Origin of the sequence: Arthrobacter sp. NPDC058192, from assembly GCF_042883665.1 — a bacterium.
Classification (GTDB): domain Bacteria; phylum Actinomycetota; class Actinomycetes; order Actinomycetales; family Micrococcaceae; genus Arthrobacter.
Genome location: NZ_JBHVVJ010000021.1, coordinates 1 through 56459, shown reverse-complemented (window position 1 = coordinate 56459; position 56459 = coordinate 1). Strand labels below are relative to the sequence as shown.

Below are 56459 nucleotides of genomic sequence, written 5' to 3'. Positions count from 1 at the left end.
TCCGTTGCGGTTGCGGAGGCCGAAGCGCGGGCCGAGGAGGGCCGGGGCGTTACGGACGGCGGGACCGGCGCGGTGGCTGTCGGCGGCAACGTCGCCGTGCTGGTCCCCGTTGGCGTGGCGGTCGCTCCGGTAGTCGTCGGCGTCGGTGTCACCGGGGGCTTGGGCGAGGCGCTGGTGCGGGTCGGTGTCGGCGTTGGAGAGGGTGTGGCCGTACCGGTTCCGGTCGGCCCAGGTGTGACGGGTGTGCCGGTTGGAGTCGGAGTCGGCGTCGCGGTTGTGCCGGTCGGCGTCGGCTTAGGCGAGGCGGGTGTGCCGGACGGCGTCGGCGTCGGCTTAGGCGAGGCGGGTGTGCCGGACGGCGTCGGCGTCGGCTTAGGCGAGGCGGGTGGGCCGGACGGCGTCGGCGTCGGCGTCGGCGTTGGCTTAGGCGAGGCGGGTGTGCCGGACGGCGTCGGCGTCGGCGTCGCGGGTGTGCCGGTCGGCGTCGGCGTCGCGGTGCCGGAGGCGGCTTCGGTGGCTGCGGCCGAGGCGCTGGCATGGGGTTTGGCCGCCACCGCGGCAGGCTGCTCCTGTACGCCCCCGGCCACCACGTGGGTCAGGTCTTCCCGGACGGGGACGGCCCACCCAATAGTTGTATTGGACGGCTTTCCGGCGTCAGGCGCGTAGCTGGTCATTTCGATGGGGCCGAGTTGGTCTATCTGCTTGATGGGAATCAGCGTCCAGTCCCGCGGATCGGTATGTGAGCCGTTGAGGATGGTTTCGAAATGCAGGTGGCAGCCGGTCGAGGATCCCGTTGTGCCGACCCTGGCGATGACCTCCCCCACGCGCACGGAGTCGCCCTTCTTGACGGCGATCGCCTCCAGGTGGTTGTAGGTGGTGATGAGGCCATTGCCATGGTCGATTTCCACCCGGTTGCCGCCGCCCCACGGGTGCCACCCGACCGCCCGCACCACACCGGCGTCGGCGGAGTAGACGCGGGTTCCGCAGGCCGCGGCGAAGTCTTGACCCCAATGGAATTCGCCCGCCGCGCCCGTCAGGGGGCTGGTGCGCAGCCCGAACGGCGACGAGGGCACCAGCGATTCCAGCGGAGCCATGAGGAAGCCGAGCAGGGGCCGTTTGAGGCTCGCCGAGGCCACATTGAGTTCGCCGCCTTTACCTTCCCGGGTCAACGTTCCCACGGTGCTCCGGCTGAAGCCCACGAGTGCCTGCGCGTCGGCGGTGACCGTCCCGGAAGTCCCCGCGGATGTTGTGGCAGGAGCCGCGACGGCGTGGGCAGACGGATCCAGCGTTTGGGGCCCCACCGAACCGGCGGCCGGCACGACGGCGGGCGCACTGTAGGGTGCGATCCCTCTCAGCCCCTGAAAGCCGCCGAACGCCAGGACGGCGAGTGACAGGCACAAGCCTCCTGATGCACAACGCACGGCAATTGTCCGCGCCCTGCTCGACGGCTCACTCGATGAGTTTCCCCAGTGTTTTCCCACGTGTGACTCCTGCAATTGGGTGCCCGCAGACCCCAGTCTTCACGGACTTATCCCCTATGGGACCACAGAGAACCGGCCCTGTGAACCGCCTGCAGACCCCTTTTGCGGCCCCTCACGGAGATCCGGGGGCCGCACCCAGTAGCGCGTCGGCGGCGGCCAAGTAGTCCTCCGCGGACTCGCAGGTGCCGGACGCCCGGGAGCCGAGTAAGAATGGAGGATGCGCAATGTCCTCAGGGATTGGCAGACAGAACTGAAGCAAACGTTCACCGGGACGCGGGACGCCGTGCCCGAGTGGGTGCCCCTGCTTGCCGAGGGAAATGACGTCGGCTACCACTTGCCGGGCTCCGCAGTCTGGGCCGTGCACGGTGACATGCCGACCATCGTGGCGGGAATCCGGGCCCTGCTGATGCAGGCCCTCCATCCTGGTGCATTGGCCGGCGTGCACGATCATTCCCGTTTCCGCAAAGACCCCCTGGGCCGCCTGGCGGGCACCATCCGCTGGATTTTCACTGTTTCCTACGGTTCCACCGACGCCGCACGCGCGGCCTCGGAGTGGGTTCTCCGGCTCCACCGGAAGGTCCGGGGAGACTTCGTGGACGGCCACGGCGTCGAGCGCAGTTACGCGGCCAACGACCCGGAGCTGCTCCGCTGGGTGCACATTGCCTTCACCGACGCCTTCCTCTCGGCCCACAAGGTGTGGGGACGGCCGATTCCGGGTGGACCTGATGCCTACGTCCGGGAGTGGGCCCAGGCCGGACGGCTCATGGGTGTGGAATCCCCGCCGCTGAGCGAGGCGGAGATGCGGCAGCAGCTGGACCGCTGGTACGACGACGGCGAGCTCCGCAGTGACGAGCGGGTGGCCGAAACGGTGGCGTTCATCCGGGATCCGCCACTCCACCCTGCGCTCAAGCCGGGCTACCGGGTGCTGTTCGCGGCCGCCGTGTCCAGCCTCGAGCCCAAATACCGCGAGCTTCTCGGCCTCCGGACCGCGAGGCTTGGCCCCATCCCGTTGCCCATTACCGTGGCGACGCGCGTCACGCTCGGGGTCGTGCACGTTGCCCTGGGCAGGGTGGGACCGAGCGAGCAGGCTGCGAGAACGCGCCTGCGCCGGCTGGGCTACAGCGCCTGAGCCGGGCGGGATTCCTAAAAGGCCTTGGACGCAAAAAGGCCCCGGTCCAAGAGGACCGGGGCCAGCCGCGGAGAATGGGGGATTTGAACCCCCGAGGGCGTTAACCCAACACGCGTTCCAGGCGTGCGCCATAGGCCGCTAGGCGAATTCTCCAGTTGCTTCTGAATCAAAAGCAGATACTAGACTACCTGAACTTTCCAGCTTCGCCCAATTGAGCCCCCTCCGCCCGGGCGGAGAGCATCTCGGGGACAGGCTCCGTGCCCGCGTCCAAGGCTGGACACGATCCCGCTGAACCCGGCCCTGCGCGCAGCCCTGGTCGCGAAAAAGGCCGGGAATGGACATGTCCCCCGGCCAACCGCCCCACCACCGGACATGCTCCACGCACGCGCCCAAGGCTGGACATAATCCCGCAGAGCCCAACCCTGCGCGCGAAAAATGGACATGCCCCCCGGTCAGCCGCCCCACCACCGGACATGCTCCACGCCCGCGCCCAAGGCCGGACATGGTCTCGCAAAGCCCCGGCCTGCCCAGCCCTTACCCCGAAAAATGGGCATGTCCCGCCGCGGAGACACATCGAAACCTGACCAATTCGGGGCACACTGAATCGTCAGGTAAACTTGCTGACGGCCCCTCATGTGGCGTCATCCTGTTGAACTCCCCCAGGACCGGAAGGTAGCAAGGGTAAGCGGGCTCTGGCGGGTGCATGAGGGGTCTTTTATGTCAGTGCCGATTGGTAGGGTTTATCTGTGACTGTTACTACCGCCCTCTACCGTCGATACCGCCCCGATTCGTTCGCGGACGTCATCGGGCAGGAGCACGTCACTGAGCCCCTCATGACGGCCTTGCGCAAGAACCGGGTCAACCACGCCTATCTCTTTTCGGGCCCCCGCGGCTGCGGCAAGACAACTTCTGCCCGCATCCTGGCCCGCTGCCTGAACTGCGCCGAAGGACCCACGGACACCCCCTGCGGCAAGTGCCCCAGCTGTGTTGAACTCGCGCGCGGCGGTTCAGGCTCGCTGGATGTGATCGAGATCGACGCCGCCAGCCACGGCGGTGTGGACGACGCCCGCGACCTCCGTGAACGGGCCACCTACGCTCCGGTCCGGGACCGTTACAAGATCTTCATCATTGATGAAGCCCACATGGTCACGTCGGCCGGCTTCAACGCCCTGCTCAAGATCGTCGAAGAGCCGCCGGAGCACATCAAGTTCATCTTCGCCACGACGGAGCCGGACAAGGTGATCGGCACCATCCGGTCCCGCACGCACCACTACCCTTTCCGGCTCGTGCCGCCGGAGCCGCTGATGGCGTACCTGGAACTCCTCTGCGCGCAGGAGAATGTCGCGGTGGCGCCGGGTGTGCTTTCGCTCGTCATCCGTGCCGGCGGCGGTTCCGTGCGCGACTCCCTCTCCGTCCTGGACCAGCTCATGGCCGGCGCCGGACCCAACGGCCTGGACTACGAACTCGCCGTCGCCCTCCTGGGCTACACTCACGCTTCCCTGCTGGATGACGTCGTCGAAGCCGTCGCCGCGTCGGACTCGGCCACGGTATTCCGCGCGGTGGACCGGGTCATCCAGACCGGGCACGATCCGCGTCGCTTCGTCGAAGACCTGCTGGAACGCTTCCGCGACCTCATCATCGTCCAGGCGATGCCCGAAAGCGCCCAGTCCATCCTCCGCGGCATGCCCGGGGACCAAATCGCCCGCATGCAGAACCAGGCGCACAATCTCGGGGCTGCTGAGCTCTCCCGCGCGGCAGACGTCACCAACACGGCGCTCACCGAAATGACCGGGGCGACGTCCCCGCGCCTGCATCTGGAACTGCTGTGTGCCCGCATCCTGTTGCCCAGCTCGGAACAGACAGAACGCGGCATCGCCGCCCGGATCGACCGTGTCGAACGGCGCTTGAACTACGCCGGTAACGACGTCGGGTCTCCCCTCGAGGGAGCACCGGCAGCCCGTCCGGCGGCTCCGGCTGCAGCAGCAGTGACCGACGCACCCGCCGGGCGGCGGCCGGTCGAACCGATACAAGCCGAACGGCCGCAGGGCGCGCAGCCGCCGGCCGCTGTTGCGGTGCCCCCGGCTCCTGCGCCCGCAGCTGTACGCGCGGAGGAGTCCGCCCGGCAGCCGCTGACGGCGCCCCGCGTCAGCACCAGCGACTGGCCCGTGGACGAGCCCGCGGCTGCCAGCAGGGTGGGGTCCGCGTCTCCGCAAGCGTCCGCTTCCCCGCAAGCAACCGCCCCGTCACGTGCAGCGGCTCCGCCCACCGGCGCCCCGTCAGCCGGGCCCGCGCCGGCAGCTGCCGCTGAGGCTGCACCTCCCGCTCCTGCACCTCCCGCTCCTGCACGGCCCGAACCGGCCACGGCCGTCCCGGCACCTGCAGCAGTGCCGGCTGCCGTGTCCGGCCCGAGCGCCGACGTCGAGGTCTTGCGCCGTGCGTGGCCGGAGATCCTGCAGTCCCTGACGAAAATCAAGCGCAGCACCTGGGCGCTGGTGGAGCCCAACGCCCAGGTCGGCCATTTCGAAGACCATGTCCTGACGCTCGCGTTCACTACCCCGGGGCTGGCCGGCGCGTTCGGCCGGGCCGACCACGCCGACAACCTCCGGCAGGCGATCCACCAGACGATCGGAATCGACTGCCAGATCCGAGCCGTGGCCGGCGGCGGCAACAGCCCGGCGAGCTCTGAGCCAAACCCAAAAGCGCCCGCTAGCCGGGAAACTCCGGCAACGTCGGCCGACGTCGCCTGGGGCCTGAGTCCTGCTCCGCAGCCGGCGGCGAACACCGCCGTGGAAGCCGTCACCGGGATGGGGTCTGCCCCGGCGAACGGTTCCTCTGCCGTCGCGCCGGAAACTCAGCCCGACCGCACCCCCGCCGGAGCGGCTGCGGCGGAATCTTCGGAACCCGCACCGGCTGCCGCTCCGTCGGTGTCTCCCGACCACTCGGCGCCGGTCGCGCAACCGGCCGCCGCTGTTCCCGCAGTCCAGGCCCCGGTTCGTGTTCCCGGACCCGGGCCAGCCGCAGGCCCGGCGGCGCCCCAGGAGGCTGCCGGGTCCTATGCCGACCCTGATGACGACTGGGGACCGCCACGGGATGAGGACGCCCCGGCGCTGGACGAAGAACCGCCCATGGATTGGGACCCGACGCCTGCCGCCCCGTCCCCACGCTCCGCGCCCGCAGTGCCGGCGCCGGTCCGGGAGCCCGCCCCCACGGCATCGTCTGGCGCCGCCGCTTCCTCGGCCGGAACGTCCCAGGCGCGCCACGACACCCTGGCCGACCCCTGGGCGCGCGCCGTCGAGCAGTCGCCCGGCATCTGGGCGGTCGGCACAGAATCCAACGTCGGCCAACACGCGACGCCGGAAACGGAGCCACCCGCGCCCGAACCGGAACCCGCGCATTACGAGCCGGCCGCTGCACAGATCCCGGAATACGCCGGCGTCGTGTCCGCACCATCCGGGCTGACCCCGGAACGCTCAGCCCCGACGGACGCGGCCCCGGCACCCGCCGCCCCGCAGACCGCCGCCCAGTTCGCTGCCCTGGCGGCCGTGGCTGCCGTTGCGTCTCCAGTGGCCACGGTTCCCGAGCCTGCCGCAACGGCCGGCCGGCAAAGCCTGTACCAGCGGCTGTCGAACAGTCCCGAGGCCGAGGCCGGGCGAGCGAAGGCCCCGGCCCGCGCGGCCGCCGCCGCAGCCACCGTCTACGTCCAGGACATTCCGAGTGCCGACGACGAAACGATCGAGGAATCGGGCGTCTTCGGCCGGGCCGCGGTCGAGCGCATCCTGGGCGGAAAACTTGTGGAGGAACGCGCCCTGGACGGAAGCCCGCTGCCGCCGCGCTTCTAGCAGACCCCTGCCGGCTGGTCCCGGCACCATTTCCAAACGAACGAGGACATTGTGTACGAGGGTGCAGTTCAAGAGCTGATCGATGAGCTCGGACGCCTTCCCGGGGTCGGGCCCAAGTCTGCCCAGCGGCTGGCGTTCCACATCCTCGAGGCCGATCCGCAGGACATGAAACGGCTCGTCGACGCCATCACTACGGTGAAGGAACGCGTCAAGTTCTGCACGGTCTGCGGCAACGTGACCGAGCAGGAACTGTGCAACATCTGCCGTGACCCGCGCCGGGATCCCGCGGTGATCTGCGTCGTCGAGGAATCCAAGGACGTCCTGGCGGTGGAGCGGACACGGTCGTTCCGCGGCAGGTACCACGTGCTCGGCGGGGCGATTAACCCGATCGCCGGCATCGGTCCGGAACAGCTGCGGATCCGTGAGCTGCTGACCCGGCTCAACGACGGCGCCATCCAGGAAATCATCATCGCGACCGACCCCAACCTTGAGGGCGAGGCCACGGCGACGTATCTGGCCCGGATGCTCAAGTCGATCGGCATCGCAGTCACCCGGCTCGCCTCGGGCCTGCCCGTGGGCGGGGACCTGGAATACGCCGACGAGGTCACCCTCGGCAGAGCCTTCGAGGGCCGCCGCAACGCGCTGAGCTGACGGCCTCATGACAGCCGCCGCGGGCGTCACCCCCGCCCCTTTCCTCACCGAACGCCTGCTGTTGCGTCCGTTGACGAACGACGACGCCGGTGCGCTGCTGCGATTCCGCTCTCACCCGTCGGCCACGCGCTACCTGTCCCACGGGCCGCTCACCCCGGAGCAGAACAATGCCCGGCTTCAGCAGGCGCTGCGCGCCGCGGAGTCCTCCACCGCCCAGTGGTTTCACTTCGGGTGGGCCATCGAGCTGCGGGCCACCGGTGAAATCGTCGGCGACGGCCGGACCTCGAACACTGAGGAACCCCCGACGCCGGGACGGCTCCCCGCCGAGTGCGCGAGCCTGGGCTACGTCCTGCACCCGGAACACCATGGGCTGGGCCTTGGCCGGGAGGCCGTTGGCGCCCTGATCGAGTGGCTGTTTAGCGCCCGCGGGAGTGAGACCATTTTCGCGGGCGTGTACGAGCCCAATCTCCCTTCGCGCCGTCTGCTCGAGGCCCTGGGCTTCGGGAAAGACCGTTTCTTTCCGGTGGCCGAGGATACCGCGGGCAAGCAACTGCCGTCCTGGCGCTACCGGCTAGACCGCATCGACCCGCGCCAGCACCCGCCCGCCGGCACAGGGGGAAAGCTGCACTAGCTGCGCTGAACCGGTTAGTTGGTGACGCGGCTCGGCTGCCACTCCTCTAACGCCTCCCGGCCGCTCTCGCGCGCCGCCTCAACACCCCCGGCCACTGGACATGTCCCGTGCCCCGGCCGGGGAATGGACATAATGCCCTTCTGCCCACCCCTCGGCGCGAAGAATGGGCATGTCCCTCGGACCTGCAGAAACCTGGAAAACATGCCCATCCCGGTCCGCGAAGAATGGGCATGTCCCTCGAGGCGGGGAGCATGTCCACTCCTGGTCCGCAGCGTGGGACATGTCCCGTGGGAGGTCATGCCTCCGGCGGCGAAGAATGGGCATGTCCCTCGAGGCGGGGAGCATGTCCACGCGCGGCCGCCAGCGTGGGACATGTCCGGTGGAACGGGGCGCCTTGTCTGCCATTCGGTCACAATTCAACGGCGCGGGGCGCACGGCGATAAACTGGGGTGAGAAGTTACGCCGTCGCGCCGTTTGGTTGCCTGGCCCAGAACCCCGATGATCCAGTGAGGGTGCGCGAATGAGTTTGCCCACTACCGAAGTCCAGCCCGGATCGCAGCCCCAGACGCTGCCCGCCGTGGCCGCCGCCACCAAGCACCTTGTGGTGAAAAAGTTTGGCGGATCCTCCGTGGCGGATGCAGAGGGCATCAAGCGCGTCGCCCGCAGGGTCGTGGACGCCCACAACGCCGGCGATGAGGTGGTGGTGGTGGTTTCCGCCATGGGCGACACCACCGACGAGCTCCTCGACCTCGCCGGACAATTGACCGATTCCGCCCCGGCCCGCGAGATGGACATGCTCCTTTCCGCCGGGGAACGCATCTCGATGGCGCTGCTGGCCATGGCCATCAACAAGTTCGGCGCCTCGGCCCAGTCCTTCACCGGTTCACAGGCCGGCATGATCACCGACGGCATCCACGGCAAGGCCCGGATCATCGACGTCGACCCGCACCGCATCCGCACCGCTCTGGACAAGGGCCACATCGCGATCGTCGCCGGGTTCCAGGGCATGAGCCGGACCACGAACGAGATCACTACGCTCGGCCGCGGCGGTTCCGACACGACGGCGGTGGCCCTCGCCGCCGCGCTGGACGCGGATGTCTGCGAGATCTTCACCGACGTCGACGGCGTCTACACCGCCGATCCACGCGTTGTCGCGTCGGCCCGGAAAATCGACCGGATCTCCAGCGAGGAAATGCTGGAACTAGCCGCCTCGGGCGCCAAGATCCTGCACCTGCGCTGCGTCGAGTACGCCCGCCGCTTCGGCGTACCCTTGCACGTCCGATCCTCGTTCAGCCAGAATGAAGGCACCTGGGTCCTCCCCGGCGCCGACGACAAGATCACGACCCAAGAGGGAGTTGCCTTGGAGCAGCCAATCATCTCCGGTGTTGCACACGACCGTTCCGAAGCCAAAGTCACGGTTGTTGGCGTGCCGGACATCCCGGGCAAGGCTGCGGCCATCTTCCAGGTCATCGCGGACGCCCACTCGAACATCGACATGATCGTCCAGAACGTCTCCACCCACGGCACCGGCCGGACCGACATCTCCTTCACCCTCCCGATCGTCGAGGGCGCCGAGGCCCTGGCCGCGCTGCACGCCGCACAGGATCGGATCGGCTTCGAAAGCATCGAGTACAACGAGCAGATCGGCAAGCTTTCGCTGATCGGCGCCGGAATGCGCTCGCACCCAGGCGTGTCCGCACGTTTCTTCGCGGCCCTCTCCGAAGCCGGGATCAACATCAACATGATCTCCACCTCGGAGATCCGCATCTCGGTGGTCACCCACGCGGACCTGCTCGACGACGCCGTCAGGGCCATCCACAGGGCGTTTGACCTCGACACCGAAGACGAAGCCACCGTCTACGGCGGCACCGGCCGCTAGGCAACCAGCCGCCAGGGAACCAGCCGCCAGGGAATCGGCGCGCTGCGGCCCCCTGCTCCGGTCAGTGGGCGGTCGAGCCAGAGGGCGCGCGGGCTGCGGCATGAAAAAGGGAGCGGCGCGCCGCTCCCTTTTTCATGTACATCGCATCCTCACAGCGCATCCGCGCCGACCTAGGCTTCAGACCTGCTCGTTCCCGAGATCTGTTTTACGGACAGCGTAGTGATGCCCCTGATCGTCTGTCTCCACTTCAAAACCCGCCAGGTCGTCTTCGGAGGCGTGCTCGAAGTCGTCATGCCGGTGAATAACGGGCGCCGCGGGGTCCTTGCGGTCTGCCGGGCCGAACAAGTACCGCAGCTTGTCGGTCTTGTCCATAAAAGCCTTGACCGTACGTGTCACTAGTCCCACCCCCTTTCCTTGTCGCGGGTGGTTCAGGCTGCTGCACAGCGGTGTGTCAGTGCCCTCATTTTACGCCCGACGGCGGCAAAATGCCCGGGTGGAAGCGGTGCGGAGTGGGGGGCTAGCGCAGGGATTTGTCGTCGGGGTTGCGCGGCACCACATAGGTGCTGCCGTCGGCCCGGTGCACTGTCTCCCACTGCCGGGTTTCGGCCTCCCGCGCCGCCAGCAGCCGCCTGTTCTGCTCGGTCATCTCGTGGCCGAGGGAACTGCGGTTGGCCGGGCCGAAGATGGCCCGGAGCTTCCCGGTGGCCCGCATGAACCTCGCGGAGGCGTTTTCCTTGGCCATGTCTATCCTTTCCTGGGAGCGAGACATTGCCTCCAGTGTACGCTAATCATTAGTGCACTAACGATCGGAAGGAATGGGTGTGACTAATCGAACGGCGGACGCCGCGGCGGAGCTGCAAGCACAGGCCTCGGAGCATGCCGAGCCGGCGCCGCCCGTGCAGGCAACGCAGCCCTCGCAGGCAGACCCAGAATCCCTGGCAGCGAGGGACGACCTCCTCTTGGAACAGCAGCTGTGTTTTGCCTTGACGGTGGCCTCCCGCGCCGTCGTCGGCGCCTACAAGCCAGTCCTGGACAAGCTTGGCCTGACCCATCCGCAGTATCTCGTCATGCTGTGCCTGTGGGAAGCCAGCCCGAGGTCGGTCCGCGACATCAGCGACGCGCTGGCCCAGGAGCCGGCCACCATCTCACCGCTTCTGCGCCGCCTCGAAACGGCGGGGTTTGTTACCCGCCAAAGGATGGACGGCAACGAGCGCACTCTGGATGTCCGGCTGACGCCCCGTGGAGCCGCCCTTCGAGAGCAGGCCATCCAGGTCCCGGGCATCATGATGGCGCGGCTTGGCCTGACCCGCGAACAGGTCGCCCAGCTGCATGCGTCCATGATGGAACTGATCGAGGCCACCCGGCCCGGCTCGGAGTAGGTACACCGGCGGTAGACTGGGCGCAACAGAGGAGGACTGCTCATGCGCACGCAATCGGGCCGCCCGGCACTTGCCCTGGCGGCCACTCTGATGGTCGCGGCCGGCTTGGCCGCCTGCACGCCAAACGGCGGGCCCTCGCCGTCCCCCTCGGCCAGCACGACGACGGCCCCCTCCAGCCCCTCGACGGGCACCCCGAGCGGCACCGCGACAGGCACTCCGTCGCCGGACACTGAGACGACCGCCCCGGCCCCTTCACCCACGGCGGCCCCGCTGCCGACCGGGCCGGGCCAGGGCAACGCCGAGCTCGCCATCATGATCAAGCCGTCCGAGACCGGCACAGCCACGAACTTCACGCTCGTCTGCCAGAACGGGGTGCCCGCGCCCGAAAGCCAGCACCCCAACGCCGCGGCAGCCTGCCTCGCCATCAAGAACAACCCCGCCATCCTCAGCCCCGCCCCGCCCGGCAAGGGCCAGGTCTGCACCCAGCAGGCCGCTCCGGCCGTGTACGGCGGCCCGCAGGTCGCGACCGTCACCGGCGTCGTGGACGGCCGTCCGGTGCAGGCGAGCTACAGCCTGAAAGACGGCTGTGAAATCGCCGCATGGAACGCCGCCAAGGACGTCCTGGGCTCATCCGGCGGGGCGAGCTAAGCCCTTGCTCCTGTCGCAAAACGAATGGCTGCCACGCCAGGCCGCCCACGAGCAACGCGTCCGCCGCTACGCGGACCCCTACCTTGAGCGGCGCTCAGCGGGCCGGAAGCATCCGGTGGAGGATTTCCTCTTCACCTATTACACCCAGAAGCCCGGACAGCTGCTGCGCTGGCACCCGGGCGCCGGCGTCGTGCTCTGCGGCCCCGAGGCAGCGGCGCGGACCGGCTGGAAATACTACCGGGCGGCCGACGACGCCGAACTCGCCGCCGCGGGGCTGCCGCCGGGTTCGCCCGCAGTGACGGTCGACGTCGACGCCTTCATCCAGGACCGCCGGGAGGCGGTGCAGTTTGCCGGGCTCATCCTTGCCGGCACCGCCGCGCGGCCGGCCCAGTTCGGCTGCTTCGGGCTGCACGAGTGGGCCATGGTCTACCGGCAGGACAAGTTCGACCTCCGGCACGAGTACCTGCAGTTGCGGCTGGGGTCCGGGCGCACCGACGAGGTGGTCGAGGAGAACCGGATCCGGTGTTCGCATTTCGACGCGTTCCGGTTCTACACGCCGGACGCGGTGCCGTTGAACAGCATGGTCCCCAGCAGGGAAAACCAGCGGACCATGGAGCAGCCCGGGTGCCTGCACGCCAACATGGACCTCTACAAGTGGGCGTACAAACTCGCTCCCTTGCTGCCCAGCGAGATCGTGATGGATTGCTTCGAACTGTCCTGGCGGATCCGGGCCATGGACATGCAGGCTTCGCCGTACGATCTTGCCGACTGGGGCTATCCGGCCATCCGGATAGAGACGCCGGACGGCAAGGCCGAGTACGTTGAATACCAGCGGGCGTTCGCGGCAGAGTCACAGCAGCTCCGGCAGCGGCTGCTGCAGCACCTGGAACCCCTGGTCACGGCCGCTGCGACGCCGCGGCCGTGACCGCCCGGGGACCCGCACGGGGTCCGGACGACAGCATAGCCTGAGCACAACGTGAAGGGACCGACATGACAGACACGGCCAACCCGCAGGTCGATCTCACCATCCGCCTGAGCGAGGCCCCCGGCGCCCCGGAATACATCTTCCGGCTGGAGGCCGGCGACGGCGGCCCCTCCGCTGCCTCGACGCTTCCCGATCCGGCCGCCGCCCTTGAGGCCGTCCGGCACCATGGGGAGGCGATCTTCTTCCCCAAGCCCGGTCCGCCGCCGCTGTGTACGCAGCAGTACGGCGGGCCCCAGACCGCCGTGGTGACCGGCCGGTACCTTGGCCGCGAGGTCCATTGCCGGTTCAGCCGGACCGACGGGTGCGAGATCGCGCGCTGGCGCGCCATGGCGGCGCTGCTGGGCGGCAGCGCCGGTTCCACGGGCGCAGTCTGACCTGAAATGGACGGGCTTAAACGGCAACGGCCGGCGGTGTGAACCGCCGGCCGTTGCCGATTCTTGCTGCCGATTCGGCCTAGATGGCGTTGTTCGGGGCGAAGGGCTGAACGCTGTTCTGGAACTTGCCCTCCTCGTCCTTCACCTTCTTGCCCTTGTCCTTCTTGTCCTTGTGGGCGGTGTCGCCGTCGGCGTTTTCACCCGGACCGTCGTTGGAGTCCTGGTCCTCCGAGGTCGGCGGTACCACGACCGTTCCGGCCGGGGTCACCAGGACGGAGACAAACGTCGGGTCGCTGGCACCGGCGAAGGTGACGCGTCCGATGTAGGAACCGGTCTCCAGTCCGGACCAGGCCAGCGTGACCTTGCCGGCCTTGCCGTTGGGGAGCCGAAGCGGGTTCGGGTTCAGCGAGGCCTTGCCCGCGACCTTGCCCAGCACTGCGGCGTCGACCGAGGCTTTGGTGGCCTGGTTGTTCGGGCTGGCGTACAGGTTTGCGTAGATCGTGTACGCACCCGGGGTCGGGTTGGGGATGGACACCGATTCGCTGGCCGAGGACGTCGCGACCGTCAGCGGTCCGTCGGGGGTCATGACGTACATGTCGAAGTCAGCGTTCGGGTCCGCGGAGATGACCGAGAACTTTGCCAGCGGGCTGCCCGCCGGGACCTGGACCGTCTTGACGAGGTTCGAGGCATCCTTTACACCCGTGAACGGACCCGGGACGAGCTCGACGGCGGTGGAGTCGGCCTTCGAGAGACCATCGAGGGTCATGTTGACCGGCGAGTTGGTGCCGGAGACCACCTTGATATCGCCCGAGCCGTTGCCACCCTGAGAGGTAAAGGCGACATCGGACAGGGCCACGAGCGACTGTGGGCGGACCGCGATCGGCGATGCCACGTTCTTGCCGGCACCCTGCCAGGTCAGCGAACCGGTCGCGAACTTGCCCAGGGGTGCGCCCTGGTTCTCAAAAGAGACCTTGAACGTGCGCTTTTCACCCGCGGCGCTGAAGTTCAGGGCGGCGGGGGTCACACTGACCTTGATGCCGGGGACGTCGAACTTGGCCTTGTAAACCCCCGGAGTCAGGGCAGTCAGTGTACGGGTGACCTCAATCTTCCCGGCCAGGTTACCCAGGGCAAAGGACGGGAGGTTCATATCCCGCGGCTTGATGATGCCGATCCCCGGGATCCTGACGTCGAAACCCGTGCCCCGGGCGAACGCCAGGTAGTCCTCCGTGGTGGCGTCGTAGACGAGGCCCGGATCCAGCACGCGGGCCGGGTCCACCTGGCCCGCACCGGTGGCAAAGACATCGGTGTTCTTGGAACCGTCGGCGTTCAAAACATCGCTCGTGGTGGTCATCATCGCGGACTTGACCGTCGCCGGGGACCACATGGGCTTCTTGGCCAGGATCAGCGCGCCGAAGCCGGCCACGTGCGGGGAGGCCATGGAGGTGCCGGAGAGGAAACCGAAGTTGTCTCCGCCGGTGCCGATCGGCGAAACGCCGGCCAGCACGGCCACACCGGGGGCCGCGACGTCGGGCTTCAGGAGATCAGAGCCTGCGGCCAGCAGCGGGCCGCGGGAGGAGAACCCGGCGATCTGCGGCTGCGCCTCGAGGGGCAGTCCGGTGGTGTCCTTGTTGACCAGGGAAACCGTGATGGCCGGGTTGGCGGCAACCTTGGCCTTGATGGCCTCGGTGGCGGGCGGGTTCACGTGGACGGTGGGGACCGAGTGCTTGTCCGTGTCGAGCGAGGAGTTGGTCAGGTTGACGAGGATCATGCCGACGCCGCCGCCGCGTTTGACCTCGGCGCTCTTTGCGACCCGGTCAACGACGCCGCGGTCGCAGACCACCACCTTGCCGGCGATCTTGGCCGGGTCAAGCGACCCGGCGCCGCACAGGGCCGGGCTGGTGCTGCCGGCGGCGGCTGCGTTGGCCGCCAGCACAACGCCTGCATTGGAGACCTGGCTGTTCATGATGCTGGCGCCGCGGTATTTGCTGCCGTCGGAGAACTCGACCGTCCCCTGCAGTTCCTGCGAGAAGCTGGTCGCGGCGACCGTGGTCAGCCAGGGTGCGCCGTGGTTCACGGTGCTGGCGGTCGGGCCGGAGTTGCCGGCGGAGACGGCGACGAAGATACCGGCCGATGCGGCGGAAAGGAACGCCATGGAGACCGGGTCCGTAGTGGTGTCCGTCGCGCCGGAGATGGAGTAGTTCAGGACGTCCACGCCGTCCTGGATGGCCTGGTTGATGGCATCGATGGACGCTGAGGAGTAGCAGCCACCGGTGTTGGGATCCTTGTCTTCCCAGCAGACCTTGTAGATGGAGAGCTTCGCGGCTGGCGCGATGCCGCTGGTCTTGCCGAAGCTCCGGCCGTCGACCGAGGCTTCGACGTTGGCGTTCCCGGCAGCCGTGCTGGCGGTGTGGGTTCCGTGGCTGGCGACGTCGACGGGCGACAGCCGTTCACCCGGGGCCCACTCTGACTTCGGGACAGTGGCGGCGAAGTCATCGCCGAAGTAACGCGCGCTCAGGACCTTGGAGTTGCAGGCGGTGCCGTCAAAGTCGGTGCCGGTCTGGCAGTCGCCCTTGAAGTCCTCGCCGTCGGCCTTGAGCATCTTGATCTTGCCGTCGGTGTCGCGGTAGGGCACGCCGACCACCGGGGCTCCCGTGAGCGGCTTCACCTCGTCGCCGGCGAAGAACGCGCTGGACGGGGTGTACCCGGTATCGATGACGCCGACGACGACGCCCTTGCCGGCTCCGTCCTGGCCGCCGAACTTGGTGTTCCAGGTGCCGTTGGGGCCGCTGAGCTTCAGGAAGTCGGTGGTGGAGTAGTCGGGGGCGTTCTCGGTGTCCGGCGCGACCAGCAGGACACCGGGGTCCCTGGCCAGCTTGAGGGCCTGACCGGCCGTCAGCTTGGCGCTGAAGCCGTTGAGGGCCGCGGTGAACTGGCGCTGGATCTTGACGCCCTGCTGGCCGGCCAGCTGGGCCTGCTTCTGCTCCAGGTGCGACTTGTACTGTTTAACCTCGGGCCTGTTCGCGTCGAGCTTTTTACCGGACACCGGCTTCGTCGCGGCGAGGCCGGGCGTGCCGCCGTCGTAGGTTGCAGACGGCTTTTCCGCCAAGACCACGATGTAGCGGCCGTCCTTGTAGTTGTTCGGGTCAATGTTCTTCTGCGCGACGCTGGCTGCAGCCGGTCCCCGGGCCGGGGCCGCATTGGCGGGTGCGATAGCGATGGTGGACAGAAGAACCGGCAAGCCCAGGGTCAGTGCCGCGGCCCTCCGTAGTCCCCCGCTTCGAAGGAAGCTCTTTCCTGGTGTTGTCACGAGTGTTTGAACCTTTCGTAAAGGAACGGCTCGGCTTTCATACCGGGCCCCGCGGGCTGGCGGGCCGGACCGGGCGATCGCCCGGCCGCCCCGACGGATACCAGCCGCTTCATACAGTACAGACTGAGAGCTGAATATGACATAGACCACAAGGAGCTTTTTACTTTTTTTGTCACGCAACGCGACAGGACGGTCGATGGCCCCCAGGGCTGCCTATTGCCGCGGGGTCCGGACCACCTCACTAATCCACTCCCGGGCCTTCTCGTCCAACGGCCCGGCGACGTTGGTCCGCCTCGCTGCATGGTCGGCTTTGATCTTCTGCAGGACCATTCGACCCAACCCGGCGAACACGGCGACGGCCACGACTGATAACACCACGGATTTGCGCTTCTCGGCCATGCGCACATACTACTGACCCGCTGCAGTCGCGACCATAGCGCGCGGCGGCGTCGTTCAAGCAAGCGGCTGCGGACCGGGCTGCCGCCCAGGCCGCCGACCGGTTCATACGAACGGAGCCAAATGCGGCGGGACGAGCCGGGGCCGGTAGAATAGGCATGCAAGCTCGCGGAGCGCCCTTTCATGTTGCCCTCACCACACAACTGACCGGCGTGAGACGGCACCACTCCGCTGCGCCCTTACCCAACGCTCACGCACAGGAGTTACCGGATGCCCCGGATCGTTGTCGACGTCATGCCCAAGCCCGAGATTCTGGACCCGCAGGGGAAGGCCATCGTTGGTGCGCTGCCCCGGCTGGGCTTCACCGCTTTCAGTTCTGTCCGCCAGGGCAAGCGCTTCGAACTCACGGTTGACGGCGAGGTGACCGAGGAAATCCTGGCACAGGCCCGCGACGCCGCCGAGACCCTGCTGTCCAACCCGGTTATCGAGGACGTCGTCAACGTCGAGGTCGTTGAGGCCTGACATGACTGAACTCCCCCTAATCGGCGAGGCCGTTGCCGTCGCCACCCAACCCAGGCTCGCCGGTGCAAAGATCGGCGTCGTCACCTTCCCCGGCACCCTGGATGACCGGGACGCCGCCCGCGCCGTGCGCCTCGCCGGCGCCACCCCGGTGGCGCTCTGGCACGCCGACACCACCCTCGGTGACGTCGACGCCGTCATCATTCCCGGCGGCTTCTCGTACGGTGATTACCTCCGCGCCGGCGCCATCTCTCGCTTCGCACCGCTGATGGGGAAGGTCATCGACGCCGCCAACTCCGATGCCAAGCTGCCCGTGCTCGGCATCTGCAACGGCTTCCAGATCCTGACCGAGTCGCACCTGCTCCCGGGATCCATGATCAAGAACGACCATCTGAAATTCATGTGCCGCGACCAGGTCCTCCGCGTGGAAAACAACACCACCGCGTGGACCGGCGACTACGCCGCCGGCCAGGAAATCACCGTGCCGCTGAAGAACCAGGACGGCCAGTACATCGCCGATGAGAAGACGCTGGACGCGCTCGAGGCGGAAGGCCGCGTCGTGTTCCGCTACGTCGGCTTCAACCCGAACGGCTCCCGCCGCGACATCGCCGGCATCTCCAACGCCGCGGGCAATGTCGTGGGCCTCATGCCGCACCCCGAACATGCGGTGGAGGCCGGCTTCGGCCCCCAGTCTGGCTTGTCCGGCTCCGTCGGGGTCGGCTCCTCCGACACCGACGGCCTCGGTTTCTTCACCTCTGTACTGAACAAGATTGTGGGAGAGAACAAATGACCGAGATCTCTACAGGCTCGATCACCAAGGCCAAGAAGTTCAACATCGACACGGTCGAGAACGCAGCCAAGACCCCGGACACCGAGCTCCCCTGGGCCGAACTGGGCCTGAAGCAGAACGAGTTCGACGAAGTCGTCAAGGTCCTGGGCCGCCGCCCGACCGGCGCCGAGCTCGCCATGTACTCCGTGATGTGGAGCGAGCACTGCTCCTACAAGTCCTCGAAGAACCACCTGCGCCAGTTTGGCGACAAGGTGACCGACGAGATGAAGAAGGACATGCTGGTGGGCATCGGCGAAAACGCCGGCGTCACCAACCTGGGCGACGGCTGGGCCGTGACGTTCAAGATCGAGTCCCACAACTCGCCGTCGTTCGTGGAGCCCTACCAGGGCGCCGCGACCGGCATCGGCGGCATTGTCCGCGACATCATTTCGATGGGCGCCCGCCCGGTGGCCGTCATGGATCCGCTGCGCTTCGGCGCGATCGACCACCCGGACACGGCCCGCGTCATGCACGGCGCCGTGGCCGGCATCGGCGGCTACGGCAACTCCCTGGGCCTGCCGAACATCGGCGGCGAAATGGTCTTCGACTCCGTCTACCAGGGCAACCCGCTGGTCAACGCGCTGGCTGTCGGCGTGATGCGCCACGAGGACATCCGCCTCGCCAACGCCTCCGGCAAGGGCAACAAGGTGGTGCTCTTCGGCGCCCGCACCGGCGGTGACGGAATCGGCGGCGCCTCGGTGCTGGCCTCGGAGTCCTTCGACGACACCAAGCCGTCCAAGCGCCCCGCCGTCCAGGTCGGCGACCCGTTCGCCGAGAAGGTGCTGATCGAGTGCTGCCTGGAGCTGTTCAAGGGCTCCCTGGTTGAGGGCATCCAGGACCTCGGCGCCGCAGGTATCTCCTGCGCCACGTCCGAGCTCGCCTCCAACGGCGACGGCGGCATGCAGGTCGAGCTGACCTCTGTCCTGCTCCGCGACCCCACCCTGACCCCGGGCGAAATCCTGATGTCCGAGTCGCAGGAACGCATGATGGCCGTGGTCACCCCGGAGAACATCGCCGCGTTTGAAGCGGTCATGGACAAGTGGGCCGTGGAGTACTCCTGGCTCGGCGAGGTGACCGACACCGGCCGCCTGATCATCACGTGGGAAGGCGAGGTCATTGTCGACGTCGACCCGCGCACGGTGGCTCACGACGGCCCGGTCTACGACCGCCCGTACGCCCGCCCCGAATGGCAGGACGCCGTCCAGGCCGACTCCTTCACCGGCTCCGTGCAGGATACCGGCCGCCCCTCCGCCCCCGCGGAACTGGCCGCCGCCATCACCGAGCTCGTCGCCTCGCCCAACATGTGCGACAAGTCCTGGATCACCAACCAGTACGACCGCTACGTCGGCGGCAACACCGCCATGGCGTTCCCGGACGACGCGGGCGTGGTCCGGGTGGACGAGGAAACCGGTCTGGGCGTGGCCCTGGCCACCGACGCGAACGGCCGCTACACCTACCTCGATCCGTACCATGGCGCCCAGCTGGCACTTGCTGAGGCCTACCGCAATGTCGCCACGTCCGGTGCCGTGCCGATGGCCGTCAGCGACTGCCTGAACTTCGGCTCCCCCGAGGACCCCGACGTCATGTGGCAGCTCGCCGAGGCCATCCGCGGCCTGTCCGACGCCTGCATGGTGCTGGGCATCCCCGTCACCGGCGGCAACGTCTCGCTGTACAACCAGACCGGCACCACGCCCATCCACCCGTCCCCCGTGGTGGCTGTGCTGGGCAAGTTCGACGACGTCGCCCGCCGCACGCCGTCGGGCTGGAAGGAAGACGGCCAGGCCATCTACCTGCTTGGCACGACGGCGGCAGAGCTGGACGGTTCGGAATGGTCCAACCTGCGCGGGCACCTCGGCGGCCTGCCGCCCAAGGTCGACCTCGACGCCGAGCGCGCGCTGGGCGAGATCCTGATCAACGCCTCCCGCGACGGCATGGTGGATTCCGCCCACGACCTCTCCGAAGGCGGCCTCGCCGCGGCCCTCGTGGAGTCGGCCCTGCGCTACGGCGTGGGCGCCCGGATCGCGCTGCAGGACGTCCTGGACCGCGACGGCGTGGACCTGTTCACGGCGCTGTTCTCCGAAACGCAGGGCCGTGCCGTCGTCTCGGTGCCCCGCTCGGAGGAAATCCGGTTCACGGACATGTGCACCGCCCGCGGCTTCGCACACATCCGGATCGGCGTCGTGGACGCCGAGGGCGGCACGCTGGAGATCAACGGCGTCGAGACCATGACCCTCGACGCGCTCCGCGCAGCCCACGAGGCGACCCTGCCGAAGTACTTCGCCTAATCCCCGCCGCCATCGATTGCTCCGTAACTGCCCTTTTGAACCCTCAGAAGGGCAGTTACGGAGCAATCGTTCGTTAACGGCCGGGGCGCCAGCCTGCCTGCACGAGTGCGGCGCGGACCTTGGCCACCGCGGCCCTCGCATCATTGTGCATGTGCCGTTTGGAAATCCGGACTTCCCTCCAGCCGAGCTGGGCGTAGCGCTCGGAACGGGCGATGTCACGTTCAATCTGTAGCTCTTCTCCGTGATGTTCACCCTCATATTCGATGCCAATTTTGTACTTGCGGTACGAGAGGTCGGGCGCTTGATGGCGGACGCCGTCGGCTGTAATGATGGGCTCGTTCAGCTCAGGTTCGGGCAGACCTGCGCGCACAATCGCCAGTCGGAGGAGCGTCTCTTGCGGCGAATCGGAACCGACCCTGATGAGCTTGATGGCCTCCTTCGCATTGCGGATGCCTCGCTTGCCCTTGTGCCTGTAGATCATCCGCTGCAGATCGGTGATGTTGCAGTGCGGTGTGTCCCTTCCCTCGAAGTCGGCCCGCGGCACGCGAACACAATTGTCCCCCATTGCTACAAGCTCATCCACCGATAGCATTTCCGCCATATCCAGCCAGGTCCGCTCAGGGGTGGTTATGGGAATCCCATCCAGGAGCGTGATCTCGTCGTCGTAGAGTTTCATCCGGTGGACAATCACATGCGGCCTGTTGAGGTGCGCCTCGCCTTCGGGGCGGATGATGTGATGCATTTGGGGTTCCTCCCTTCGCGCCCGCCGCGGCAGCAAGAGCAGTTCCACGGCAGTAAGGTGCGATGCGGCGCATCGCTTGTTGACCTCGATGAACGGCCGCACCCTGACGCTCAAGGGGAGTTCCGACGTCGGCCCGTCCGAACGGATGCCTCTGCCCAGCGCTGCGAGGGAGCGGTGCCGGAGCCGTTTTGGCGACACCCCGGCCTCTGCGGCTTCGGTAACGGTGAAGGGCCGTCGCTGGAAATCACCCGGCAGCGGGCGCGCGGTTTTCATGGCTACATGAGAGCAGAACCGGGTCGCCGTCGCAGAAGTTATCCACATCAGCCATCCGCTGCTCCGTTGACGCCCTTATGAGGCCCCCAAAGGGCGTCTAGGGAGCAGCCGATGGGGTTAATCGATTCGGATTGACCGGGCTAGTCGTCGCTGCGGAGTTCCCGCTGGCGGGCGCTGAGTAGCTCCATTTCCGGCCGGGCTGCCACGAAGCGTTCGACGGCGGCAAGCACCTCCACGAGGTGGGCCCGGTCCGCCGCGACCAGGCCGGCGCCTATCTGCGTGCGCCGGTGCTGCTCGTGGCCGCCGACCTCGGCTACGGACACTTCGAAGCGGCGCTTCAGCTCGGCGAGTACGGGGCGCACAAGCGAGCGTTTCTCCTTGAGGCTGTGAACGTCACCGAGCAGGATGTCGAACTCAATCCATCCAATCCACATGCCTCATGCTATCCACTGTTCCGTAACTGCCGTTTAGGGGGCTCAAAAGGGCGGTTACGGAGCAATCGACGGGGTTAGATGGTCAGTTCGCCCATGCGGTCCCAGCCGTCGCCCTCGAGCTGGCGGCTGATGATGCGCGGTGTCTCGGCCAACGCCTGCGGCATGTCCGCCATGGCCTTCTTGAAGTGGTCGCTATTGACGTGGTCGCCCGCGGCATCGTCCTTGAAGGCCTCGACCAGCACGAACTCGTCGGGATCCTCCACGCTGCGGGACCAGTCGAACCACAGGTTCCCCGGCTCCTTCCGGGTGGCCTGGGTGAAACTGTCGACCAGGCCGAGCCAGCGCTCGGACCAGTCGGGCTTGACCTTGAATTTGACGACGATAAAGATCACGGATCATTCCTTTCCTTCGGGTGCATGGGTTCGCGTGCGGCCTCAGCAGGCCGCTATGGCCTCGCGGGCCAGTTCCTGCTGCCGCGGGGTGCCGATCCGCTCCGCCCACTGTTCGGCGAGCTGGAACTCCACCATGGCCTCGGTGCAGCGGCCGGCGTCGTGCAGTGTCCAGCCAAGGTTGTTGTGCAGGGCCACGATCCACCGCCTGGTCCGCTCATCGTGGACGGTGGAGGCGTACTCCAGCGCGCTCCTGGTCCACGTCACGGCGTGGCCCGAGTCGGCAATCGCCAGCATGTGCAGCGCGTCCACGGCCAGGAATTCCTCGCCCAGATGGTCTGCGAGTTCGGCCGCCTGTTCAAACAGCGGCACGGCCATCTCGGGGTGGCCGCTGGTGTTGAGCACGCGGCCGCGTTCGAGCAGCACGCGCACGGCCACGGTTGGTTCGTCCGCATCGATCGCATCCAGCAGGGCATCGGCTTCCTCGAAGCGGCCCTGCAGCCCGATGGCCCGCCCCAGCTGCGTGGCAAGCTCGGCCCGTTCGTCGGCGTCGTACGCTTCATCTGCCACTGCGGCCCGGAACCGGACCTCCGAGAGCGCAGGGTCATCGAAGTTCCACAGTTGGTCAAGGGTCTGTTGATCAAGCATCCAAAGGCTCCTGCTCAGTTCACACCTGCGGCCAGTTCTTGGGCACTCCTAATGTATCGGGAAGTGACGCGGCTCCGTGCCCAGCTGGTCACGGCACCACCCGCGGCGTAAAACCAGTTGGACGGCTCGCCGAACGCTGTGATGGCGATCGTCACCGCTCCGCGCGCGTCGATCGAGATCTCGAAGGCCTCTTCGCCGCGCACCGGGTGGCCCGGCAGGGTGCCGTAGCCGAATCCGGCGGACTGCGGGCCGTCGCCCGGCACCGGCCGCCGCACCCATACGACTTCGCAGGGGGCGTTGATGCGGAGAGGACCGACGCCGAAGCCGCTCACCACACGTGTCCCCGGAACGACGACGTCGGACTCGGCCCGGACCCGCAGGCCGGACCTCTTCTGGAGCTGCCACGTCAGCAGCCCGTCGACCGTGCGCCGGTAAGCCGCCGCACCCTCCCCAACAAAGGCCTGCGTGACAAGGCAGTCGACCCCCTCCGGCGGCGGACCATGTTCCGTGGCGCCGATGCCCGCGTAGTTCAACGCGCCGCGCGCGATTCGCCGTACGGGCGGCCTGCTCACTGCTCCGCCGTCCCGCCGTCGCCCCTGGCGAGCCCTGCCCACCCCAGCTGCTCCCGCTGCCTTCGGCTCAACGAGGCCACCACGAGGTCGTAAGAGTCTTCCACCATGTCGCGGATCATGTCGTCGGGCAGCGACCCGTCCAGCCGGACGCCGTTCCAGTGCGTCTTGTTCATGTGCCAAGCGCCGGTGATTTCCGGATGGATGGCCCGCAACTGCTCGGCCAGGGCGGGCTCACACTTGAGGCTTACGGACCAGTCCGCCGGATCCATGGCGGACGCGGCAAACATCTTCGCGTCTTGCCGGGCCCCGCCGGAGGCGACCGCCCGCACCTTGAAGACGGACGTTTCCGGGCCAAACGGAAAGTCCTCGTAGGCCCCCGGGAAGCCCAGGCAGATCGCGCGAAGGGTGGCAACGTCCATGGCATGAGCCTATCCGCCGGTGCGGACCGCCGCAGCCCGGAGCTGCCCCGGCTTATCCCGCGGTGCGGGCATCCCCAATGCTGTGCAGTCCTTCCGGGGTGGTGCCATTGACTTCATAATCACCCACGGTGCGCGCCTTGAATACGGCAGGGTTATGGGTCGCCACTGTCCGGGCGTTGCGCCAGTGCCGGTCCAGCGATTTCGACTTCGAGGTCGCGGATGCGCCCGTGACATCGAAGAGCTGCTGGGCAGCGGACTGGACCAGTTCAGGCACCAGGAGCTGGGCCTTTTCCACGGCTATTTCGCCCCGGATGTAGCGCTGGTCCGGGGTGAGATCCAGGTCCGGGTCAGCACCGGCGTCGAGCTCCCTGGCGGCGGCGAGGACGACTGACTCCGCGGCGAAGACCTTGGCCGAGAGCTGGCCCACGAGCTGCAGGATCAGCGGATCGTGGCGGAAGAGGTCCCCGGAACCGGTATTGAACGTGCGCTTGCGGTCGCGGACCAGCGTTCGTGCGTCGGACAAGGCTGCCCGGCCGATGCCTACCAGGACGGCGAGCAGGACCAGCTGGAAGAAGGCCGGCTCGTGCGTGGTGGATTCGGACCGCCGGATGATGTTGGTGTCCGGGACGACGGCGTCACGGAAGATCGTGGTGCCAGTGCCGGTCAGCTGCTGGCCGAAGCCGTCCCAGTCGTCGAGGATTTCCACCCCCGGCTGCGTGGTGCTGACCACGGCATACTGGCGCCCTTCCACGCCCTCGGTGCTGGCCATGACGGCGATCCACTCGGCGAAGATGGTGCCGGTGGTGTAGAACTTCCTGCCGTTCAGCAGCCAGTCTGAACCCTGGCGGGTCAGTTTGGTGCCGGTGGCGCCCAGGGCATTTCCGGATTTCTCCGTGGCCGCGTTCCCAAAGATCTCCCCGGCCACCACGCGCGGGTACCAGCGGTTCCGGAAGGCAACGGATTCCAGGCCGACGGTTTCGACGAAGGCGAAATGCGAGCGGTACAGGTGGGCCACTGAGGAATCCGCCTCGGCAAGTTCGATGAGCAGCCGGAAGAAGGGCTCGAAGCCGATGCCGTCGCCCCCGTGTTCCGTCGGCACGCGGAGCCGGCCAAAGCCAGCCTCGTTCAGCCAGCGGACCTGTTCGAACGGCAGGACGCGGTCCTGCTCACGGGCCAGGGCGCCCTCGGCGATCCGCTCGAAAACAGGCCGGAATCGCCGCGCCAACGCCTCGTAGGCGGCTTCGGCGGAGGGCGCCGAAATGGCGGGGACTGTCGTGTCTGCTGCGTAGGACATGCGCTCTTTCTGCTCCTGTCGGGCGGACTAGAGCTTGGACACGTCGGCGGCGGGATCCTGATCCCAGGGCGTGGGCAGGATGCCCTTCTGGTAGCTCGCAAACCAGGCCTTGACCTCCGGGGACTGGTAGGCCTCCTTGAGTGCCGCGGCCTTCTCCGAGCCGGCGAAGTCCTTCCGGCCCGCAACCACGATCCGGAACGGAACCTGGTTCGCGTCCGGTTCGAAGGCCAGCGCGTCGTCCTTGGTGTGGCCGGCGTCGGCGGCCATTCGTGCCACGAGGAAGCCGGCGTCCACATCAGGAAGGGTCTTGGCGAGGGACTGCTGGTCCACCTCGACGAACTGCAGCTTCTTCGGGTTGGCGGTGATGTTCTTCTGCGACGTGTGGATCACCGTTGCTTCGGAAAGCTCCAGCAGGCCAGCGTCGCGCAGCATGAACAGGGCGCGGCCGTTGTTGGCCGGGTCCACGGGGATGCCGATCTTGGCGCCGTCCGGCAGCTCCTTCAGGGACTTGTACTTGTCAGACCAGATCCCGCCCGGTGCGCTGTAAACGTAGAAGAGTCCCACGTTGTCCAGGCCCTTGTCCTGGTTGAACTGCTTGAGGTAGGCGTTGTGCTGGAAGAAGTTGGCGTCGAACTCGCCGTTGGCCACAGCCAGGTTGGGCTGGATGATGTCGGTGACGTACGTGGGCTCGAGGGTCCAGCCCTTGGCTTCGAGCAGCTTCTGGGCAATCTTGGTGGGTTCCTGGTACGGAGCCGACTCGGTGACGATGATCTTGATCGTCTTGTTGCCGCTGGCGCTGGCAGAGCCGCCAGCGAGGCCGCAGCCGGTCAGTGCCGCGGCGGAGGCCGCGCCGGCACCTGCGAGGGCAAACTTGAGGAAATTTCTACGCTGCATGTTGTTTGGTCCTTTTTGTGGTTCTAGGTTTTAGCTGTCCGCGTTAGGCGGTAACGGTGACGGGCTTGTTTTCGGCTGCCGCGGAGAACTCGGCGAAGGCCCCCCGGAAAGCCGCGGCGGGATGGCGTTCATTGAGGCGCGGTCCGGCGCCGAAGAGCTTCTCGCGCAGGGTTCCGGGCGCGTATTCGGCCTGGGCGAGGCCGCGGCTGCGCAGCTCCGGCAGTACGCCGTCGATGAAGTCGGTGTACGAGCCGGGGATGGTCTGGTTGATGATGTTGATGCCGTCGATTCCGGCGTCCTGCCACTCCTCGAGGCGGTCGGCAATCTGTTCCGGCGTCCCCACCACGCGGTTGGCCCGGCTGCGGTAGAGTGCGATGTCGCGGAGCGTGGGGTTGCCCCCGCGGACCGAGGCACGGATGGCCGTGAGGTGGCCCTGGCTGCCTTCGGTTTCCAGGTCCCCGAGCGGGGTGTCCAGCGGCAGGCCGCCAAGATCGACGCCGAAACCGCCGCCAACGTGGGCCAGCAGGGCTTCAATGTCGAGGCTGTCCTCCAGTTCGTCCGCCTTGCGCGCGGCCTCGGCTTCGGTCCCGCCGACCACGAAGTGCATTCCTTGGAGGAACTTCACGTCGTCGGGGTGGCGGCCGGCGGCGGCGGCCTGTTCGCGGACGGCCGCGGTGTACTTCGCCGCAACGTCCGTGTTCGGCGCGAGGGTGAAGGTGGCCTCGGCGTTGGCGGCGCAGAACTGCTGGCCGCGGCCGGAGCTCCCGGCCTGGAAGAGCACCGGGGTGCGCTGCGGCGAGGGCGCCGAGAGGTGTGGCCCGTCGATGGAATACCGGGGCCCGCGGTGGTAGATCTTGCTGACTTTCTCCGGGTCGGCGTGGACACCGGTGTCCTTGTCGCCGAGCAGAGCATCGTCTGCCCAGGAGCCTTCCCACAACTTGTAGGCGGCCTCGACATATTCGTCGGCCCAGTCGTAGCGTTCGTCGTGCTTGGTCAGCTCGGTGGCGTTGAAGTTCTTGTGGGCGTTTTCCAGCACGCTGGTGACGATGTTCCAGGCCACCCGGCCGTCGCTGAGGTGGTCCAGGGTGGACATCTGCCGGGCGAACTGGAACGGGTGGCTTTGGATCACCGACGACGTCGCGGCGAGGCCGATGTCCCGGGTTCCGGTGGCAAGGGCGGACAGCAGAATGAGCGGGTCGTTGGACGGCACCTGCAGGCCCTTTTTCAGCAGCGATGCCCACCCGCCGTCGTAATCGCCGTAGAGACCCGCGACGTCGGCGAAGAAGATCGCGTCGAACTTGGCGTCTTCGAGCTGGCGGGCCAGGTCGGTCCAGAGCTTGAGTTCGTTGAACCGGTGCTGCTGTGCTTCCGGGCGCCGCCACTGCCCGCCCATGATGTGGCTGGTGGTGTTCATCACGAAGGCGCTGATCAGCAGGCGGGGGCGGGGTCCGTCGAAGCGGGTACTGGCGTTTGAAGTCATGGGGTGCTTTCCGCTGTGTGCTGGGAGGGGGGAAGGTCGCAGCCGGTCAGGGGCCCTCGTGAGAGCCGCTTGTCACCGCCGCAAGTAGAGCCTTTGGTCAGAGCCGCTTATCCAGGCGCCGGGCGATGTAGGAGCCGCCCAGCTGAACGAGGGTGACCAGCAGGATCATCAGGACAATCGCCGTAATCATGAGCGGCGTTTCGTAGCGGTAGTAGCCGTACCGGATCGCGAAGTCTCCGATGCCGCCGCCGCCCACCAGGCCGGCCATCGCCGAGTACGAGATAAAGCTGACGGTCATGATGGTGATGGAACTGACGATGCCTGGCTTGGCCTCCACAATCAGGACGTCGCGCACGATCTGGGACCGGCTGGCTCCCATGGACCGGGCCGCCTCAACCACTCCGCCGCCGAGCTGGCTGAGGTTCTGCTCCACGAACCGGGCAAAGTACGGGATGGCATTGATGCTCAGCGGAACAATGACGGCGGCCGTGCCGATGGTGGTGCCGACGATGAACCTGGTGACGGGAATGATGGCGATCAGCAGGATCAGGAACGGGAACGAGCGGAGCAGGTTGACCAGTCCGTCCAGGACTCGGTGCAGCTTTGGCTTGTGCTTGAGCCCGTTGGGACCGATCGTGTACAGCAGGACACCCAGGGGTGTGCCGAGGAGTACGGCCAGCGGAATGGCCACCAGGAGCATGGTGAGGGTCTGCCCCATGGCGACGCCGATTTCGGGCAGGACTTCCAGTATGCGGTCAAACATTGATCAGGTCCTCCGAAGCGACTGTGGTGTGGGCGGCGTCCCTTCCGGAGCGGTCCAGCTGGATCTCATCGGAGATCAAGTAGCGGCCGATCGACGTTGCCGGGTGGAAGTCGGGGCGCTGGAGTTCGGTGAGATCAAACCGCTCCACCACCCGGCCGTCTTCCATCACAGCGACGTTGTCGGCGATCGCCTTGATGACGTTCATCTCGTGGGTGACCACCACAATGGTGATGCCGAATTCGGCGTTGACGTCGGCGAGGTACTGCAGGACCGACGACGTCGTGCGGGGGTCAACTGCCGACGTCGGCTCGTCGCAGAGCAGCACCTTGGGCCCGGTGGCCAAGGCACGGGCGATCGCCACGCGCTGCTTCTGGCCGCCCGAGAGCTTGGTCGGATACGTGGACGCTTTGTCGGCGAGGTCCACAATGGCCAAGGTTTCGGCGGCGCGGCGGCGGCGTTCTGCCTTGCCCACGCCGGCGAACTTCAGGGACAGCTCCACATTTTCTTGGGCTGTGAGGTTGTTGAGCAGGTTGAAGTGCTGGAAAATCATGCCGATGTCGTGCCGCTTGGTCCGGAGCTCGGCGTCGGAGAGGGTCACCAGGTCAACCCCGTCCACAAGGACCCGTCCGGATGTCGGACGCTCCAGGAGGTTGATGTTTCGCAGCAGCGTGGACTTTCCGGCACCGGAGAACCCGATGATGCCCTGGATGGTGCCCCGCTTGATGTGCAGGCTGACATCGTCAACGGCCGTGAAGCGGCCGCCCGCCGAGTCAAAGGTCGTGGTGACGTTCTGGATCTCAATCACAGGTCATCACCTGCTTGGGGTCGCGCCGCTGCCTGCGTGTTCATGAATTCCTTCGGGCTCGCCCGAGGAAAGCCCTGAGCCTTGGGCCCCGGCTCCGCTAGGCGAAGCCGATGAGCCTACGGAACACAGAGGTTCTCCATCGGTCCTGGCGGTAGCACCTTCCTCAAGGAGGGGGTTGCTGCGGCGTCACTGAGCCAGATCTCTCGGCCGCTCGGGATGGTTACCACCCCATCTCACACGGCACATGACGGAAACGGAAAAAGCCGGTCACATTTTGTAACCGACTTTTCCCTCACGCTATTGGGGGCAGCTAGATGCCGATGTGCCACCCTTCGCGGGCCGGGCACGCGTTCACCACCACGTCCAGTCCCGCGGCTTTGGCGCGCTCCACCGCGGCGTCATCGAACACGCCCAGCTGCAGCCAGACCGCTTTGGCACCAACTGCGATGGCTTGGTCTATGACGGCCCCGACCTTGTGCGAGTTGACGAAACAGTCAACGACGTCGATCGGGTGTTTCTGGTCTGGGATCTCCGCCAGTGAGCGGTAGCCCTTCTCGCCGTGGACATCGTCGCCGGGCAGGTTGACCGGGATAATCTCCATTCCCATCCGGTCCCGGACGTAGAGGGAAACGTCATAGGCTGAACGCCACTCATTGGTGGTGAGACCGACCACCGCCCACACGCCTTTGGTTCGCATGAGGCGGTCAATGACTGCCGGATCGTTAACGTGAGTCATGCCTTCAGCCTACGCCTGCAGCGATTCGGACGCAGGGCCGAACAAATGAATGAAACACCGCACCAGCGGCCTCGATGAACGAATATTACAGCCCCGAAGACGCCGATTTGGCGGAATCGTGCAACTCGGCTCTAGTTGATACTGACCATCCCGAGCGGCCGAGAGACCTGGATCGATGAAGCCGCAGCAACCCCGGTGACGTGGGACGACCATTCCCGCTGAACGGTTCCCGTGGAGAACACGCGAACACGAGGTGCTACTGCCAGGACCGATGGAGTGCTGCAATGACCCCTGAGATTTCTTCCGCCCTGCCCACCCTTGCCCGTACTCCAGGCGAGGCAACCCTCCAAACCCCTTCGGACGCGACGGCGAACGAAGCAGGGCTGCGTGACGCGCCCGGCTCCTCTCGCGGCTCTTCGGGATGGTCCCTGACCGAGCCCACGGACGGCGCAGTGCACGGCGTCCCCATTGACGGACCGGCGCGTCACCGCGGCACCACCCCCCGGCACAGCGGCGCAGCCACTGCAGGGACCCTCCAGGCTGAGTCGATTGCGTTCTGGGAAACCCAGGCCCTCCGTCTTGACTGGGCGGACCTGCCGGCCGGTCCCACAGACGGCGGCAAGCCCTGGCACACCGCACACCGCCGCGTCCCGGCCGACATCGAGGCCGGCACCGGCCCGCAGATCACCTGGTTCGAAGGCGGCAGGCTCAATGTCGCCTACAACTGCGTCGACCGCCATGTAGCGGCGGGGCGCGGAGACAAGGTGGCCCTGCACTTCGAGGGCGAGCCCGGTGACCGCCGTGCCGTGACCTACGCCGAACTCCAGCGCGAGGTGTCCAAGGCCGCCAACGCCCTCCTGGACCTGGGCATCACCAAGGGCGACCGTGTGGTCATCTACCTCCCGGTCATCCCCGAAACCGTGATCATTACGCTTGCCGTGGCCCGCATCGGCGCCATCCATTCCCTGGTCTTCGGCGGCTTCTCCGCCGAGGCTTTGAGGTTCCGGGTGGAGGACACCGGCGCCAAGCTCCTGGTTACCACTGATGGACAGTTCCGCCGTGGCACCGCCGTGCCGGTCAAGGACAACGCGGATGCCGCCGTCTCCGGCGACAACGCGATCGAGCACGTCCTGGTGGTCAACCGGACCACCCCGACGGATGAGCTCGGGACCGTCCCGATGACCGCGGGCCGCGACGTGTGGTGGCACGACGCAGTCGGGACCGCCTCCGACGTCCACGAAGCCGAAGCGTTCGACGCCGAGACGCCGCTGTTCATCATGTACACCTCCGGCACCACCGGCAAGCCCAAGGGCCTCGTTCACACCTCCGGCGGCTACCTCACGCAGGCGTCCTGGAGCTTCGAGCACCTGTTCAGCAACCCCGACCCCGCGCTGCGGGACCAGGACGTGCACTGGTGCACGGCCGACCTCGCCTGGGTCACCGCGCACACCTACGAGCTCTACGGCCCGCTCTCCAACGGCGCCACGCAGGTCATCTTCGAGGGCACACCCAACACCCCACACCCGGGCCGGCACTTCGAGATCATCGAACGCTACGGGGTCACGCAGTACTACACCGCGCCCACCCTGGTCCGTTCCCTCATGGGCTGGTTCCCGGCCGGCGTCCCGGAGACGTACAACCTCTCCTCCATCCGGTTGCTCGGCACGGTGGGCGAGGCCATCAACCCCGAGGCCTGGCGCTGGTTCCGGGCCAACATCGGCGCCGGCACCGCCCCGGTCGTGGACACCTGGTGGCAGTCCGAAACCGGCGCCACCATCCTCTCCCCCGCACCGACGGACGCCGCGTTCAAGCCCGGCTGCGCGGCCCGCCCGCTGCCCGGCGTCAGCACACGCATTGTGGACGACGCCGGCAATACGGTTGCGCCGGGCGTTCAGGGTTTCATCGTGGTGGACTCCCCCGGCCCGGCGATCGCCCGGACGGTCTGGGGGAACCCGCGCCGCTACTTCGATTCGTACTGGCGCCAATACGCCGAACAGGGCTGGTTCCTGGCCGGTGACGGCGCGAAGTACGACGACGACGGCGACATCTGGATCCTCGGGCGGGTCGATGACACCCTCAACGTCTCCGGACACCTGCTCTCCACCATCGAGATCGAGTCGGCGCTCGTCTCCCACCCGGACGTGGTGGAGGCCGGCGTCTGCCCGGTCGCGGACCCCAAGACCGGCCACGCGATCGTCGCGTTCGTGGTGCTGAAGGATTCGGCAACCACCGAGGACATAGCGTCCGCATTGAAAGCCCACGTCGCGAAAGCGATCGGGCCGATCGCCAAGCCGCGCGACGTCGTCGTCGTTCCCGATGTGCCCAAGACCCGCAGCGGCAAGATCATGCGCCGGCTGCTGACCCAGCTGTTCGACGGAACCACGCTCGGGGACACCACGTCGCTCCAGAACGAACCATCCATCGCAGACATCCAGGATGTGCTGCGCACCCGAAATACCCCGGAAGCAAAGGACCACTCATGAGTGAAATCAGCAACGTCGCCCGACTTTCCGAACCCCTGAAATTCGCCTACTGGGTTCCCAACGTCTCCGGCGGCCTGGTGGTTTCCACCATCGAACAGCGCACCGGCTGGGACTTCGAATACAACAAGACGCTGGCCCGGATCGCCGAAAACTCCGGCTTCGAATACGCCCTGACCCAGACCCGGTACGCCGCCTCCTACGGCGCGGACAAGCAGCACGAGGCCACCTCGTTCAGCCTGGCCCTGCTGGCCGCCACCGAGCGCCTCAAGGTGATCTCCGCCGTCCACCCCGGCATGTGGCACCCCGGCGTGCTGGCGAAGTTCATCATCACCGCGGACCACATCTCCAACGGCCGCGCCGCCGTGAACATCGTCTCGGGCTGGCTCAAGGCGGAGTTCGAGAACTTCGGTCTCGAATGGCTAGAGCACGACGAGCGCTACGTCCGTACCGAGGAATTCATCAAGGTCCTCCGCGGGCTTTGGACCGAGCAGGAATACAGCCAGTCCGGCAAGTACTACAACATCACCGACTTCACCCTGAACCCGGCCCCGGTGGAGGTGCCCGGCCGGGCCCATCCGGAGATTTTCTTCGGCGGCAACTCCACCGCGGCGCAGGCCACCGCCGGCCGCGTGGCCGACTGGTACTTCTCCAACGGCAAGGACCTAGAGGGGTTCAAGCAGAACATCGCAGGCGTTGTCGCCTCCGCAGGAGAAAGCGGCCGCGCTGCCGGGCTCCCGTCCCCGAGGTTTGGCCTCAACGGCTTCGTGATCGCCCGCGATTCCGAAAAGGAAGCCCGCGACACCCTCCGCGAGATCGTCGAGAAGGCGCACAAGCCCGCCGTCGAGGGGTTCCGCGCCGCCGTGCAGGAAGCCGGACCGTCCACCAAGGACGGCAAAGGCATGTGGGCCGACTCAAGCTTCGAGGACCTGGTCCAGTACAACGACGGCTTCAAGACCCAGCTGATCGGCACGCCTGAGCAGATCGCCGAGCGGATCGTGGCGTACAAGAAGATCGGCGTGAACCTGTTCCTCACCGGCTACCTGCACTTCCAGGAGGAGGTCGCCGCGTTCGGTCAGGACATCCTGCCGATCGTCCGCGAGCTCGAGGCGGACCTGGCCCGCAAGAACGGCGTCGAACTGGACCTGTCCCAGACCCCGGTGGCAAACGTGGAGGTGGCTGCGTAATGGCCGATCGCACTTTTGGATTCCGCACCCGCGCGCTGCACGCCGGCGGCACCCCCGACGCCGAGCACGGCGCCCGCGCCGTGCCGATCTACCAGACCACGTCCTTCGTGTTCAAGGACACCCAGGACGCCGCAAACCTCTTCGCGCTGCAGAAATACGGCAACATCTACTCCCGGATCGGCAACCCGACGGTCGCCGCGTTCGAGGAGCGCATTGCGTCCCTGGAGGGCGGGATCGGCGCCGTCGCGACGTCCTCCGGCATGGCCGCAGAGTTCATCACGTTTGCCGCACTGACCCAGGCCGGTGACCACATCGTGGCCGCCTCCCAGCTCTATGGCGGCACGGTGACCCAGCTGGACGTCACCCTGCGCCGCTTCGGCGTGGACACCACGTTCGTTCCCGGCACGGACCCGGCGGATTACGCCGCAGCCGTGCAGGAGAACACCAAGGCGATCTTCGTCGAGGTGGTGGCCAACCCGTCGTCGGAGGTCCAGGACCTGGAAGGGCTCGCCAAGGTGGCGCACGACGCCGGCATTCCCTTGGTCGTCGACGCCACCCTGAGCACGCCGTACCTTGTGCGGCCGATCGAGCACGGGGCGGACATCGTGATCCACTCCGCCACGAAGTTCCTCGGCGGCCACGGCACCACCCTCGGCGGCGTCATTGTGGAGAGCGGCCGCTTCAACTGGGGCAACGGCAAGTTCCCCACGATGACCGAGCCAGTGGCCTCCTACGGCAACGTCTCCTGGTGGGGGAACTTTGGCGAGTACGGCTTCCTGACCAAGCTGCGCTGTGAGCAGCTGCGCGACATCGGCCCGGCGCTGTCCCCGCAGTCGGCGTTCCAGCTGCTGCAGGGCGTGGAGACGCTGGCCCAGCGCCTCGACGAGCACCTCAGCAACGCCCAGGCCGTGGCTGAATGGCTGGAAGCGGACGAGCGCGTGGCCTACGTGAACTTCTCCGGCCTGCCCTCCCATCCGCATTTCGAGCGGGCGAAGAAGTACCTGCCGCTGGGCCCCGGCTCGGTCTTCTCCTTCGGCGTGAAGGGCGGCCGCGCCGCCGGGCAGAAGTTCATCGAAGCCCTGCAGCTGGCCTCGCACCTGGCCAATGTGGGTGACGCCCGCACGCTGGTCATCCACCCTGGCTCGACCACGCACCAGCAGCTCAGCCCGGAACAGCTGGTATCCGCCGGGGTCCCGGAAGACCTCGTCCGCATCTCCGTGGGCCTGGAGGACATCGAGGACATCCTGTGGGACCTGGACCAGGCGCTGGACGCGGCATCCCAGGATCAGGGGTTGGACGCCGGATCCCTGGAAACCGGGTCGTTGACCGCCGGACCGGACGAAGCCGCCTCTTGCACGATCGGAGCACTCTCATGAGTACGGAAACACGAACCTGGACGGGGCCTTCGGCGCCGGAACGCCTGAATCTGCTGCGGCAGGCGAAGTCGATCGCGATCGTCGGGGCCTCGGACAAGCCGTCGCGCGCGAGCTATTTCGTCGCCACGTACCTGCAGTCCTCCACCCGGTACAAGGTCTATTTCGTGAACCCCGTGGTGAAGGAAATCCTGGGCGAACCGACGTACGCCTCGCTGGCTGAATTGCCGGAAAGCCCGGACATCGTGGACGTGTTCCGCAAGCACGATGACCTGCCGGGCGTTCTGGACGAGGCCATCTCGGCCGGAGCCAAGACGCTGTGGCTGCAGCTGGGGTCCTGGCACGAGGACGTTGCCAAGGAAGCGGAAGCCGCCGGGCTCGACGTCGTCATGGACCGCTGCGTGAAGATTGAGCATGCCCGGTTCCACGGCGGCCTGCACCTGGCCGGCTTCGACACCGGAGTCATCTCCTCCAAGCGCCAGGTCCTCGCCTAACACCCCATCCGCAACCCCACCCGTTGCGCTATCACTTAGGGCGGCTCTCAGCGCTGAGAGCCGCTCTAAGTGATAGCGCAACAGGGTTAAAAAGGGGTTAGGGGTAGCCGGGGGCCTTGGTCGGAACGACGCCGGGCAGGGTTGGCGTGGTCCGACCGGGACCGCGGGGCAGATCCTCGTTGTCGTCGCCATCGCCGTTGCGGTTGCCGTTGCCTGGGAGACCGGGCGCCGAAGGCCCCGGCCGCTGGGCCGGTGCTGGCAGAATTCCGTCACGCCCGACGGCGGGCGGAGTGGCGCGCGACCTGTGTCCGGACTGCTTGCGTGATTCCTTGTCGCCGTCCCGAGCCGCGTCAGTGGGCGCAGTGCTGGATGGTACCGCCTCCGGAGTGCCGGCAGGGGACGTCGCGGCAGGCGCAGGGAAGGCCGGGACCGAGGACGGCGACGGCTGGACATGCTCAGGGGCGGGCGCACCGGGTCCCGCGGGCTGGAAAATGACGCTGACGCTCTGGCTGACGCTGTGCCGGAAGTCCTCGCTGGATGCCGCCACAGTGCCGGCACCAAGGGTCATGGCACCGACGACGGCGCCACCGACGATTGCCAGCCGACGCTTCCGGCCGCGGCGCTCGGCGAGGCTCGTGACCCCGGGCGGCAGCGATTCATCGGCGGCAGCCTCCGCGGACGCCACCACGGGCAGCGCCGTCGTCGTGACCGCGGGCAGCGCCGTCGTCGCGACCGTGGGCAGCGCCGTCGTCGTGGCCGCGGGCAGCGCCGTCGTCGCGACCGTGGGCAGCGCCATCGTCGTGGCTAGGACAGGGGCATCGGAACCGCTTGCTCCGGCGGCGAGCAGTGCCGCGAGGTCGGCGCGGGGCGCGGGAGCCGTGTCCGGGACCACGGCACGGAGCTGTTCAAGCGCGCTCCGGAGCTCGGTCGCGGCTTCGAGGCCGGAGTCGCTCAGCATCGCCTGGATGCTGCCATCCTGCTGGGGGTCGCGGGTGCCGGTCATGATGCTGCGTGGTCCTTTTCGGTTACGAGTTCGCGCAGGGCACTGAGCCCGCGGCGCTGGAGCTGCTTGATGGCACCCGGCGTCTTGTCCATGATGCCGGCCACCTGGTCGATGGAAAGGTCCGCGACGATCCGCAGGACCAGAACTTCCCGTTGCTCCTCATTAAGCATCGCGAGAGTGTCCGAGATACCGCCCAGGGAACCGAGCACCTCGTCCTCGGCTGATGCTGAGTAGCGAGCGTCGTTCAGTGGGTCGTATTCGGCCAAGTGCGGCGCGCGTTCGGCCCGCCGCCTGTAGTCGACCAGCCGGGCGTGGGCGACGGAGAATATGAACGTCCGCAAACCCGTGTGGCCGCCGCTGACGCCGGCCAGTTTCGGCAGGACGTCCACGAACACGTCTTGGGTCAGGGCCTCGGCGTCGTCCACGCCCCGGGCCCGGAAGTATCCCAGCACGGCCGGGGAAATGACCGCGTACACCGCGCTGAAACCAGAAGGGTCACCAGCTAAAGCGGCTGACAATTCGTCGTCGCTTAGCTGCTGTGCCAAGAGGCTGTCCTTCCGTTACTGCTGGGGTGCGGCCCCCGCAAGTCTAGCGGCCGCACCCCGGAGCCCTTCAAAGTGAGGGCACATTCCTTGCTGTCAGACCCGTGCCGGGTCCAGGCTAATCAGCCGGAAATTACTTGTCGTGCTGCGGCAGCTCGACGGACGGCCGGGCCGGGGTTGCCGGCACAGCCGGGGTTGCCGGGACGCCCTTGGCGCCGGGGACCGCCGGCGTGGCCGGAACTGCGGCCTTGACGTTGGCGTTGGCGCGTGCCTCGCCGGCAGCACCCTTGACGCGGGCGTCGCCCTTGACGGTGGCGCCGTCCTTTGAATCAACGGAACCGTCGGCGGAGCCCTCGCCGTCAGCCTCGGTGCCGTCAACGTCGGCGTCGGCGTTAGTGTGGCCCTTGGCCAAGCCATCCGTCGACGGGGTCGCCGGATCTGCGGGGACAGCCGGCACGGCGGGCTTAGCCGGTAGCGTAGGTGTGGCCGGGACAGCTGGCGTGGCGGGCGTAGCGTGGTTCACTTCAGCCTGCTCGGTGCCGGACAGCTGGGCCGCGTTGGCCAGTCCGATGCCGGAGAAACCTCCGACTGCCAGGATGGCGGCGCCGACAGCAATCTTGGTGGTCTTGCTAACACTCTTCATACAGCAATACATCCTTTGTTTTTTTGGTGGAAGGCGGGCTGAGGCCTCGTTGGGGGCAGTCGACAGCCCACTCTCGTCCAGAAAAGGCTGGCCGGCGCCCATGGGGGCAGGCGCCGGCCCGCGCTTACGGTAAAGGGCCGACCGGAGACCAAATGGGGGGAAGGCGCCGGTCGGCACTTACGGTGGAAGGCCAGCCGGGGTCTGGTGGGGGGTCCGAACTCCGGCGGCGCTTACAAAGAGGTAATCGCTGGGCGGCCCGAAAAGGTTACGCACCAATCGGAAATTTCTTTAATTTCTTTTTTGGGCCCGCGTTGCCGGCGCTCAACGCACGACGGCGGCGGGTTTCCCTGCCGGGAGCCCGCCGCATTTCGTGTGCGCCGTGTCAGGAGCGGAAGAGCCCGCTGTAGGCGTTGAGGGCCAACTGTCCGCCCAGGTGGGCGTAAAGGACGTTGCTCCCGGCCGGGATCTCCCGGCTTTTCACGAGGTCGATCAGCCCGGCCAGGGACTTGCCCTCGTAGACCGGGTCGGTGATCATGGCTTCGAGCGAGGCGCCCAGGCGGATGGCTTCCAGGGTGGAGTCGACGGGAATTCCATACCGGTCCCCGGCCCAGCCCTCCAGGACGTTGATTTCGTCGTCGCGGAGTTCCCGGCCCAGCCCGATGAGTTCGGCGGTGTTGCGGGCTATGCGTTCCACCTGCTCGCGGGTCTTCTGCAGGGTGGCCGAGGCATCGATGCCAATCACCCGACGCGGCTTGTCCTGGCCGGCAAAGCCCGCGATCATCCCGGCGTGCGTCGAGCCCGTGACGGTGCAGACCACGATGGTGTCGAAGAAGACGCCGAGCTCCTGCTCCTGCTGTTGCACCTCATCGGCCCAGTTGGCGAAGCCCAGCCCGCCCAGCCTGTGGTCGGACCCGCCGGCCGGGATCGCGTACGGTTTGCCGCCGGCGGCCTTGACCTCTTCAATCGCGTTTTCCCAGCTGCTGCGGATGCCGATGTCGAAGCCGGCGCTGTCCAGCCGGACGTCGGCGCCCATGATGCGCGAGAGCAGGATGTTGCCGACGCGGTCAGAGAGCGGGTCCGGCCAGTCGACCCAGTTCTCCTGGACCAGGCGGGCCTTGAGGCCGAGTTTCGCGGCAACGGCGGCGACCTGGCGGGTGTGGTTGGACTGGTAGCCGCCGATGGAGACAAGTGTGTCCGCGCCCTCCGCCAGGGCATCCGGAACGAAATACTCCAGCTTGCGGGTCTTGTTGCCGCCAAACGCGAGACCGCTGTTGACGTCCTCCCGCTTGGCCCAGATTTGCGCCCCGCCGAGATGGGCGCTGAGCCGCGGCAGCGGATGGATGGGGCTGGGCCCGAACATCAGAGGGTAGCGCTCAAAGTCGGTGATGGCCATGGATAGTCCTCCGGTAGCGGGTCTGGTGCGGGCAAGTGCGACATCGCCTATTTCTCCATTGCGAAATGCAATATATTGCAATGGCTGACATCAGCCATTGTCCTTCCCGAGCCCGCCTTCGGCAACAGCGATATACGATATGTTGCATGCCCGTACCCGCCCTTCAAGGGGTCCATAAGAGGACCCTGCTCCGGGACAACGTCTTCGACTCGATCCGGAACGCGATCGTCGACGGCACCCTCGCGCCCGGGGAACGGCTGAAGGACACGGAGCTGGAAGCGTGGCTGGGCGTCAGCCGGACGCCGATCCGGGAGGCGCTGCTCCGGCTGGAACGCGCCGGCCTGGTGATCGCGCTGCCGGGAAAGGCCACGATCGTCGCCCCTTACGACCAGGCGTCGACAGTCAGTGCCCAGCAAGTGGTCGCGGGGTTGCACGAGTTGGCCGCGCGTCTGGCTGTTCCGCTCCTGACCGAGGACGATATGTCCGTCATGGACAGCGCCAATTCACGCTTCGAACAGGCCCTCCAGCACGCCGACGTTGGATCGGCGCTCCGGGCGGATGACGATTTCCACGCCGTCTTTGTTGCAGTCAGCGCGAACCCGGTGCTCCACGAGCTTCTGGAGCAAACCACGCCCGTCCTGCGCCGGGTGGAGCGGATGCGCTTCGGCTCCTTTGCGGCCAGGGAATCGGTGGCCCAGCACGCCGAGATCATCAGGCTCGCCCGCCTCGGCGATGCCGACGCTGCGGGCAGGGCCTGCCGGGAGAACTGGCTCTCGCTGGGCCTCGCTGGTCAGTAAGCCGGGTCAGTAGCGCGGCGGAGCTTAACAACGGCGGCGGCGGGCCGCCCTTCCCAGGGTGACCCGCCGCCGTCGTCCGTGTGCGTCTTAGGCGTCAGTCGTTGATCAAGTCGTTGATCACGATCGTCTGGTCGCGGTCCGGTCCGACGCCGATCGCGGAGAACCGCGTGCCTGAGAGCTTTTCCAGGGCAAGGACGTAGTTCCGGGCGTTTTCCGGCAGGTCTTCCAGGGTGCGGGCGCCGGTGATGTCCTCGGTCCAGCCCTCGAAGTATTCGAAAATCGGCTTGGCGTGGTGGAATTCGGTCTGCGTCATGGGCATTTCGTCGTGCCGCACGCCGTCGACGTCGTAGGCCACGCAGACCGGGATCTGCTCGATGCCGGTGAGCACGTCCAGCTTGGTGACGAAGTAGTCCGTGAAGCCGTTGACGCGCGAGGCGTGGCGCGCCAGCACGGCGTCGTACCAGCCGCAGCGGCGCGGCCGGCCGGTGTTGACGCCGAACTCGCCGCCGGTCTTCTGCAGGTACATGCCCATCTCATCGAACAGTTCCGTGGGGAACGGACCTGCGCCGACGCGGGTGGTGTAGGCCTTGATGATGCCGATGGAGCGCGAGATCCGGGTGGGGCCGATGCCCGACCCGACGGAGGCGCCGCCCGCGGTCGGGTTCGAGGACGTGACGAACGGGTACGTGCCGTGGTCGACGTCGAGGAAGGTGGCCTGGCCGCCCTCCATGAGGACCACCTTGCCCTCGTCCAGGGCCGTGTTCAGGACGTAGGTGCTGTCGATGACCAGCGGGCGGAGTCGCTCGGCAAAGGACAGGAAGTACTCCACGATCTCGTCCACCAAGATGTCGCGGCGGTTGTAGACCTTGACCAGGAGTTCGTTCTTCTGCCGCAGCGAGCCTTCGACCTTCTGCCGCAGGATTGAGGCGTCGAAGACGTCCTGGACGCGGATGCCGAGGCGGGCCACCTTGTCCATGTAGGCCGGACCGATGCCGCGGCCGGTGGTGCCGATGGCGCGGCTGCCGAGGAACCGTTCGGTGACCTTGTCGAGGACCTGGTGGTAGGGCGCCACGAGGTGCGCGTTGGCGGAGACGCGGAGCCGGGACGTGTCCGCGCCGCGGGCCTCGAGTCCGTCGATTTCCTGGAACAGGGCTTCCAGGTTCACCACGCAGCCGTTGCCGATGATCGGAACCGCGTTCGGGCTCAGGATGCCGGCCGGAAGGAGCTTGAGCTCATACTTCTCACCGCCTACGACGACGGTGTGCCCGGCGTTGTTGCCGCCGTTGGGCTTGACGACGTAGTCAACGCGGCCGCCGAGCAGGTCGGTGGCCTTTCCTTTGCCTTCGTCGCCCCACTGGGCTCCGACGATCACGATTGCTGGCATGGGATCCTCCCCCATTCGTTCGGGCCGGCCCGCGTATGACGACCAGGTAGTCATCGCAGGTCACAGCGCCGTTCATGAGAATGCCCCGAATCTACCGCTGAATTCCTACCCAACGCCAGACTTCCGGGGCTCTTACCACCCAAGTTTAGCCGAAATCGGTTCCCGGCATCGGTTTGGGTCCCTGCGTGGACGCCGCATCCCCGCCCGGCCCTTTTTCGACACATAGCGGGCTCGACTTGCGGGCAGTCCCGGCGTGGAATTAAGTGAGAGTGACCATCCCGAGCGGCCGAGGGACCTGGACCGTTGACGCCGCAGCAACCCTGCCGGACACAGCCTGCCCACCAGCGGGCAGCGTGACCGGCACCGGTGCTACCGCCAGGACCGATGGAAAGGAAACTCCATGTCGCAGAACACAACGTCCCAGAATATTGACCATATCCGGGTCACCCACGCCGGCTCCTTGCCGCGCACGCCGGAGCTGATCGCCGCGAACGAGGCCAAGGAAACCGACGGCCTGACGCCCGAATTTCTGGACCTGCTGAAAACCTCGGTGGGGGACGTCGTCCAGCTGCAGAAGGATCTTGGCATCGACATCCCCAACGACGGCGAATACGGGCACACGATGTCCAGCTCCGTGGACTACGGCGCCTGGTGGAACTACTCCTTCTCCCGGCTCGGTGGCCTGGCCCCGACCGATGTGGACCGCTGGGCCGACGCCAAGGTGCACCGCTCCTCCCCGGGCCACATCGTCCTGACGTCCTTTCCCGACCGCCGGGACCGGCAGGAGTTCAATGACGCCTACAACGACCCCTCCTCGGGAATCCTGACCCACCGCCGCGCCGTCACGCAGCCCAAGATCGCAGGACCCCTGACCTACACCGGCCAGGACCTGGTGAACTCGGACATTGCCAACCTCAAGGCGGGCATGGCCGCAGCCGGCCTCACTGAAGGGTTCGTCGCCTCCCTCTCCCCCGGCTCGTGCGCGCGCGTGGCCAACGAGTACTACCGGAGCGATGAGGAACTCCTCTATGCCTGTGCCGACGCCATGCGGGAGGAATACAAAGCCATCATCGACGCCGGGCTGACGGTCCAGCTCGACGACCCGTCCCTGGCCGAGAGCTGGGACCAGATCAATCCGGAGCCGAGCCTCGAGGACTACCTGAAGTTCATCCAGCTCCGGGTCGAGGCCACGAACTGGGCGCTGCGCGACCTGCCGCAGGACAAGATCCGGCTGCACGTGTGCTGGGGTTCCTGGCACGGCCCGCACACCACGGACATTCCCTTCGCGGACATCGTCGGATCGGTCCTCCAGGTCAATGCCGGCGGCTACTCCTTTGAAGCGGCCAACGTCCGGCACGAACACGAGTGGCGGGTCTGGGAAGACACCAAGCTCCCCGAGGGCAAGGTGATCATTCCCGGCGTCGTGTCCCATGCCACCAATGTGGTGGAGCACCCCGACCTCGTGGCCGACCGGATCGTGCGGTTCGCTGACCTGGTGGGCCGTGAGAACGTGATTGCGTCCACCGACTGCGGGCTGGGCGGCAGGGTGCATCCGCAAATTGCCTTTGCCAAGCTAGAGGCCCTCGGCGAAGGGGCCCGCCGCGCCACCAAGCGCCTCTGGTAGCCGGCGCCGGCGTCGCAAGGGCAGTCCGCGGGGCTTGATAGACTGGTGTGGATCGATCACGAATCGGTCCACACCACATTTTCAAACCACACCAACGCTCCGCGTGCCCGGAATTCGGCGTGCCTGCAACCGGTGTGGCAGCTTTGCCAATCCCGCAGGAGATCCCACAGCATATGACAGCCTTGGCCACTGAAAATTTCCACGAAGAGCTCCTGAGCCGCCGGTACGAACCCAACGTCGCCCCGGTCAATGAGCTGTGTGATGCTCTCCAGGTAACCAAGGCTGGCACCGCTGTCCCCTACGTGGACCCCATGCACGACGTCGATGAGTGCCGCATCATCAGCCTGTACTCCAACATCGGCACCGCGGACGCGTCCGGTTTCATCACCGCCGGCGACGACGAGGCGGCCACCCGCATGCTCGGCATCCAGTGGAAGCTGGGGCTGCGGCCCGAATTCGTGATGCCGTGGAACGTCCACCCGTGGCATGTCCCCGGCGAGCCCAACGGCAAGTTCACCCCGGACCAGATTTCCGCCGGCCTCAAGCCGCTGCTGAAATTCCTGGCCCTCGTGCCCCGCGCCTCGGTCATCGTGGCGCACGGCACCGAGGCCAACCGCCTGGCCAACCTGCTGCTCAAGACCGAGGTCCCGCTGCTGTGGCGCCGCGGCCTGAAGACCTACAAGGTCCGTTCGCTCAGCGGCCGGGCGTTCGCCGGCACACCGGCCCGCCAGGAGGAGTACCTGGCGGACATGCGCACGGCCTACGCGGACGCCATGGCCCGCACGGGTCTGGCCAAGGCCAGCTGATCCCGGCCCAACCCACAACATACGACGGCGGGCCCCCACCTGAGGTGGGAGCCCGCCGCCGTCGTTTAAGCCACGCCCTTAACCCCAACGCGGGGTCACTTAGCGCCCATCCAGGTCGGGCGGTAAGTGACCCCGCGTTGTTTGGTACTCGTGCCGGGTCAGTCCTGGGCCTCGATGGCTGCCCTGGCGGCGGGATCGGAGTCGTTGAGGAACTTGTCGATCCGCTCCGGCTCTTCGGCCTCGCCGATCGCCGCGGACGCGCGGCCCAGCGAATAGAGCGCGCGCAGGAAGCCGCGGTTGGGTTCGTGCTCCCACGGGATCGGGCCGACGCCGCGCCAGCCATTGCGCCGCAGCGAATCCAGGCCGCGGTGGTACCCCACCCGCGAGTACGCGTACGAATCGATGGTGCGGCCCTCGTCCCACGCTTCCTCGGCCAGGATGGCCCACAGCAGCGAGGACGTGGGGTGCTTCGCCACGAGGTCCACCGCTTCCTGGCCGAGCGCGAGGTGCTGGTAGATCTCAGGCTCGGCCGGCAGAAGCGTGGGCTCGGGACCCATCAGGTTCTTGCGGAACTCGTCGGACATGGCTAGAAGGTCTTGCCCGTGGACCCGAGCTGCTGCGCGGCTTCGACGACGCGGGCAGCAAGGCCGGCTTCGGCGGAGGCGCCCCAGACGCGCGGGTCGTAGGTCTTCTTGTTGCCGACTTCGCCGTCGACCTTCAGCACGCCGTCGTAGTTGCGGAACATGTGGTCCGCCACCGGACGGGTGTAGGCGTACTGGGTGTCGGTGTCGATGTTCATCTTGATGACGCCGTAGGAGACGGCGTCGGCGATTTCCTGGTCCGAGGAGCCGGAGCCGCCGTGGAAGACGAGGTCGAACGGGTTGGCCTTGCCGATCTTCGCGCCGACCTGCTCCTGGATGTCCTTAAGGATCTCCGGGCGCAGCTTCACGCCGCCGGGCTTGTACACGCCGTGCACGTTGCCGAAGGTCAGGGCCGTGATGTAGCGGCCGTTTTCGCCCGAGCCGAGCGCGTCGATGGTGGCGAGGGCGTCCTCGACCGTGGTGTAGAGCTTGTCGTTGATGGCGTTCTCGACGCCGTCTTCCTCGCCGCCGACGGTGCCGATCTCGACTTCGAGGATCATCTTGGCGGCCGCGGTGCGCTCGAGGAGTTCACGGGCGATCCGCAGGTTTTCCTGCAGGGTCTCGGCGGAGCCGTCCCACATGTGCGAGTTGAAGAGGGGATTGCGGCCGGCCTTGACCTCGGCCTCGGAGGCGGCCAGCAGCGGGAGCACGAAGCCGTCCAGCTTGTCCTTGGGGCAGTGGTCCGTGTGCAGGGCGATGTTCACACCGTAGTTCTTGGCGACCTCGCGGGCGAAGGCGGCAAAGCCCAGGGAGCCGGCAACCATGTCCTTGGTGGAGGCGCCGGACCAGTAAGCTGCGCCGCCGGTGGAGACCTGGACGATGCCGTCGGACTCGGCGTCGGCGAAGCCGCGCAGCGCCGCGTTCAGGGTCTGCGAGGACGTGACGTTGACGGCCGGGAATGCGAAGCCGCCCGTCTTTGCGCGGTCGATCATCTCGGAGTAGATCTCTGGGGTTGCAATGGGCATGCTGACTCCTCGTCGAAAGCAGTGGTAGCTACATGGCTATCTACATCCTAGCCACGTGCGTCCCGGAGCCGAATACGTGAAGCCGGGTCCCGGAAATGTTCCCGGGACCCGACAACAAACGCAGGCAGACGTGTTACAGCGCTGCCATTGGCTGTGCGCCTGTGGGCGGTTACTGTCCCGCGATGCCCATCGCGAACCGGACAGTCATGCTGCCGACGCCGGTGACGTCGTCATAGCCCGGCGCGGTCACCAGCGATGTGTCACTGTCCGTGCCGACCAGGTAGCTGGCGCCACTGACGGAACTGGAGAAGACCATGGCTTGGGGGCTGGACTGCGGCATCACGTCCCGCGCTCCGGATTTGCCCGTCTTCGCCGCAGCGTAAATGGCCGGGTTGGCGAAGCCGACCGCTTTGCCGGTCGCGGACTGCGCGATCGCCATCTGCGCGGCCGTCAGCGGGCAGGCCAGCGAGGTTCCACCGTAGCCCGTCGTCTCATAGGAGCCGGTCTTGAGAACGTGATCGTTGGTGATCGGGCTGATCCCCACCTGGTATCCGGTGTAGGGATCGGCAAGGGAGGCGACGTCCGGGGAGACCCGATAGCCGTTGGCCAGCGCGGCCGGCACCGTCCCCTGCTGGTAGGCGGGCTGGGCGAACACCGCGCTGATTCCACCGCCGGCGCCGAAACGGAACGCACCCGGCTGGGCACCGGCGTAGCTGAGGCTGCTGTCGGGATTCTGGACGATCCGGTTGCGGGTGGTTCCCCAGCCGGTTTCGAACAGATAGTCGTTGTTCTTGCCGACCGCCAGGCTGGTTCCGCCGACCGCCGTGACGAACGGCGAGCTGGCCGGGAAGTCCGGCGACGCGTAGCCCAGGCTCGCCTTCTCGTCCCCGTTGTCGCCGCTGGAGAAGTACAGCCCCACGCCTTCGCCCGCCGCCTGAAGGTGAATGTTCTGCATGCCCAACAGCGCGTTCGGGGAGACTGCCTCGCCGACATAGCCGTAGCTGTTGCTGACGATGGTGCTCAGCTTCTGGTCCAGAATGGTGGACATTGCGACGTCGATGCCCGCGCCGCAGTTGTTCCCTCCGACGTAGAGGATATTCGCGGCGGGCGCGAGTCCGTGCACGGCCTCGACGTCGAGCGTCTGTTCACCCTGCCAGCCGCTGGGCTGTCCGCACAGGGCCTGGTCCATAAACAACCGGGAATCCGGCACGATCTGCTGGTACTGCCCGGTCTTGAAGGCCGGGAGGCCATTCTTCTGCGAGTACGTGTTCGCGTCGGATTCGATGCTCGGTGATGCGTAGGCGTCGATGATCGCGACAGTCTGGCCCGCGCCCGCCGTCGACGGGGACGTCACCCCGTAGGCGCTTTGCAGTTGGAGCGGGGTGTAGCCGCAGATGGCGGTGCCGAAGCTCGTGGAGCCGTATGCCGCCGGAACGGTGACCTTGTTCTGCTCCCAGTAGTTCGAGCACGGCGCATTCACCGGCGCGGGGCCGACGGGCTTGCCGGAGGGCTGGGCCGCGTCCGGGGACCCGCCGGGAGTTGCCAGCGACGGGCGGGTGAGCAGCCGTCCCTGGTCGATGGAGATCGCCTGGACCATGGCTGCGAGGTTCGCGGGCAGGGAGGGGGCAGTGGACGGGCCGATCAGGCTCTGGCCCTGGAAGGAATAGGTCTGCTCTGTCGTGCTGAATGCGGCGTTGATCTGGGCGACGGTGCCGCGGAAGACCACATAGAGGCCGCTCGTGGGGACCGAGGTGATGACCATGCCGTGCGCCTTGAGGTAGTCAACGAGCCCAGCGACGTCAGCCTTGGACGGCCCGTACTTGGCGATCCAGTCAGAGGGCGAAAGGTACTGCTGGTACTGCGGATTTCCCGGAGTGGACACGGCCGTGGCGAACGCCTTGGCCGCTCCGGCGTCGGGCAGGTTCAGGTAGATTTCGCCTTCGACCGTTGTGTTGCTCAGAGGGATGCCGGTCTTGGCGCGGGAGCCTGCCCATGGGGGCACTGACCCCGGAGAGTTGTTCGACGGCGGCGGCGTCGGCGGGGCGGCGACCGCGGCCGTCGCGGTCAGGCCGATGGCAAAGGCAAGCGATGTTCCAAGCGCCAAATAGCGCGTGGCGCGCCGGAATGGCAAAGTTGAGACCGTCTTCATGAGATGTCTTCCCCTAAGCGGGCGCCCTTTGCGCCCACACACGGCAGAGCCTAAACGGGAAAACACGATCTGACTATAGGTGCCTCAGGAAACTATTTGGCCGAACACGTGGCGGCGGATCCAGGCGTGCATCGCGATGGCCGCGGCTGAGGCGGCGTTGATGGAGCGGGTGGAGCCGAACTGCTCGATCGACAAGGTGGCGAGGGCCGCGTCGTGGACTTCCGGAGTCAGGCCCGGACCCTCCTGGCCAAACACCAGGACGCAGTCCTTGGGCAGTTCATAGGTCTCCAGCGGGACCGAATCCGGGAAGATGTCGATCCCGATGATCGCCAGCCCCTCCCCCTGCGCCCACGCCACAAAGTCCGGCACGGTCGGGTGGTGGCGGACGTGCTGGTAGCGGTCGGTGACCATGGCGCCGCGCCGGTTCCACCGCCGTCGTCCGATGATGTGGACTTCCTTGGCGAGGAACGCGTTCGCCGTGCGGACAACTGTGCCGATGTTGAGGTCGTGCTGCCAGTTCTCGATCGCGATGTGGAAGTTGTGCCGCTTGGAGTCCAGATCCGCCACGATCGCCTCGTGCTTCCAGTAGCGGTACTTGTCCAGCACGTTGCGCCGGTCGCCGTCCGCGAGAAGGTCCGGATCCCAGTGGTCACCCTGCGGCAGCTCGCCTTCCCAGGGGCCGACGCCGACCTCCGCCTTCGGCACGGTCTCTGCCACTGCCGCCGCTTTCTCGTCGGGTGCCGACGTGGAACGGGGTTCGCGGGGCGTCTCGGGTTCAGTCACGCATCAACATTAGACTGGGACACGAGAAGCGGCACACTTACCCGAAGGGCACCATGGCAGACCAAGCGGCACGTCGGAAGTCAGACCACGGGACAGAGCACAAGAGTGGGGACGGGACAGACACCGAACCGGACCGGACAGACCGGGGGGCGGACCCGGACGCGGTGCGGACATCGGCATCGGTGTACCGCAGCGGCCAGGAGATCGAGTGCTGGCTGACGGACATGGACGGCGTCCTGGTCCACGAGAACCAGCCGATCCCCGGAGCGGCGGAGCTGATCCAACGCTGGGTTGACACCTCCAAGCGCTTCCTCGTGCTGACCAACAACTCCATCTTCACGCCCCGCGACCTCGCCGCCCGGCTGAGCTCCTCCGGCCTGGAAATCCCCGAAGAGAACATCTGGACCTCCGCCCTGGCCACGGCACAGTTCCTCAAGGACCAGGTCCGCGGCTCGGAATCGGGCAACCGCGCGTACACGATCGGCGAGGCGGGGCTCACGACGGCGCTGCACGAGGCCGGGTTCATCCTCACCGACCAGAACCCCGACTTCGTGGTGCTCGGTGAGACCCGCACCTACTCCTTTGAGGCCATCACCATGGCCATCCGGTTGATCCTGGCCGGGGCACGCTTCATTGCCACCAACCCCGATGCCACCGGCCCGTCGAAGGACGGCCCGATGCCCGCGACGGGCGCCATCGCGGCGCTCATCACCAAGGCCACGGGCCGCGAGCCCTACATTGTGGGCAAGCCCAACCCGATGATGTTCCGCTCGGCCATGAACCAGATCGACGCGCACTCGGAGACCACGGCCATGATCGGTGACCGGATGGACACCGACATCATCGCGGGCATGGAGGCGGGCCTGCACACGGTGCTCGTGCTCAGCGGCATCACGCACCGGGACGACATCGCCGCGTACCCGTTCCGGCCGAACCAGATCCTGAACTCCGTGGCGGATCTCAAAAACCAGATCTGAGCCGGGCGGTGCTGGCCGATCGCCGCTCTGAGGCCGGCCCTCAGAACGCGGTTTTCTTCCCGCCGCCGATGGGCAGCGGGAAGAAGTCGTCCTGCAGTTTCTCGATGATGGGCCGGTAGACGAACGGGCTCCAGCCGGGGCTGGCATGTTCCGGCCTGGCCCCGTCCGTCTGCAGATCATCCGAGACCATGTTGGCCTTGAAGGTCAGGCTCCACACGTCGCGGGCGGTCTCGTAATCCACCGTCTGGTCTCGGGGGTTGCCGATGAAAGCCATCTTCGTGCTGCCGAGCTTCCCGGCGAAGCGGCTGACGTCAAAGTGGTAGATGTAGGCCGATTCGGACTGGATCAGCACGCTGGAGGGCGCGATCGGGGACAGCTGTTCCAGGCTCTGGTCCACGATCTGGCCCCAGCTGCGCTCATTCTTGTGCAGCATCCTCTCGCCGAGCTCGTAGCCGCCGCGCAGCACCGTGGGGAAACGGAACCCGCTCTCATAGAGCAGCACCACGCCCTCGAACCAGCTCTGGTCCAGCACGTCATGCCGACTCGCGGGGCTGGAATCGAGCAGGATGAACGCCACTTCGAAGCCGTGCAGCTCGCGCAGCCGGGCGGCCACCTGGGTTGCGACCATGCCGCCGAAACTGTGGCCGTAGAAGTACAGGGTGGTGAGCTGGTGTGCGCGGACGTGCTCGATCACGGCAATCACCACCTCGTCGATGTCCAGCCCCTCGTTGGAGTAGCCGACGGCGGCGAGCTGGCCGCGCTTGTTGAGGGAGCCGCGCAGGGCGTTCAGAATCCACTGGGCCTCTTCCCAGCTCGTCTTGTAGCCGGGGAACAGTATCCAACTGGCGTGTGGAAAGTACCGTTCGGCGACGTCGTCCTGCACTTCAAGGATCCGGTCGACGCGCCGCTCGTTCTGGACGCGCCGGGTGAACAGCATGTCCGCCGCCAGCAGGGACGCGGACCCGGCGCCGATCAGGAACGTACGCCGTGAAAACCGTTTGAGTTCGACGGCGTGGCGGAGCGCGCGGGCCTCGGCAGGACCGGGGCCTCGCGGATGGTTCCCTTCCATCTCGGTCGGCACATACCTACCGTATCCACGCTCCGGCGGTGACACGAAACCGGACCAACCCGGGACTGGGACAGCAGTCCAAGATGGCAGCGGGGACCATAGCTCCGGTCCTCGACGGCCCGCCCATTTCCCCGCTACCGGCTAAACGGGATCGGGCTCGCGGTCGCCCTCGCGGCGGCTGATCTCCATGCCGATTTCGTCATAGGTCGCTAGGAGTTCAGTACGGGCCATGCCCGCGGGATCGTCCAGCAGGCCGAAGACGGCGTCGCTCGCGGCGAGGAGCGCGTCGTCGGAGTAGCCGGTCAGAGGCCCGGTGCCTGAGGGGTCGATTGAGGCCGTGAGTCCTCCGGACAGGTCCAGTGTTTCCAGCACGGCGGTGTCATCGCCATGCTGGCTCAAGTCGAGGGAGACCCCGCCGTGGGCCGGCATGCCGGCGATCTCCGAGCCGGCGCTTCCGTGGTCGATCGCGTTGAGATCGTGGCGCAGGCCGGCAAGTGCCGACGATTCGACGAAAGCGGCCCCGCCGAGGTCCACGCGGATGTGCGAAGTGATCCCCATGCGGCGGACGCGCTGGATGATTTGCATCAGGGAGGGTCGGGAGGCGTGGGTGAGGCTCCCCCGGATGTCAATCCGGACGACGTCAGATACGACATCGAGTTTAACGTGGGCTTGCAGTGACGGGTCCATAGGTACTCCAAAGCAGGGGGTCTATGGCCGACGGCTCAACCTCACCCAGCGTAACGGCCCCTGGGTACGGGCACAAGTTACGGCGAACGGGCGGTTCAGACCGCCGCTTCGCGGCCCGGCTCTTCGAAGTGCGTCCGCGTCCCTGCCCCACCGACAGACTGCACCAGCGAGGCAGCGATGTCCCGAAGCTTTACGTTGCCGTTGCTGGACGCGTCCATAAGGATCCGGACCGCGGTCTCCTGGCTGCAGCGGTTCTGCGCCATGACAATTCCGATTGCCATGTCGATGACCGTCCGCGATTGGAGTGTGGCGCGCAGGTTGGTGGCGCTGTCGGTATGCAGCGAGAACCGGACCGCCAGCCGCAGCGCCTGGGAGATTTCCCGAGTGTAGCCGCGGACCCGGATGGCGACGTCGCCGTCGAATTTGTGCGGGACGTCGGAGTAGAGGTTCAGCGCTGCCTGGGCGTCGCCCTGGAGGTGGAAGGGCACAGACAATACGGAGCGCAGCCCGTGCGAGGCCACGGCGGCGGCGTAGTCCGGACCCCAGCGGTCCTCCTCGAAGAGGTCGGGAACGTAGACTTCCCGCTCCTCCTGCGCCGCGGTCAGGCACGGCCCCTGCGCAAGGCGGTACTGGATCTGGTCGATTTCCCGGGCGGAGTCGCTGCTCCACCCGATCGTGGCGGCCTTGCGGTCCCGCAGCAGGGTGATTCCGCACAGCGCGTCATCGCCGGAGTTCGCAACCTGGTGCGCGGAAAACCGGGCCAACTCGTTGAGGAACTCTTCGAAGTCCGCGCTGTCCAGGATCAGGTTCTGGATCTGCTCGACGCTGCTGAGGGATGTGGCGCCGGCTGTTTCGGCGCCACGGGTTCCCGGGTTCGGGTGTTGTTCGGGCGCAGGCATGGCGCATATCTCCAAGGGCGGGTACTGGCGGGGGTGTTCAGAAAATGATAAGGCACCGCCGAAACACCGTCCACATGCCCTAGTCCAGGCCCAGTTCGTCCTTTCCGAATGCGAAGAGGTACGGCACTCCGGCTTCGGCTTCGATTTTTTCCTTGGCTCCCGTGTCGCGGTCCACGATCACGGCGACGGCCACCACGTTGCCGCCGGCCTTGCGGACGCCTTCGACGGCGGTGAGCGCTGAGCCGCCGGTGGTGGACGTGTCCTCCAGGATCAGGACCTGGCGGCCCTCAACCGACGGGCCTTCCACCTGGCGGCCCATGCCGTAGGACTTCTGCGCCTTGCGGACGACGAATGCATCCACGGGACGGTCGGCGTCGACGGCGGCGTGCATGACCGCCGTGCCCACCGGGTCCGCCCCCATAGTGAGGCCGCCCGCGCACTCGAAATCGATTCCGGCGTCGGCCATCAGGGAGAGCATGACCTGCCCCACCAGCTTGGACGCCTCGTGGTGCAGGGTGATCCTGCGCAGGTCGATGTAGTAATCGGCCTCCGCGCCGCTGGAGAGGATGACCTTGCCGCGGACTACGGCCAGTTCCTTGATCAGTTCCAAGAGTCGGGCGCGGGCAGGGGCAGCGGGGGCTGCGAAGTCAGGGGAGGCAGTCATGGGTCCAGTTTAGTGGCTGGGCCGCCGCGGACTTCCAGCCGGGCTCCGTGTGACGGGGGCGCCTCAGGAGGCTGATCGGCTGCCCCACCGCCCGTGGTGGCTGTGCCGGCGAGCGGCGGCGTGCGGCGCCGGGCCGAAATATCCTTCCGGAGGCTTGCCCGGCTCCGGGTTTGCACCCGTCGGGGCGGCCGGCATCTGCGGATGCTGCGGAGCCCGGCGGGCGAAGGCCGGTGCGTGCTCCGGCCGCGGGCCGAAGGCGATGAACCTGGGAATGATTTTGCGGACCGCCGGGACGCGCCGGCCCACGAACAGTGCCGCGGCGGGGAATGTAGACCGCTTCCCGGTCATGATCGGGACGAAGATCGCCCGCTGCATGAGCCGTTGGACGCTCTGCACGACGACGGTGGGCAGCCGCCGCCGTCGTTCCACTTTCTCCAGATCTGCCGTGGTCACGTTGCCGCGGAGGAGCGGCGGGGCCAGGAGCTCGGCCGCGGCCACGGCGTCCTGAATGGCGAGGTTGATTCCGACGCCACCGGCAGGCGACATCGCGTGGGCGGCATCGCCAATACAGAGCATTCCGTTGATGTACCACCGGTGCAGCCGGTTCAGGCGCACGTCCAGCCAGTGCAGGTCATCAAGGGAGCGGATGGCGTCGACCCGGTCCGCGAGGTCGGGGCGCAGCGCCGCGACCCGCCGTCGGAAGCCCTCGACGCCTTCCGCACGGATCCGGACGTCGGTGCCCTTGGCCGCGAGGTAGCCCATTTGGTAGTAGTCGGTGCGGAACAACGCCAGCAGCGCTGCCCCGGGGCCGAAGGCCGGCACCAGTCCGGCTACCTCGCCCGTTTCGGACGCATGACGCGGCAGCTTGAACCACCACGTGTCGAAGGGGACGGAGAACTCTTTTGACGCCAGCCCGGCCGCGGTGCGCAACACGGAATGCCGGCCGTCAGTGGCGATGACCAGGTCCGCAGGGAGTTCGTCGGCCGTGCCGTCGGCGGTCCGGAAGCGGACGCCGCGGACGCGGCCACCGTTGCGGACTAGGCCGGTGGCGGTATGGCTCATGAGGAGGGTGAATCCAGGCTCCTCGGCAGCTGCGGCGGCGAGGAAGTTGAGGAAATCCCATTGCGGCATCATGGCGACGTAGTTGTAGGGCGGCGGCAGGGCGCTAAAGTCGCCCATGGTTACGGGCGGACCGCCGGGCACGGGGAACGCAACGTTCTTCAGGCGGCTTTGCGGCAGCTGCCTGAATTCCTGCCCGAGGCCCAGCTCGTCAATCAGCCGGATGGTGGAGGGGTGCACCGTGTCGCCGCGGAAGTCGCGCAGGAAGTCGGCGTGTTTTTCGAGCACTGTCACCTGCACCCCGGCCCGGGCCAGGAGCAGTCCAAGCATCATCCCCGCGGGGCCGCCGCCCACCACCGCGCATCCGGTCTTCTCCATGGCCCCACGCTACGCCTACGCGGGGGTGGGGCGGGAGGGGTATTCGCGGCGCATTCTGGTTGGCGCGGCGCAAAATATCCTGCGCTACGGGAATCCACGTAGCGCAGGATATTTTGCGCCGCGGGTGTCAGGAAACGCCGCGTCAAAGCCGGGTGTCGAAGGAGTCGCAGAAGACGTTCTCGTTGAACGTGCCCTGGAACGCCGACTTGCCCTGGATCTTCTCGATCGCGGACCGGATGGCCTCCGGCGTGCCCGCGTGGGCGTGGATGGCGGTCTTCACCATCGGCACGTCGATGAGGTGGTTGGGCTGGTTGAGCGAGACGAACACGGTGGGGACTTCGGTGGCGTACCAGGGAATCTCGGCCGCCATGGGCGTTGACCATTTGATCCGGATGGCCGCTTCCTGGGCGAAGCCCTTTACGTTGGCGAACACAAACGCGGCGTCGTACTTCTGCGCGTAATCAGCCGTAGCTTCCTCGGAGATGACGGACATGAAGTTCACGCCGGTCTCGCCGGCGGCCTCGCGCTGCGCGGCCGTCTTGAAGACATGGACTTCGAATCCGGCCTTTTCGAGCTCATCCCGGACAACGTCCAGGTAGGCCAGTGGATCCGCCCGGGTGAAGTCAGCGCCGCCCGAGATGCCGTAGAGGCGGATGCGTTTGTGCGTCTTCGGCGTGATGGGAAGGTTGCCGGCGGTGTCCTTGACCAGGGTGACGGTCTTGTCCGCGATCTGCGCGGCAACCTCACGGTGTGCCTCGCTGCCGATCAGCTGCAGCGCCTCGACCGGCGGGACGAGGGATTCCCGAGCCGCCTTATGCAGCCCGAGCGAGGCCTTCAGGCCCAGGATCCGGCGCAGGGCATCATGCAACCGCGCGTCCGTGATCACCCCGGACTTGTAGCCGTCCAGCATGTACCCGAAGTCCTCGGCCGGGCTCCGGAAGAACAGGAACATGTCACAGCCGGCCGCGATGGTCGCCGGCACCAGCTCGCTGCGCTTCTTGGCCTGGGTCAGGCCGATCATCTGGGACGCGTCGGTAAGGACCAGCCCGTTGAAGCCAAGCTCACCGCGGAGCAGGTCCTGGAGGAGCTCCGGCGCCAGGGTTGCGGGCAGGATGTCCTCGGCCGCCAGCCCGGGCCGGAAATGCCGGGACACGTCCGGCGCACCAATGTGGCCCACCATGATGGACTGCACGCCGTGGCCGATCATCTCCCGGTACACGTGCCCGTAGGTCCGGTTCCATTCCTCGTAGCCGAGCGTGTTGTAGGAGGTCACCACGTGCTGGTCGCGTTCATCCATGCCGTCACCCGGGAAGTGCTTCATGGCGCACACCGTGGGCGATTCGCTGATGCCGTCGAAGTACTCCTTGGCCCGTTCCACCACGATCTCCGGCGTGTTGCCGAAGGCCCGGGTGGAGATGACGGTGTTGCGCCAGTTGTAGTGGATGTCCACAATCGGCGCGAAGGCCCAGTTACAACCCAGCGCGGCCGTCTCCACACCGGCAACGCGCCCCATCTGGCGGGCGATGTCCTTGTCAGGGTGCGAGCCCGCCTGCAGGTGTGTCGAGACGAACGTTCCGTCGTCGCAGCTGCCGGCGCCGCCCATCTCGGGGTTCGACGCGATCAGCAGCGGGATTCTGGTCTTGGACTGGGCGTAGCGGATGTGTTCCTGCACGTCCGCCGACGGCCCCGGCCGGTACCGCATGCCGCCCACGTGGTACTGCTCCAGCACGCCGTCAAGGTACTCCGGGGAGTAGTCGTTGTTGTGGTTGATGAACAGTTGGCCGATCTTTTGCTCGAGCGACATGGAGGCGATGATGGAGTCCACCCAGGCGATGGCGTCGTCGTCGAGGTTGAACGGCGCCGCCTGGAGGTCGACGTCGAACCGCGTGGCATCGTCCTGCAGCCCGGACAGGGCCGCGACAGCTTCATCAACGATCCGGTCAACCGGCGTGGCGATATCCACTACAACGCTCTCCTCGTCGGCTTGGAGTTCCTCGAGGGTATCCAGCTGCGAATCCAGGAGTGAGAGCGGCATGAAGTGCCCCGGGCGCGCCATCATGCGGCTGCTCAACAATTCCCGGGACCCGTGCAAGTGCACGAACACGACGGAGGAATCAGCGCTGCGGATGATGTCGCGGTAGTCGCGCTTGAGCGCGCTGCACGCGATGACCAGGCCAGAGTCCGACGCCGCGAATCGCCTGCCTATTTCGGCCAGCCAGGGTGCCCGGTCGTCGTCGTCCAGCGGAGTACCGGAGGCCATCTTGTCGATGTTCGACTGCGGATGCAGTGAATCTCCGTCGAGGAATTCCGCTCCGAGGCGGTCGGCGATGGCCGCGCCGACGGTGCTTTTGCCGCAACTGGTCACACCCATCACCACAATGCGGCGAGTGGTGTGTCCCCCCGGCTTCAGGTCACCAGTCATGGACGGTGCCGTCGACGAGGCGGTTGTAGGGCAGGTAGGCCTGCTGGTAGGGGTAGGCGGCTGCGGCTTCCTCGTTGAATTCGACGCCGATGCCGGGCTTGTCGCCCGGGTGCAGGTACCCGTCGGTGAAGGTCATGGACTGTTCGAAGACCTCGTTCGTCTTGTCCGAGTGCTGCATGTATTCCTGGATCCCGTAATTGTGGATGGCCAGGCCCACGTGCAGCTGCGCGGCGAACCCGACCGGGGAGATGTCGGTGGG

At 67.0% G+C, this 56459-nt stretch carries 53 protein-coding genes, 1 tRNA gene, 1 other RNA gene and 1 riboswitch (1 of these 56 running past the window's edge); of the genes, 21 read left to right on the top strand and 34 right to left on the bottom strand.

Annotated features, from left to right (window positions below; all coding sequences use genetic code 11):
* Positions 1-1400: the 5' portion of a M23 family metallopeptidase gene (locus ACFVVK_RS18780; protein ID WP_390270423.1), read on the bottom strand. Its footprint begins 88 nt before the window's first position; only the first 1400 of its 1488 coding nucleotides appear in the window; its start codon is at positions 1398-1400; its stop codon lies off the left edge, out of view.
* A 298-nt stretch (positions 1401-1698) separates the two neighbouring features.
* On the opposite strand from ACFVVK_RS18780, the gene ACFVVK_RS18775 reads away from it, so the two are divergent.
* Positions 1699-2610 (top strand): oxygenase MpaB family protein, encoded by a 912-nt coding sequence (locus ACFVVK_RS18775; RefSeq protein WP_390270420.1) that lies wholly within the window; start codon positions 1699-1701, stop codon positions 2608-2610.
* Positions 2611-2678: 68 nt separating this feature from the next.
* On the opposite strand, the gene ACFVVK_RS18770 is transcribed toward ACFVVK_RS18775, so the two are convergent.
* A tRNA-Ser gene (locus ACFVVK_RS18770) sits at positions 2679-2763 on the bottom strand.
* A 469-nt stretch (positions 2764-3232) separates the two neighbouring features.
* Here ACFVVK_RS18770 and ffs point away from each other — a divergent pair.
* The 5 genes from ffs (at position 3233) to ACFVVK_RS18745 (ending at position 9610) form a co-directional block, all read left to right on the top strand.
* An RNA gene (gene ffs, locus ACFVVK_RS18765) (signal recognition particle sRNA small type) lies at positions 3233-3329 on the top strand.
* 27 nt (positions 3330-3356) lie between these two features.
* Positions 3357-6449 (top strand): DNA polymerase III subunit gamma and tau, encoded by a 3093-nt coding sequence (locus ACFVVK_RS18760; protein ID WP_390270417.1) that lies wholly within the window; start codon positions 3357-3359, stop codon positions 6447-6449.
* A 51-nt stretch (positions 6450-6500) separates the two neighbouring features.
* A complete protein-coding gene (gene recR, locus ACFVVK_RS18755; RefSeq protein ID WP_090954144.1) occupies positions 6501-7100 on the top strand; it encodes a recombination mediator RecR in 600 nt (199 codons plus the stop codon).
* Between the two features lie 7 nt (positions 7101-7107).
* Positions 7108-7731: a GNAT family N-acetyltransferase gene (locus ACFVVK_RS18750; protein ID WP_390270412.1), complete on the top strand. Its 624-nt coding sequence runs from the start codon at positions 7108-7110 to the stop codon at positions 7729-7731.
* Positions 7732-8251: 520 nt separating this feature from the next.
* On the top strand, positions 8252-9610 hold the full coding sequence (locus tag ACFVVK_RS18745; protein WP_390270409.1) for an aspartate kinase: 1359 nt from the start codon (positions 8252-8254) through the stop codon (positions 9608-9610).
* 177 nt (positions 9611-9787) lie between these two features.
* Here the strand turns inward: ACFVVK_RS18745 and ACFVVK_RS18740 are convergent, their stop codons facing one another.
* Together ACFVVK_RS18740 and ACFVVK_RS18735 are read right to left on the bottom strand one after the other, a co-directional pair.
* A complete protein-coding gene (locus tag ACFVVK_RS18740) occupies positions 9788-9982 on the bottom strand; it encodes a hypothetical protein (protein ID WP_390270469.1) in 195 nt (64 codons plus the stop codon).
* Positions 9983-10127: 145 nt separating this feature from the next.
* The gene (locus ACFVVK_RS18735; RefSeq protein ID WP_390270466.1) at positions 10128-10352 is read right to left on the bottom strand and encodes a hypothetical protein; all 225 of its coding nucleotides are present in this window, start codon (positions 10350-10352) and stop codon (positions 10128-10130) included.
* A 154-nt stretch (positions 10353-10506) separates the two neighbouring features.
* On the opposite strand from ACFVVK_RS18735, the gene ACFVVK_RS18730 reads away from it, so the two are divergent.
* From ACFVVK_RS18730 to ACFVVK_RS18715, 4 genes are all read left to right on the top strand, one after another.
* Positions 10507-10989 (top strand): MarR family winged helix-turn-helix transcriptional regulator, encoded by a 483-nt coding sequence (locus tag ACFVVK_RS18730; protein ID WP_390270463.1) that lies wholly within the window; start codon positions 10507-10509, stop codon positions 10987-10989.
* Between the two features lie 42 nt (positions 10990-11031).
* Entirely contained in the window at positions 11032-11637 is a 606-nt protein-coding gene (locus tag ACFVVK_RS18725; RefSeq protein ID WP_390270406.1) for a serine protease inhibitor, read from the top strand.
* Positions 11638-11641: 4 nt separating this feature from the next.
* The gene (locus ACFVVK_RS18720) at positions 11642-12562 is read left to right on the top strand and encodes a 3-methyladenine DNA glycosylase (RefSeq protein ID WP_390270404.1); all 921 of its coding nucleotides are present in this window, start codon (positions 11642-11644) and stop codon (positions 12560-12562) included.
* Positions 12563-12627: 65 nt separating this feature from the next.
* Entirely contained in the window at positions 12628-12996 is a 369-nt protein-coding gene (locus ACFVVK_RS18715) for a serine protease inhibitor (RefSeq protein WP_390270401.1), read from the top strand.
* 79 nt (positions 12997-13075) lie between these two features.
* Here ACFVVK_RS18715 and ACFVVK_RS18710 read toward each other — a convergent pair whose 3' ends face one another.
* Together ACFVVK_RS18710 and ACFVVK_RS18705 are read right to left on the bottom strand one after the other, a co-directional pair.
* Positions 13076-16246 (bottom strand): S8 family serine peptidase, encoded by a 3171-nt coding sequence (locus tag ACFVVK_RS18710; protein WP_390270460.1) that lies wholly within the window; start codon positions 16244-16246, stop codon positions 13076-13078.
* A 270-nt stretch (positions 16247-16516) separates the two neighbouring features.
* A complete protein-coding gene (locus ACFVVK_RS18705; protein WP_390270398.1) occupies positions 16517-16702 on the bottom strand; it encodes a hypothetical protein in 186 nt (61 codons plus the stop codon).
* A gap of 267 nt (positions 16703-16969) precedes the next feature.
* On the opposite strand from ACFVVK_RS18705, the gene purS reads away from it, so the two are divergent.
* From purS to purL, 3 genes are read left to right on the top strand one after another with little or no spacing between them, the layout of a single operon-like run.
* Complete coding sequence (gene purS / locus ACFVVK_RS18700) at positions 16970-17221, top strand: phosphoribosylformylglycinamidine synthase subunit PurS (RefSeq protein ID WP_018776110.1); 252 nt, start codon at positions 16970-16972, stop codon at positions 17219-17221.
* A gap of 1 nt (position 17222) precedes the next feature.
* Complete coding sequence (gene purQ / locus ACFVVK_RS18695) at positions 17223-18008, top strand: phosphoribosylformylglycinamidine synthase subunit PurQ (RefSeq protein ID WP_390270395.1); 786 nt, start codon at positions 17223-17225, stop codon at positions 18006-18008.
* Entirely contained in the window at positions 18005-20332 is a 2328-nt protein-coding gene (purL, locus tag ACFVVK_RS18690; RefSeq protein ID WP_390270393.1) for a phosphoribosylformylglycinamidine synthase subunit PurL, read from the top strand. Before purQ ends, purL begins: the two co-directional genes overlap by 4 nt.
* A 73-nt stretch (positions 20333-20405) precedes the next feature.
* Here purL and ACFVVK_RS18685 read toward each other — a convergent pair whose 3' ends face one another.
* The 12 genes from ACFVVK_RS18685 to ACFVVK_RS18630 all read right to left on the bottom strand — a co-directional run bounded on the left by ACFVVK_RS18685 (position 20406) and on the right by ACFVVK_RS18630 (position 29781).
* Positions 20406-21347, bottom strand: a complete 942-nt coding sequence (locus tag ACFVVK_RS18685; RefSeq protein WP_390270390.1) for a hypothetical protein — start codon at positions 21345-21347, stop codon at positions 20406-20408.
* A 140-nt stretch (positions 21348-21487) separates the two neighbouring features.
* Positions 21488-21781 (bottom strand): DUF503 domain-containing protein, encoded by a 294-nt coding sequence (locus ACFVVK_RS18680; protein ID WP_390270387.1) that lies wholly within the window; start codon positions 21779-21781, stop codon positions 21488-21490.
* 74 nt (positions 21782-21855) lie between these two features.
* Entirely contained in the window at positions 21856-22173 is a 318-nt protein-coding gene (locus ACFVVK_RS18675; protein ID WP_390270384.1) for a putative quinol monooxygenase, read from the bottom strand.
* A gap of 42 nt (positions 22174-22215) precedes the next feature.
* A complete protein-coding gene (locus ACFVVK_RS18670) occupies positions 22216-22818 on the bottom strand; it encodes a hypothetical protein (RefSeq protein WP_390270380.1) in 603 nt (200 codons plus the stop codon).
* Between the two features lie 14 nt (positions 22819-22832).
* On the bottom strand, positions 22833-23390 hold the full coding sequence (locus tag ACFVVK_RS18665) for a DUF1990 family protein (RefSeq protein WP_390270377.1): 558 nt from the start codon (positions 23388-23390) through the stop codon (positions 22833-22835).
* On the bottom strand, positions 23387-23809 hold the full coding sequence (locus ACFVVK_RS18660; RefSeq protein ID WP_390270374.1) for an MmcQ/YjbR family DNA-binding protein: 423 nt from the start codon (positions 23807-23809) through the stop codon (positions 23387-23389). Before ACFVVK_RS18660 ends, ACFVVK_RS18665 begins: the two co-directional genes overlap by 4 nt.
* A gap of 52 nt (positions 23810-23861) precedes the next feature.
* On the bottom strand, positions 23862-25103 hold the full coding sequence (locus ACFVVK_RS18655; protein WP_390270371.1) for an acyl-CoA dehydrogenase family protein: 1242 nt from the start codon (positions 25101-25103) through the stop codon (positions 23862-23864).
* 27 nt (positions 25104-25130) lie between these two features.
* Positions 25131-25997: a MetQ/NlpA family ABC transporter substrate-binding protein gene (locus ACFVVK_RS18650; protein WP_390270368.1), complete on the bottom strand. Its 867-nt coding sequence runs from the start codon at positions 25995-25997 to the stop codon at positions 25131-25133.
* Between the two features lie 43 nt (positions 25998-26040).
* Entirely contained in the window at positions 26041-27477 is a 1437-nt protein-coding gene (locus ACFVVK_RS18645; RefSeq protein ID WP_390270365.1) for an NtaA/DmoA family FMN-dependent monooxygenase, read from the bottom strand.
* Between the two features lie 97 nt (positions 27478-27574).
* Positions 27575-28240 carry a methionine ABC transporter permease gene (locus ACFVVK_RS18640; protein ID WP_390270362.1) on the bottom strand — a complete coding sequence of 222 codons (666 nt, stop codon included), beginning with the start codon at positions 28238-28240 and terminating at the stop codon, positions 27575-27577.
* Positions 28233-29045 (bottom strand): methionine ABC transporter ATP-binding protein, encoded by an 813-nt coding sequence (locus ACFVVK_RS18635; RefSeq protein WP_390270359.1) that lies wholly within the window; start codon positions 29043-29045, stop codon positions 28233-28235. Before ACFVVK_RS18635 ends, ACFVVK_RS18640 begins: the two co-directional genes overlap by 8 nt.
* 133 nt (positions 29046-29178) lie before the next feature.
* A riboswitch (SAM riboswitch) is annotated at positions 29179-29268 on the bottom strand.
* 87 nt (positions 29269-29355) lie between these two features.
* Positions 29356-29781: a CoA-binding protein gene (locus ACFVVK_RS18630; protein WP_390270356.1), complete on the bottom strand. Its 426-nt coding sequence runs from the start codon at positions 29779-29781 to the stop codon at positions 29356-29358.
* Positions 29782-30065: 284 nt separating this feature from the next.
* Between ACFVVK_RS18630 and acs the strand changes: the two genes are divergently transcribed.
* From acs to ACFVVK_RS18610, 4 genes are read left to right on the top strand one after another with little or no spacing between them, the layout of a single operon-like run.
* Positions 30066-32264 carry an acetate--CoA ligase gene (gene acs / locus ACFVVK_RS18625; RefSeq protein WP_390270353.1) on the top strand — a complete coding sequence of 733 codons (2199 nt, stop codon included), beginning with the start codon at positions 30066-30068 and terminating at the stop codon, positions 32262-32264.
* Positions 32261-33448 (top strand): dimethylsulfone monooxygenase SfnG, encoded by a 1188-nt coding sequence (gene sfnG, locus ACFVVK_RS18620; protein WP_390270351.1) that lies wholly within the window; start codon positions 32261-32263, stop codon positions 33446-33448. Before acs ends, sfnG begins: the two co-directional genes overlap by 4 nt.
* A complete protein-coding gene (locus tag ACFVVK_RS18615; protein ID WP_390270348.1) occupies positions 33448-34824 on the top strand; it encodes an O-acetylhomoserine aminocarboxypropyltransferase/cysteine synthase family protein in 1377 nt (458 codons plus the stop codon). Before sfnG ends, ACFVVK_RS18615 begins: the two co-directional genes overlap by 1 nt.
* On the top strand, positions 34821-35315 hold the full coding sequence (locus ACFVVK_RS18610) for a CoA-binding protein (RefSeq protein ID WP_390270345.1): 495 nt from the start codon (positions 34821-34823) through the stop codon (positions 35313-35315). Before ACFVVK_RS18615 ends, ACFVVK_RS18610 begins: the two co-directional genes overlap by 4 nt.
* A 97-nt stretch (positions 35316-35412) precedes the next feature.
* Here the strand turns inward: ACFVVK_RS18610 and ACFVVK_RS18605 are convergent, their stop codons facing one another.
* The 4 genes from ACFVVK_RS18605 to ACFVVK_RS18590 form a co-directional block, all read right to left on the bottom strand.
* Positions 35413-36318, bottom strand: a complete 906-nt coding sequence (locus ACFVVK_RS18605; RefSeq protein ID WP_390270342.1) for a hypothetical protein — start codon at positions 36316-36318, stop codon at positions 35413-35415.
* Positions 36315-36863 carry an RNA polymerase sigma factor gene (locus ACFVVK_RS18600; RefSeq protein ID WP_390270339.1) on the bottom strand — a complete coding sequence of 183 codons (549 nt, stop codon included), beginning with the start codon at positions 36861-36863 and terminating at the stop codon, positions 36315-36317. Before ACFVVK_RS18600 ends, ACFVVK_RS18605 begins: the two co-directional genes overlap by 4 nt.
* Before the next feature lie 130 nt (positions 36864-36993).
* Positions 36994-37503 carry a hypothetical protein gene (locus ACFVVK_RS18595; RefSeq protein WP_390270336.1) on the bottom strand — a complete coding sequence of 170 codons (510 nt, stop codon included), beginning with the start codon at positions 37501-37503 and terminating at the stop codon, positions 36994-36996.
* Between the two features lie 382 nt (positions 37504-37885).
* A complete protein-coding gene (locus ACFVVK_RS18590; protein WP_390270333.1) occupies positions 37886-38896 on the bottom strand; it encodes a 1-aminocyclopropane-1-carboxylate deaminase in 1011 nt (336 codons plus the stop codon).
* Between the two features lie 146 nt (positions 38897-39042).
* On the opposite strand from ACFVVK_RS18590, the gene ACFVVK_RS18585 reads away from it, so the two are divergent.
* Positions 39043-39693 (top strand): GntR family transcriptional regulator, encoded by a 651-nt coding sequence (locus ACFVVK_RS18585; protein ID WP_390270330.1) that lies wholly within the window; start codon positions 39043-39045, stop codon positions 39691-39693.
* Positions 39694-39787: 94 nt separating this feature from the next.
* Here ACFVVK_RS18585 and ACFVVK_RS18580 read toward each other — a convergent pair whose 3' ends face one another.
* Positions 39788-41077 (bottom strand): adenylosuccinate synthase, encoded by a 1290-nt coding sequence (locus ACFVVK_RS18580; RefSeq protein ID WP_390270327.1) that lies wholly within the window; start codon positions 41075-41077, stop codon positions 39788-39790.
* A 400-nt stretch (positions 41078-41477) separates the two neighbouring features.
* On the opposite strand from ACFVVK_RS18580, the gene ACFVVK_RS18575 reads away from it, so the two are divergent.
* Entirely contained in the window at positions 41478-42701 is a 1224-nt protein-coding gene (locus tag ACFVVK_RS18575) for a cobalamin-independent methionine synthase II family protein (RefSeq protein ID WP_390270324.1), read from the top strand.
* 173 nt (positions 42702-42874) lie between these two features.
* On the top strand, positions 42875-43507 hold the full coding sequence (locus ACFVVK_RS18570) for a uracil-DNA glycosylase (RefSeq protein WP_390270321.1): 633 nt from the start codon (positions 42875-42877) through the stop codon (positions 43505-43507).
* A gap of 158 nt (positions 43508-43665) precedes the next feature.
* Here ACFVVK_RS18570 and ACFVVK_RS18565 read toward each other — a convergent pair whose 3' ends face one another.
* From ACFVVK_RS18565 to ACFVVK_RS18550, 4 genes are all read right to left on the bottom strand, one after another.
* The gene (locus ACFVVK_RS18565; RefSeq protein WP_090954214.1) at positions 43666-44091 is read right to left on the bottom strand and encodes a DUF3151 domain-containing protein; all 426 of its coding nucleotides are present in this window, start codon (positions 44089-44091) and stop codon (positions 43666-43668) included.
* 2 nt (positions 44092-44093) lie between these two features.
* Positions 44094-45113, bottom strand: coding sequence for a class II fructose-bisphosphate aldolase (gene fbaA / locus ACFVVK_RS18560; RefSeq protein WP_390270318.1), 1020 nt, complete (start codon positions 45111-45113; stop codon positions 44094-44096).
* 169 nt (positions 45114-45282) lie between these two features.
* Entirely contained in the window at positions 45283-47262 is a 1980-nt protein-coding gene (locus ACFVVK_RS18555) for a protease pro-enzyme activation domain-containing protein (protein ID WP_390270315.1), read from the bottom strand.
* An 84-nt stretch (positions 47263-47346) separates the two neighbouring features.
* Positions 47347-47979: a TrmH family RNA methyltransferase gene (locus ACFVVK_RS18550; protein ID WP_390270457.1), complete on the bottom strand. Its 633-nt coding sequence runs from the start codon at positions 47977-47979 to the stop codon at positions 47347-47349.
* 119 nt (positions 47980-48098) lie between these two features.
* On the opposite strand from ACFVVK_RS18550, the gene ACFVVK_RS18545 reads away from it, so the two are divergent.
* Positions 48099-49022 (top strand): HAD-IIA family hydrolase, encoded by a 924-nt coding sequence (locus tag ACFVVK_RS18545; protein WP_390270312.1) that lies wholly within the window; start codon positions 48099-48101, stop codon positions 49020-49022.
* Positions 49023-49062: 40 nt separating this feature from the next.
* Here ACFVVK_RS18545 and ACFVVK_RS18540 read toward each other — a convergent pair whose 3' ends face one another.
* The 7 genes from ACFVVK_RS18540 to ACFVVK_RS18510 all read right to left on the bottom strand — a co-directional run.
* The gene (locus ACFVVK_RS18540; protein ID WP_390270309.1) at positions 49063-50103 is read right to left on the bottom strand and encodes a thioesterase domain-containing protein; all 1041 of its coding nucleotides are present in this window, start codon (positions 50101-50103) and stop codon (positions 49063-49065) included.
* 129 nt (positions 50104-50232) lie between these two features.
* Entirely contained in the window at positions 50233-50778 is a 546-nt protein-coding gene (locus ACFVVK_RS18535; RefSeq protein WP_390270307.1) for a hypothetical protein, read from the bottom strand.
* Between the two features lie 95 nt (positions 50779-50873).
* Complete coding sequence (locus ACFVVK_RS18530; protein ID WP_390270304.1) at positions 50874-51677, bottom strand: GAF and ANTAR domain-containing protein; 804 nt, start codon at positions 51675-51677, stop codon at positions 50874-50876.
* A gap of 79 nt (positions 51678-51756) precedes the next feature.
* The gene (pyrE, locus tag ACFVVK_RS18525) at positions 51757-52341 is read right to left on the bottom strand and encodes an orotate phosphoribosyltransferase (RefSeq protein ID WP_390270301.1); all 585 of its coding nucleotides are present in this window, start codon (positions 52339-52341) and stop codon (positions 51757-51759) included.
* Between the two features lie 63 nt (positions 52342-52404).
* Positions 52405-53778 (bottom strand): FAD-dependent oxidoreductase, encoded by a 1374-nt coding sequence (locus ACFVVK_RS18520; RefSeq protein WP_390270298.1) that lies wholly within the window; start codon positions 53776-53778, stop codon positions 52405-52407.
* A gap of 142 nt (positions 53779-53920) precedes the next feature.
* Positions 53921-56200, bottom strand: coding sequence for a gluconokinase, GntK/IdnK-type (locus ACFVVK_RS18515; RefSeq protein ID WP_390270296.1), 2280 nt, complete (start codon positions 56198-56200; stop codon positions 53921-53923).
* Positions 56190-56459 (bottom strand): enolase C-terminal domain-like protein (locus tag ACFVVK_RS18510; protein WP_390270292.1); only part of this gene is annotated, 270 nt, incomplete at its 5' end. The genes ACFVVK_RS18510 and ACFVVK_RS18515, both read right to left, overlap by 11 nt.

Coding starts and splice junctions, on each gene's coding strand:
- ACFVVK_RS18775 (WP_390270420.1), top strand. CDS start 1,699: ATGCGCAATGTCCTCAGGGATTGGCAGACAGAACTGAAGCAAACGTTC.
- ACFVVK_RS18750 (WP_390270412.1), top strand. CDS start 7,108: ATGACAGCCGCCGCGGGCGTCACCCCCGCCCCTTTCCTCACCGAACGC.
- ACFVVK_RS18745 (WP_390270409.1), top strand. CDS start 8,252: ATGAGTTTGCCCACTACCGAAGTCCAGCCCGGATCGCAGCCCCAGACG.
- ACFVVK_RS18740 (WP_390270469.1), bottom strand. CDS start 9,982: ATGGACAAGACCGACAAGCTGCGGTACTTGTTCGGCCCGGCAGACCGC.
- ACFVVK_RS18735 (WP_390270466.1), bottom strand. CDS start 10,352: ATGGCCAAGGAAAACGCCTCCGCGAGGTTCATGCGGGCCACCGGGAAG.
- ACFVVK_RS18725 (WP_390270406.1), top strand. CDS start 11,032: ATGCGCACGCAATCGGGCCGCCCGGCACTTGCCCTGGCGGCCACTCTG.
- ACFVVK_RS18715 (WP_390270401.1), top strand. CDS start 12,628: ATGACAGACACGGCCAACCCGCAGGTCGATCTCACCATCCGCCTGAGC.
- ACFVVK_RS18705 (WP_390270398.1), bottom strand. CDS start 16,702: ATGGCCGAGAAGCGCAAATCCGTGGTGTTATCAGTCGTGGCCGTCGCC.
- purS (WP_018776110.1), top strand. CDS start 16,970: ATGCCCCGGATCGTTGTCGACGTCATGCCCAAGCCCGAGATTCTGGAC.
- purQ (WP_390270395.1), top strand. CDS start 17,223: ATGACTGAACTCCCCCTAATCGGCGAGGCCGTTGCCGTCGCCACCCAA.
- purL (WP_390270393.1), top strand. CDS start 18,005: ATGACCGAGATCTCTACAGGCTCGATCACCAAGGCCAAGAAGTTCAAC.
- ACFVVK_RS18685 (WP_390270390.1), bottom strand. CDS start 21,347: ATGAAAACCGCGCGCCCGCTGCCGGGTGATTTCCAGCGACGGCCCTTC.
- ACFVVK_RS18680 (WP_390270387.1), bottom strand. CDS start 21,781: ATGTGGATTGGATGGATTGAGTTCGACATCCTGCTCGGTGACGTTCAC.
- ACFVVK_RS18670 (WP_390270380.1), bottom strand. CDS start 22,818: ATGCTTGATCAACAGACCCTTGACCAACTGTGGAACTTCGATGACCCT.
- ACFVVK_RS18660 (WP_390270374.1), bottom strand. CDS start 23,809: ATGGACGTTGCCACCCTTCGCGCGATCTGCCTGGGCTTCCCGGGGGCC.
- ACFVVK_RS18655 (WP_390270371.1), bottom strand. CDS start 25,103: ATGTCCTACGCAGCAGACACGACAGTCCCCGCCATTTCGGCGCCCTCC.
- ACFVVK_RS18650 (WP_390270368.1), bottom strand. CDS start 25,997: ATGCAGCGTAGAAATTTCCTCAAGTTTGCCCTCGCAGGTGCCGGCGCG.
- ACFVVK_RS18645 (WP_390270365.1), bottom strand. CDS start 27,477: ATGACTTCAAACGCCAGTACCCGCTTCGACGGACCCCGCCCCCGCCTG.
- ACFVVK_RS18640 (WP_390270362.1), bottom strand. CDS start 28,240: ATGTTTGACCGCATACTGGAAGTCCTGCCCGAAATCGGCGTCGCCATG.
- ACFVVK_RS18630 (WP_390270356.1), bottom strand. CDS start 29,781: ATGACTCACGTTAACGATCCGGCAGTCATTGACCGCCTCATGCGAACC.
- acs (WP_390270353.1), top strand. CDS start 30,066: ATGACCCCTGAGATTTCTTCCGCCCTGCCCACCCTTGCCCGTACTCCA.
- sfnG (WP_390270351.1), top strand. CDS start 32,261: ATGAGTGAAATCAGCAACGTCGCCCGACTTTCCGAACCCCTGAAATTC.
- ACFVVK_RS18615 (WP_390270348.1), top strand. CDS start 33,448: ATGGCCGATCGCACTTTTGGATTCCGCACCCGCGCGCTGCACGCCGGC.
- ACFVVK_RS18610 (WP_390270345.1), top strand. CDS start 34,821: ATGAGTACGGAAACACGAACCTGGACGGGGCCTTCGGCGCCGGAACGC.
- ACFVVK_RS18605 (WP_390270342.1), bottom strand. CDS start 36,318: ATGACCGGCACCCGCGACCCCCAGCAGGATGGCAGCATCCAGGCGATG.
- ACFVVK_RS18595 (WP_390270336.1), bottom strand. CDS start 37,503: ATGAAGAGTGTTAGCAAGACCACCAAGATTGCTGTCGGCGCCGCCATC.
- ACFVVK_RS18590 (WP_390270333.1), bottom strand. CDS start 38,896: ATGGCCATCACCGACTTTGAGCGCTACCCTCTGATGTTCGGGCCCAGC.
- ACFVVK_RS18585 (WP_390270330.1), top strand. CDS start 39,043: ATGCCCGTACCCGCCCTTCAAGGGGTCCATAAGAGGACCCTGCTCCGG.
- ACFVVK_RS18580 (WP_390270327.1), bottom strand. CDS start 41,077: ATGCCAGCAATCGTGATCGTCGGAGCCCAGTGGGGCGACGAAGGCAAA.
- ACFVVK_RS18575 (WP_390270324.1), top strand. CDS start 41,478: ATGTCGCAGAACACAACGTCCCAGAATATTGACCATATCCGGGTCACC.
- ACFVVK_RS18570 (WP_390270321.1), top strand. CDS start 42,875: ATGACAGCCTTGGCCACTGAAAATTTCCACGAAGAGCTCCTGAGCCGC.
- ACFVVK_RS18565 (WP_090954214.1), bottom strand. CDS start 44,091: ATGTCCGACGAGTTCCGCAAGAACCTGATGGGTCCCGAGCCCACGCTT.
- fbaA (WP_390270318.1), bottom strand. CDS start 45,113: ATGCCCATTGCAACCCCAGAGATCTACTCCGAGATGATCGACCGCGCA.
- ACFVVK_RS18555 (WP_390270315.1), bottom strand. CDS start 47,262: ATGAAGACGGTCTCAACTTTGCCATTCCGGCGCGCCACGCGCTATTTG.
- ACFVVK_RS18545 (WP_390270312.1), top strand. CDS start 48,099: ATGGCAGACCAAGCGGCACGTCGGAAGTCAGACCACGGGACAGAGCAC.
- ACFVVK_RS18535 (WP_390270307.1), bottom strand. CDS start 50,778: ATGGACCCGTCACTGCAAGCCCACGTTAAACTCGATGTCGTATCTGAC.
- ACFVVK_RS18530 (WP_390270304.1), bottom strand. CDS start 51,677: ATGCCTGCGCCCGAACAACACCCGAACCCGGGAACCCGTGGCGCCGAA.
- pyrE (WP_390270301.1), bottom strand. CDS start 52,341: ATGACTGCCTCCCCTGACTTCGCAGCCCCCGCTGCCCCTGCCCGCGCC.
- ACFVVK_RS18520 (WP_390270298.1), bottom strand. CDS start 53,778: ATGGAGAAGACCGGATGCGCGGTGGTGGGCGGCGGCCCCGCGGGGATG.
- ACFVVK_RS18515 (WP_390270296.1), bottom strand. CDS start 56,200: ATGACTGGTGACCTGAAGCCGGGGGGACACACCACTCGCCGCATTGTG.